Annotated in this window: 52 protein-coding genes (1 of these 52 running past the window's edge); 27 read left to right on the top strand and 25 right to left on the bottom strand. The window is 47.1% G+C overall.

What is annotated here, in order from left to right; translation table 11 throughout:
* The 8 genes from ACNA7P_RS05305 to ACNA7P_RS05270 form a co-directional block, all read left to right on the top strand.
* Positions 1-744, top strand: partial view of a nucleotidyl transferase AbiEii/AbiGii toxin family protein gene (locus ACNA7P_RS05305; protein WP_416257575.1) — the 3' portion only. The gene continues 156 nt to the left of window position 1, outside the view; only the last 744 of its 900 coding nucleotides appear in the window; its start codon lies off the left edge, out of view; the stop codon is at positions 742-744.
* Positions 745-779: 35 nt separating this feature from the next.
* Positions 780-2,645 carry a fumarate reductase (quinol) flavoprotein subunit gene (frdA, locus tag ACNA7P_RS05300; RefSeq protein WP_416257574.1) on the top strand — a complete coding sequence of 622 codons (1,866 nt, stop codon included), beginning with the start codon at positions 780-782 and terminating at the stop codon, positions 2,643-2,645.
* Positions 2,632-3,480: a succinate dehydrogenase iron-sulfur subunit gene (gene sdhB / locus ACNA7P_RS05295; protein WP_416257573.1), complete on the top strand. Its 849-nt coding sequence runs from the start codon at positions 2,632-2,634 to the stop codon at positions 3,478-3,480. The genes frdA and sdhB overlap by 14 nt, the downstream gene beginning before the upstream one ends.
* A complete protein-coding gene (locus ACNA7P_RS05290; protein ID WP_416257572.1) occupies positions 3,470-3,889 on the top strand; it encodes a fumarate reductase subunit C in 420 nt (139 codons plus the stop codon). The genes sdhB and ACNA7P_RS05290 overlap by 11 nt, the downstream gene beginning before the upstream one ends.
* Positions 3,886-4,257, top strand: coding sequence for a fumarate reductase subunit FrdD (frdD, locus tag ACNA7P_RS05285; protein ID WP_416257571.1), 372 nt, complete (start codon positions 3,886-3,888; stop codon positions 4,255-4,257). The genes ACNA7P_RS05290 and frdD overlap by 4 nt, the downstream gene beginning before the upstream one ends.
* A gap of 8 nt (positions 4,258-4,265) precedes the next feature.
* Positions 4,266-4,937, top strand: a complete 672-nt coding sequence (locus ACNA7P_RS05280; protein ID WP_416257570.1) for a DNA-3-methyladenine glycosylase I — start codon at positions 4,266-4,268, stop codon at positions 4,935-4,937.
* Positions 4,937-5,386: a YaiI/YqxD family protein gene (locus ACNA7P_RS05275; RefSeq protein ID WP_416257569.1), complete on the top strand. Its 450-nt coding sequence runs from the start codon at positions 4,937-4,939 to the stop codon at positions 5,384-5,386. The genes ACNA7P_RS05280 and ACNA7P_RS05275 overlap by 1 nt, the downstream gene beginning before the upstream one ends.
* Before the next feature lie 106 nt (positions 5,387-5,492).
* Positions 5,493-5,900 carry a response regulator gene (locus tag ACNA7P_RS05270; protein ID WP_416257568.1) on the top strand — a complete coding sequence of 136 codons (408 nt, stop codon included), beginning with the start codon at positions 5,493-5,495 and terminating at the stop codon, positions 5,898-5,900.
* Positions 5,901-5,909: 9 nt separating this feature from the next.
* On the opposite strand, the gene ACNA7P_RS05265 is transcribed toward ACNA7P_RS05270, so the two are convergent.
* The 7 genes from ACNA7P_RS05265 to ACNA7P_RS05235 form a co-directional block, all read right to left on the bottom strand.
* Positions 5,910-8,291 (bottom strand): ATP-binding protein, encoded by a 2,382-nt coding sequence (locus ACNA7P_RS05265; RefSeq protein ID WP_416257567.1) that lies wholly within the window; start codon positions 8,289-8,291, stop codon positions 5,910-5,912.
* 11 nt (positions 8,292-8,302) lie between these two features.
* Complete coding sequence (locus ACNA7P_RS05260) at positions 8,303-9,997, bottom strand: ATP-binding protein (protein ID WP_416257566.1); 1,695 nt, start codon at positions 9,995-9,997, stop codon at positions 8,303-8,305.
* Positions 9,994-10,890, bottom strand: a complete 897-nt coding sequence (locus ACNA7P_RS05255) for an EAL domain-containing protein (protein WP_416257565.1) — start codon at positions 10,888-10,890, stop codon at positions 9,994-9,996. The genes ACNA7P_RS05260 and ACNA7P_RS05255 overlap by 4 nt, the downstream gene beginning before the upstream one ends.
* On the bottom strand, positions 10,887-11,240 hold the full coding sequence (locus tag ACNA7P_RS05250) for a hypothetical protein (RefSeq protein WP_416257564.1): 354 nt from the start codon (positions 11,238-11,240) through the stop codon (positions 10,887-10,889). The genes ACNA7P_RS05255 and ACNA7P_RS05250 overlap by 4 nt, the downstream gene beginning before the upstream one ends.
* Before the next feature lie 34 nt (positions 11,241-11,274).
* Positions 11,275-13,038, bottom strand: coding sequence for an EAL domain-containing protein (locus ACNA7P_RS05245; RefSeq protein WP_416257563.1), 1,764 nt, complete (start codon positions 13,036-13,038; stop codon positions 11,275-11,277).
* Positions 13,039-13,139: 101 nt separating this feature from the next.
* Positions 13,140-13,787 (bottom strand): response regulator, encoded by a 648-nt coding sequence (locus tag ACNA7P_RS05240; protein WP_416257562.1) that lies wholly within the window; start codon positions 13,785-13,787, stop codon positions 13,140-13,142.
* 136 nt (positions 13,788-13,923) lie between these two features.
* Complete coding sequence (locus tag ACNA7P_RS05235) at positions 13,924-14,898, bottom strand: sodium-dependent bicarbonate transport family permease (protein WP_416257561.1); 975 nt, start codon at positions 14,896-14,898, stop codon at positions 13,924-13,926.
* Positions 14,899-15,042: 144 nt separating this feature from the next.
* Here ACNA7P_RS05235 and ACNA7P_RS05230 point away from each other — a divergent pair, with 144 nt between their 5' ends.
* Together ACNA7P_RS05230 and ACNA7P_RS05225 are read left to right on the top strand one after the other, a co-directional pair.
* Entirely contained in the window at positions 15,043-15,933 is an 891-nt protein-coding gene (locus tag ACNA7P_RS05230; protein ID WP_416257560.1) for a LysR family transcriptional regulator, read from the top strand.
* 73 nt (positions 15,934-16,006) lie between these two features.
* Positions 16,007-17,035, top strand: coding sequence for a GGDEF domain-containing protein (locus tag ACNA7P_RS05225; protein ID WP_416257559.1), 1,029 nt, complete (start codon positions 16,007-16,009; stop codon positions 17,033-17,035).
* A gap of 125 nt (positions 17,036-17,160) precedes the next feature.
* Here ACNA7P_RS05225 and ACNA7P_RS05220 read toward each other — a convergent pair whose 3' ends face one another.
* The 4 genes from ACNA7P_RS05220 to ACNA7P_RS05205 all read right to left on the bottom strand — a co-directional run bounded on the left by ACNA7P_RS05220 (position 17,161) and on the right by ACNA7P_RS05205 (position 21,218).
* The gene (locus tag ACNA7P_RS05220) at positions 17,161-17,697 is read right to left on the bottom strand and encodes a fasciclin domain-containing protein (protein WP_416257558.1); all 537 of its coding nucleotides are present in this window, start codon (positions 17,695-17,697) and stop codon (positions 17,161-17,163) included.
* A 137-nt stretch (positions 17,698-17,834) separates the two neighbouring features.
* The gene (locus ACNA7P_RS05215; RefSeq protein ID WP_416257557.1) at positions 17,835-18,278 is read right to left on the bottom strand and encodes a nuclear transport factor 2 family protein; all 444 of its coding nucleotides are present in this window, start codon (positions 18,276-18,278) and stop codon (positions 17,835-17,837) included.
* 44 nt (positions 18,279-18,322) lie between these two features.
* On the bottom strand, positions 18,323-19,216 hold the full coding sequence (locus ACNA7P_RS05210; protein ID WP_416257556.1) for an alpha/beta hydrolase: 894 nt from the start codon (positions 19,214-19,216) through the stop codon (positions 18,323-18,325).
* A gap of 46 nt (positions 19,217-19,262) precedes the next feature.
* Positions 19,263-21,218, bottom strand: coding sequence for a diguanylate cyclase domain-containing protein (locus tag ACNA7P_RS05205; RefSeq protein ID WP_416257555.1), 1,956 nt, complete (start codon positions 21,216-21,218; stop codon positions 19,263-19,265).
* Between the two features lie 184 nt (positions 21,219-21,402).
* On the opposite strand from ACNA7P_RS05205, the gene ACNA7P_RS05200 reads away from it, so the two are divergent.
* Complete coding sequence (locus tag ACNA7P_RS05200; protein ID WP_416257554.1) at positions 21,403-22,395, top strand: isopenicillin N synthase family dioxygenase; 993 nt, start codon at positions 21,403-21,405, stop codon at positions 22,393-22,395.
* A 14-nt stretch (positions 22,396-22,409) separates the two neighbouring features.
* Here the strand turns inward: ACNA7P_RS05200 and bfr (ACNA7P_RS05195) are convergent, their stop codons facing one another.
* The 4 genes from bfr (ACNA7P_RS05195) to ACNA7P_RS05180 form a co-directional block, all read right to left on the bottom strand.
* Positions 22,410-22,868 carry a bacterioferritin gene (bfr, locus tag ACNA7P_RS05195; RefSeq protein ID WP_416257553.1) on the bottom strand — a complete coding sequence of 153 codons (459 nt, stop codon included), beginning with the start codon at positions 22,866-22,868 and terminating at the stop codon, positions 22,410-22,412.
* 9 nt (positions 22,869-22,877) lie between these two features.
* Positions 22,878-23,342: a bacterioferritin gene (gene bfr, locus ACNA7P_RS05190; RefSeq protein ID WP_416257552.1), complete on the bottom strand. Its 465-nt coding sequence runs from the start codon at positions 23,340-23,342 to the stop codon at positions 22,878-22,880.
* Positions 23,343-23,390: 48 nt separating this feature from the next.
* A complete protein-coding gene (locus ACNA7P_RS05185) occupies positions 23,391-23,597 on the bottom strand; it encodes a bacterioferritin-associated ferredoxin (RefSeq protein ID WP_416257551.1) in 207 nt (68 codons plus the stop codon).
* Between the two features lie 91 nt (positions 23,598-23,688).
* Complete coding sequence (locus ACNA7P_RS05180) at positions 23,689-25,056, bottom strand: MFS transporter (protein ID WP_416257550.1); 1,368 nt, start codon at positions 25,054-25,056, stop codon at positions 23,689-23,691.
* A gap of 155 nt (positions 25,057-25,211) precedes the next feature.
* Here ACNA7P_RS05180 and ACNA7P_RS05175 point away from each other — a divergent pair, with 155 nt between their 5' ends.
* The 3 genes from ACNA7P_RS05175 (at position 25,212) to ACNA7P_RS05165 (ending at position 28,854) form a co-directional block, all read left to right on the top strand.
* Positions 25,212-27,266 carry a bifunctional metallophosphatase/5'-nucleotidase gene (locus tag ACNA7P_RS05175; RefSeq protein WP_416257549.1) on the top strand — a complete coding sequence of 685 codons (2,055 nt, stop codon included), beginning with the start codon at positions 25,212-25,214 and terminating at the stop codon, positions 27,264-27,266.
* Between the two features lie 68 nt (positions 27,267-27,334).
* Positions 27,335-27,811, top strand: a complete 477-nt coding sequence (locus ACNA7P_RS05170) for a DUF4199 domain-containing protein (protein ID WP_416257548.1) — start codon at positions 27,335-27,337, stop codon at positions 27,809-27,811.
* Between the two features lie 233 nt (positions 27,812-28,044).
* Positions 28,045-28,854 (top strand): META domain-containing protein, encoded by an 810-nt coding sequence (locus tag ACNA7P_RS05165; RefSeq protein WP_416257547.1) that lies wholly within the window; start codon positions 28,045-28,047, stop codon positions 28,852-28,854.
* Here the strand turns inward: ACNA7P_RS05165 and deoD are convergent.
* The 3 genes from deoD to ACNA7P_RS05150 are packed head-to-tail and all read right to left on the bottom strand — an operon-like array spanning position 28,851 to position 31,826.
* Positions 28,851-29,564, bottom strand: coding sequence for a purine-nucleoside phosphorylase (deoD, locus tag ACNA7P_RS05160; RefSeq protein WP_416257546.1), 714 nt, complete (start codon positions 29,562-29,564; stop codon positions 28,851-28,853). The two genes, ACNA7P_RS05165 and deoD, sit on opposite strands and share 4 nt — an antisense overlap.
* Before the next feature lie 43 nt (positions 29,565-29,607).
* The gene (locus ACNA7P_RS05155) at positions 29,608-30,219 is read right to left on the bottom strand and encodes a hypothetical protein (RefSeq protein WP_416257545.1); all 612 of its coding nucleotides are present in this window, start codon (positions 30,217-30,219) and stop codon (positions 29,608-29,610) included.
* Positions 30,216-31,826: a putative bifunctional diguanylate cyclase/phosphodiesterase gene (locus ACNA7P_RS05150; protein WP_416257544.1), complete on the bottom strand. Its 1,611-nt coding sequence runs from the start codon at positions 31,824-31,826 to the stop codon at positions 30,216-30,218. The genes ACNA7P_RS05155 and ACNA7P_RS05150 overlap by 4 nt, the downstream gene beginning before the upstream one ends.
* A gap of 124 nt (positions 31,827-31,950) precedes the next feature.
* On the opposite strand from ACNA7P_RS05150, the gene rimO reads away from it, so the two are divergent.
* Entirely contained in the window at positions 31,951-33,354 is a 1,404-nt protein-coding gene (rimO, locus tag ACNA7P_RS05145) for a 30S ribosomal protein S12 methylthiotransferase RimO (RefSeq protein ID WP_416257543.1), read from the top strand.
* Between the two features lie 14 nt (positions 33,355-33,368).
* Here the strand turns inward: rimO and ACNA7P_RS05140 are convergent, their stop codons facing one another.
* The gene (locus ACNA7P_RS05140) at positions 33,369-33,992 is read right to left on the bottom strand and encodes a hypothetical protein (protein WP_416257542.1); all 624 of its coding nucleotides are present in this window, start codon (positions 33,990-33,992) and stop codon (positions 33,369-33,371) included.
* A 145-nt stretch (positions 33,993-34,137) separates the two neighbouring features.
* On the bottom strand, positions 34,138-34,746 hold the full coding sequence (locus ACNA7P_RS05135; protein WP_416257541.1) for an FMN-dependent NADH-azoreductase: 609 nt from the start codon (positions 34,744-34,746) through the stop codon (positions 34,138-34,140).
* A 136-nt stretch (positions 34,747-34,882) separates the two neighbouring features.
* Between ACNA7P_RS05135 and ACNA7P_RS05130 the strand changes: the two genes are divergently transcribed.
* Genes ACNA7P_RS05130 through recD form a run of 4 tightly spaced genes read left to right on the top strand, consistent with a single transcriptional unit; the run spans position 34,883 to position 45,003 of the window.
* On the top strand, positions 34,883-35,821 hold the full coding sequence (locus tag ACNA7P_RS05130) for a LysR substrate-binding domain-containing protein (protein ID WP_416257540.1): 939 nt from the start codon (positions 34,883-34,885) through the stop codon (positions 35,819-35,821).
* A 41-nt stretch (positions 35,822-35,862) separates the two neighbouring features.
* On the top strand, positions 35,863-39,369 hold the full coding sequence (gene recC, locus ACNA7P_RS05125; RefSeq protein WP_416257539.1) for an exodeoxyribonuclease V subunit gamma: 3,507 nt from the start codon (positions 35,863-35,865) through the stop codon (positions 39,367-39,369).
* The gene (gene recB, locus ACNA7P_RS05120) at positions 39,366-43,091 is read left to right on the top strand and encodes an exodeoxyribonuclease V subunit beta (RefSeq protein WP_416257538.1); all 3,726 of its coding nucleotides are present in this window, start codon (positions 39,366-39,368) and stop codon (positions 43,089-43,091) included. Before recC ends, recB begins: the two co-directional genes overlap by 4 nt.
* Entirely contained in the window at positions 43,081-45,003 is a 1,923-nt protein-coding gene (gene recD, locus ACNA7P_RS05115) for an exodeoxyribonuclease V subunit alpha (protein ID WP_416257537.1), read from the top strand. Before recB ends, recD begins: the two co-directional genes overlap by 11 nt.
* A 67-nt stretch (positions 45,004-45,070) precedes the next feature.
* Here recD and ACNA7P_RS05110 read toward each other — a convergent pair whose 3' ends face one another.
* On the bottom strand, positions 45,071-45,547 hold the full coding sequence (locus ACNA7P_RS05110; protein ID WP_416257536.1) for a peroxiredoxin: 477 nt from the start codon (positions 45,545-45,547) through the stop codon (positions 45,071-45,073).
* 22 nt (positions 45,548-45,569) lie between these two features.
* A complete protein-coding gene (locus ACNA7P_RS05105; protein WP_416257535.1) occupies positions 45,570-46,478 on the bottom strand; it encodes an ABC transporter substrate-binding protein in 909 nt (302 codons plus the stop codon).
* A 155-nt stretch (positions 46,479-46,633) separates the two neighbouring features.
* Between ACNA7P_RS05105 and ACNA7P_RS05100 the strand changes: the two genes are divergently transcribed.
* Both ACNA7P_RS05100 and ACNA7P_RS05095 read left to right on the top strand, forming a co-directional pair.
* The gene (locus ACNA7P_RS05100) at positions 46,634-47,245 is read left to right on the top strand and encodes a PH domain-containing protein (RefSeq protein ID WP_416257534.1); all 612 of its coding nucleotides are present in this window, start codon (positions 46,634-46,636) and stop codon (positions 47,243-47,245) included.
* A complete protein-coding gene (locus ACNA7P_RS05095) occupies positions 47,242-48,675 on the top strand; it encodes a PH domain-containing protein (protein ID WP_416257533.1) in 1,434 nt (477 codons plus the stop codon). The genes ACNA7P_RS05100 and ACNA7P_RS05095 overlap by 4 nt, the downstream gene beginning before the upstream one ends.
* 35 nt (positions 48,676-48,710) lie before the next feature.
* On the opposite strand, the gene ACNA7P_RS05090 is transcribed toward ACNA7P_RS05095, so the two are convergent.
* Positions 48,711-49,544: a ferredoxin--NADP reductase gene (locus ACNA7P_RS05090; protein WP_416257532.1), complete on the bottom strand. Its 834-nt coding sequence runs from the start codon at positions 49,542-49,544 to the stop codon at positions 48,711-48,713.
* 47 nt (positions 49,545-49,591) lie between these two features.
* Between ACNA7P_RS05090 and ACNA7P_RS05085 the strand changes: the two genes are divergently transcribed.
* Positions 49,592-50,533, top strand: coding sequence for an alpha/beta fold hydrolase (locus ACNA7P_RS05085; RefSeq protein WP_416257531.1), 942 nt, complete (start codon positions 49,592-49,594; stop codon positions 50,531-50,533).
* Here the strand turns inward: ACNA7P_RS05085 and ACNA7P_RS05080 are convergent.
* Both ACNA7P_RS05080 and ACNA7P_RS05075 read right to left on the bottom strand, forming a co-directional pair.
* Positions 50,478-52,445, bottom strand: a complete 1,968-nt coding sequence (locus tag ACNA7P_RS05080) for a M48 family metallopeptidase (RefSeq protein WP_416257530.1) — start codon at positions 52,443-52,445, stop codon at positions 50,478-50,480. The genes ACNA7P_RS05085 and ACNA7P_RS05080 overlap by 56 nt on opposite strands.
* Positions 52,446-53,042, bottom strand: a complete 597-nt coding sequence (locus ACNA7P_RS05075) for a LemA family protein (protein ID WP_416257529.1) — start codon at positions 53,040-53,042, stop codon at positions 52,446-52,448.
* Between the two features lie 212 nt (positions 53,043-53,254).
* Here ACNA7P_RS05075 and gmk point away from each other — a divergent pair, with 212 nt between their 5' ends.
* The 5 genes from gmk to ACNA7P_RS05050 form a co-directional block, all read left to right on the top strand.
* Complete coding sequence (gene gmk, locus ACNA7P_RS05070) at positions 53,255-53,887, top strand: guanylate kinase (protein WP_416257528.1); 633 nt, start codon at positions 53,255-53,257, stop codon at positions 53,885-53,887.
* A gap of 109 nt (positions 53,888-53,996) precedes the next feature.
* Positions 53,997-54,278, top strand: coding sequence for a DNA-directed RNA polymerase subunit omega (gene rpoZ, locus ACNA7P_RS05065; protein ID WP_416257527.1), 282 nt, complete (start codon positions 53,997-53,999; stop codon positions 54,276-54,278).
* 153 nt (positions 54,279-54,431) lie between these two features.
* Entirely contained in the window at positions 54,432-56,546 is a 2,115-nt protein-coding gene (spoT, locus tag ACNA7P_RS05060; RefSeq protein ID WP_416257526.1) for a bifunctional GTP diphosphokinase/guanosine-3',5'-bis pyrophosphate 3'-pyrophosphohydrolase, read from the top strand.
* A 1-nt stretch (position 56,547) separates the two neighbouring features.
* Positions 56,548-56,940, top strand: a complete 393-nt coding sequence (locus ACNA7P_RS05055) for a RidA family protein (RefSeq protein ID WP_416257525.1) — start codon at positions 56,548-56,550, stop codon at positions 56,938-56,940.
* 144 nt (positions 56,941-57,084) lie between these two features.
* Positions 57,085-57,671: hypothetical protein (locus ACNA7P_RS05050; protein WP_416257524.1), on the top strand; the 587-nt coding region annotated here is incomplete at its 3' end.

Genomic DNA, 57,671 nt, shown 5'->3' with positions numbered 1-57,671 from the left:
TTACGGCTTTGTTACGGCTCAAACCGGCTTTCTGAAGATCTTGATTTTACTGGCGGCTGCCACTTCAAACCGAGTGATTTCGATGGGCTAGCTAAAGAACTGCAGGAAAATATTGCTGCAAAATACGGCTTACACGTAACTGCGCGTGAGCCCGAGCTTAAAACACCGGGTGGTGATACATCTACATGGAAAGTTACTTTGGAAACACACCCTGGCAGGCCCGATCGGCCGTCACAAAAAATGCATATTGATGTTTGTGCCTATGATTCATTGCAAGTGGTAAAACGACCGGTTATGAATCACTATGATATTCAATCGCCGATTGCTGGTTTACCGATTCCTGTTCAAAGCTTGGAAGAAATCTTTGCCGATAAAATGGTGGCCTTTGCTTTTCGAGAGCGGCGCATAAAGCCACGTGATGTGTGGGATATTATTTGGTTGAAGCAAAAGGGCGTGAAACAAAATGCGGATTATGTTTTAAGAAAATTGATCATGCGTTCTAAATCGTTAGAGCAGTTTTTACAGAATATCGGTAAACATGCGCATGATGTTGTTCACTCAACTGAAGTGAAGCACGATTTTATGCAGGAAATGAGCCGTTTTGTGCCTCCTTCTGTAGCTATTCGAACTTTACAGAATGATGATTTTTACCCTTTTGTGGGCCAAGCCATAAGTGAAGAATGCGATGTTTTACGTGATCAGTTGTTAGGCAATAGTGTTGGTGAAAGCCGCTGGGAACTTTAAACCGCGCTTTCTGTAGCCACCGAGAAGGAGCAGTAATGCAGCAGCACGAGTTTGATATTATCGTTGTGGGTGGCGGTGGAGCTGGCTTGCGGGCGGCAATTGCTGCGGCAGAAGCGGGTGCAAAGGCTGGAAGTGACAAAGCCAAACCACTCAACATTGCGATGCTTTCGAAAGTGTACCCAATGCGCTCACATACGGTGGCAGCCGAGGGTGGTGCCGCTGCGGTTACGCGGCCCGATGATACTGTGGAAGCGCATTTCGATGATACGGTGGCAGGTGGCGATTGGTTAGCTGAGCAAGGTGTAGTGGATTACTTTGTGCGCCATGCCTATCAAGAATTAGTGCAAATGGAACACTGGGGTTGCCCGTGGTCGCGTAAACCAAATGGTGATGTGCAGGTGCGCCGTTTTGGCGGCATGAAAACCGAGCGTACATGGTTTGCAGCTGATAAAACCGGTTTTCACATGCTGCATACGCTGTTCCAAACCTCGTTAAAATACCCTTCTATTCAGCGTTTCGATGAGTTTTTCGTACTTGATTTACTAGTGAATGATGAGCAGCAAGTGCAGGGCGTGCTGGCGTTGGAAATTAGCACTGGCGAACTACACATGCTGTATGCAAACGCGGTGATTATGGCTACTGGCGGCGCGGCCCGCGTGTTCCGTTTCAATACCAACGGCGGCATTGTAACTGGTGATGGTATGGCCATTGCCTATCGCCATGGCGTACCGCTGCGCGACATGGAGTTTGTGCAATATCACCCAACAGGTTTGCCCGGCAGTGGCATATTAATTACCGAAGCTAGCCGTGGTGAAGGTGGCTTGCTGGTGAACAAAGATGGCTATCGCTATTTACAAGATTATGGCTTAGGGCCGGAAACGCCGTTGGGTAAACCCGAAAATAAATACATGGAACTGGGCCCGCGCGATAAGCTTTCGCAAGCGTTTTGGCATGAGCAAAAGGCCGGCCGTACCGGTAAGCATCATGGTTCTGATGTGGTGTATCTGGATTTGCGCCATTTAGGCAAAGCGTATTTACACGAGCGGTTGCCATTTATCTGTGAATTGGCGAAAGCCTATGTAGATGTTGATCCGGTGCACGATCTTATTCCGATTCGGCCGGCGGTGCATTACACCATGGGTGGTATTGAAACCGATGCTCATTGTGAAACCGCCGTGAAAGGTTTATTCGCCGCGGGGGAATGCGCTTCGGTGGGTTTACATGGTGCCAATCGCTTGGGTTCGAATTCACTTACCGAGCTGTTGGTATTTGGCCGTTTGGCAGGAGAAAATGCTGCTGAGCGAGCGCTGCAAATGAGTGCGGAGGCTACGGGCCGAGAGCAAGATAGCCAAAAGCTGCATAAGAAATGGCAAACCAAACTGCAAAAGCTTACCGATACCAGCCAAGAGGCGCGATCTTGGGTGCCCATTAAGCGTGAGCTAGTGGCTAGCATGGAAACCGGTTGTGGCATTTACCGTGATGAGCAAGGGTTACAACAAGCGCTTGCTTCGGTGCGGCGCTTACAAAAAGAGTTTCAGCAGGTGCGCGTGGGTGATACCAGCAAAGCGTACAATACTGATTTGCTGCATTGTTTAGAACTTGAATTCACTTTAGATGTGGCTGAAACCATTTGTTTAGCGGCGTTAGAGCGGCGGGAATCCCGAGGTGCGCACCAACGGTTAGATGCTGGTTTAACTGAGCGCAACGATGCAAAATTTTTGCGCCACAGCCAAGTAGTGTATGCGCCAGGAAAGCCAGCAGAGCTGCACTGGCAAGCCGTAGATACGCACATTTCGGCGCCGGGTGAACGCTTGTACGGTTCGGCGGGCTCGGCGCACGCGGGTGCAACAGCTGAAGGGCAGCGCGAGCCAAAACAAGGAAACGCTGATGGCCATAACTAAACATACCCAACACGCGCTAGTTCGGGTAAAGCGCTATCTTCCGGAAGAGGGGCAGCCAGCAGAACAAGCACACCCCTTTTGGCAGGAATTTATTGTGCCTTTCGATGAAAGCACTTCGGTGCTTGATGCATTAAATTATATTAAAGAAGAGCTTGATTCTACCCTCAGTTTTCGGTGGAGCTGCCGCATGGCCATTTGTGGCTCGTGTGGGTTTATGTTGAACGGTATTCCAAAACTGGGCTGCAAAGATTTTCTGCGCAATTATTTGCTGCAAGAAAGCAGCCCAAAACCAAAACCAAACGCAAAAGAGCGAAACAAAAACGAACACAGCAACATCCGCGCTCGCCTGAACATAGAGCCGCTAGCGCACTTCACTGTAGAGCGCGATTTAATCGTAAATATGAACGAATTCTTAACCCATTTAGAGGCGGTGAAACCGTATTTAATTGCCGAGCCAGGCACAGAAAAGCAAGCTCAACCCTATCAACAAACCCCGGCGCAGCTGGCAAAATATAAGCAATTTGCCAACTGTATTAACTGCGGTTTGTGTTATTCGGCGTGCCCTCAGTTTGGTTTAAACCCGGAATTTCTTGGGCCTGCCGCCATTGCACTAGCACAGCGCTATAACCTTGATAGCCGAGATACCGGAAAAGCGGCGCGCATGCCGGCACTGAATAGCCACAATGGCGTGTGGAGCTGTACCTTTGTGGGCTTTTGCTCCGATGTATGCCCCAAGCAGGTAGACCCAGCTGCAGCGGTAAACCAAGGCAAAGTTGCATCGGCGAAAAGTATGCTTATTCAAATGTTTAAAGGGAGTAGCGCACATGAGCTATAAACCCACATTACCGCGCACATGGTGGCTGAAACATCGGTATTTTGTGCTGTATATGCTGCGCGAAGGCACGGTATTGCCGCTGGTATTCCTGCTGTGCTCGCTTACTGCAGGTGGGTTTGCTTTGCAAAGCGCAGAACATTTTGTGCGCTGGCAGCAGTTTATGGCTATTCCTTGGGTGGTGGCGGCGCAGGGGCTGGCGCTCATCGCGGCGCTGTATCACGCGTTTACCTTTTTCCGCTTATTTCCGCGGGTAATGCCTGTTCGAATTGGCGCTAAACTGGTACCGCCAGCGATAATGGTAGCGGCGCAATGGTTCGCTGTAGTTGCAGTAATTGCGGTATTTTTGTGGCTGTTTATGTTTTCTGGGCCTCATTATGGCGCGGGAATAAGCCAAGGAGGTAGCGTATGAGGATCACGAACAAGCCAAGCCGTTGGCAAGGCTTACATTTAGAGCCGCTGTGGTGGGGCCTATTTAGTGCTGGTGGGGTTTGCTGTGCTGTATTTGTACCTGCTGTTGTACTCATATTTGGTATTCTCGCGCCGCTCGGTATTATCGAAATCAGCTATGTGCACCTGCTCGGTTATTACGGCAGTATTTGGGGTTTGCTATTTACCGGAGCGGCGATTTGTTTACCCGCGTTTCATGCGGCGCATCGAATTCGTCATGGGCTGCACGATCTAAAACTGGGTGGCGGGCATATAAGTGTTATCGTTTGTTACGGCACCGCGGCGGCACTCAGCATTGCAGCATTGTGGGCGTGGTGGCTCGTTGTTTAGGAACAATCATGAAATTTGATTACTTTTATGAGCGGGCAATAGCCCGTAAAGGCAGTAAAAAAGCGGTGCAAGCACTTCTACCCCGCGTGGGTAGCTCGGCAGAATTGGCCGCGATAAGCGATGATCGCTATCTTGCCGCTATTACCAAATGTGTGTTTCGTGCCGGTTTTGTATGGCGCATTATTGAGAATAAATGGCCAGGGTTTGAAGCCGCTTTTAGTGGCTTTGTACCACTGTATTGGGCGCAAGTACCGCCCGAGCGCCTAGATTCTCTGGCGCAAGATGAGCGCATTGTGCGTAATATGCAGAAAATTGCTACCGTACCGCGCAATGCATTTATGATTATTGAAGCGGCTGAGGAACACGGCAGTTTCGGTGAATTTCTCGCTCAGTGGCCGGCAAATGATCAAGTAGGTTTGTTACTGTGGTTAAAAAAGAACGGTTCGCGCTTAGGCGGTGCTAGTGCCCAGTACTTTCTGCGCATGGTGGGCTACGATGGCTTTATTCTTTCTAGCGATGTGGTAACGGCGTTGCAAAATCATAACCTACTCGATGCTGCTCCGGGTTCACAAAAAGGCCTGAAACAAGCGCAACAGGTATTTAATCAGTGGCATGCGGAAACGAAGTTGCCATATGCGCACCTTTCTAAAATTCTTTCCTTTAGTGTGGATGCGCGATAATGAGTTTTACAATTTGGGTAGATGCCGATGCATGCCCCGTGGTGATCCGCGATATATTATTTAGAGCTGCAACGCGTAAGCAGGTGTCCCTGGTTTTAGTGGCGAATCAACGGATAAAAACACCACCAACTAAGTTAATTAGTTGCGTGCAGGTGGCTGCGGGCTTCGATGTAGCGGATAATGAAATTGTGCGGCGGGTGGCCCCGAATGATTTAGTGATCACCAGCGATATTCCATTAGCGGCCGAAGTAATTGCCAAAGGCGGCCAAGCGTTGAGCCCTCGCGGCGAGCTATTTACCACCGAAAGTATTGGTGAGCGCCTAAACATTCGTGATTTTATGGATACCATGCGTGCTAGCGGTATTCAAAGCGGTGGGCCGCCACCGCTGAACCAAGCTGATCGGCAACAGTTTGCCAATCATTTAGATCGGATTTTGCAGAAGGTGTAAGCTTTCTTTATATGGCAAAATCAACAAAAACGAGAATCCTTGTTGATTATTACGAATCGCTGGGGTATTTTGTATTTATCTTCGCTACACATTGTAGGGGAACAGAATGAAGAACAGTATGAGTGAGTTGTCAGCTCTCCCGGAAAAACTCTCTGTTCTAGTAGCGGAAGATAACCAAGCGAGCCAGTTAATTATTCGTTACTTTTTGCAATCGTTGGGGGCGATTTGCACTATAGTAAGCAATGGTGAACAGGCAGTAATACAAGCTCGCGAAGGAACCTTTGATCTCATTATACTTGATGCAATGATGCCGATTGTAGATGGTATAAAGGCAGTTGAGATGATTCGGGCGGGAGAAGATAAAGCAGCTTCTTCCGCCCCTATTTTTTTACTTACCGCGGATGCGGTTGGTGTAGAGCAAGGTAAATATGCTCATCTTGATATTCAAGGTACTTTAACTAAGCCATATACCCGCACAGAACTTGCCAACGCGCTCATGCAACTCTTTTCATAGCTTTTCGTTTCATAGCGCTTCGGCGTTAATGCTCAACTGAAAGGTTGTGCCTTCACCCACTGTGCTTGTGCACTCTAACTTTGCTTCCATCAACGTTGCTAATTGCATTGAAATGGCTAAGCCTAAACCGGTGCCTTCGTATTTACGTGCGCCACTGGAATCGAGCTGTTGGAATGGTTGAAATATTCGCTGTAAATCATCTTCAGCGATGCCGATGCCTGTATCGGTAATGGCTACTATAAGTTTTTCGTTCTTATAATTAACGGCAATAGATACTTCGCCGGTATCAGTAAACTTAAGTGCATTACTCAGAATATTGCTTAAGATTTGCCGCACTCTTACGGCATCAAGCATCACCATGCTCGGAACTGAAGCTGCAATATTGCGAGTAAGCAGCAACTCTTTACGGGTTGCTATGCCTTGGTAGCTTGCTACTAATTGTTCAATAAAGGGCATTACTTGTATGGGTGATTTTTCGATACTGAGTTTACCCGCTTCAATTTTTGCGAAATCGAGGATGTCGTTCAGTATTGCCTGTAGGTGTTCCCCAGATTGTTGAATTACTTCTAGTTGTTGTTGTACTTCAATAGATTGGCTTTGATGCAACAACACTTCGGTCATTCCTAAGATACCGTGCAGCGGAGTGCGTATTTCATGGCTCATATTGGCCATAAAAGAGGATTTCATGGTGTTTGCAGCTTGTACAGATTCTAATGCCAGCTGCAGTTGCTCGGTGCGCTCGTGCACTCGTTTTTCTAAGCTTTCATTTATTTCTTGTAAGCGTTCGTTTAAATCTTCATTTAGCAACGTGCTTAACTGCAGGCTGCGCATGGTTTTGTTGAGTGTAGTGGTGAACTGGTGATAGCCAGATGTAAGCGCATTAAGCTCTTCTAAGTATCCTAACTTATGTTTTTCGGTGGGGATAATATTGCCGGTGCGTTTTGCTTCGTTGATGCTCTCAATGAGTGCAAGGATAGGATTCGTAAGTACCTTCGCAACTAGAAAGGTAATCACGCCACATACAATCGAGAGTATTAATAATAATAAGAATGAACCAAATAAATATGAGCTTAGTTTTTGCTCATATTCAACAACCGGAATGAAGGATATTGCGCGCCATCCGTTTGCTGGCAAGGTTGTTGCATAGGTAATGTATTCGGTTTTCGATGGTGCATGGAAAATGAGCTGTGGGCTGCTGCTCATATCCTTTACCACTGGGCCATTGGGGAGTGTTTCTAGTGGTTGCAGCATTAATTCCTTGGAGGCATAAACAATAGTACCTGCCGCATCGGTAATTAGGTAGCTAGCGTAATGCTGCGCGCCAGAAAGGAGAAAACCATGTAGTTCCGTTAGGTTTAAAGAGCCTTCGATAACACCAGCGAAAGTATTATTTATGTAATAAGGTGCAGATATTGCCACTATTGGATCGTTACCAAAACCTTGGCCTTTGAATGCGTTTGATAGATACAGCGTGCCGCTAGCCTTGGCTTGTTTAAAATAATCGCGATCACTTAGGTTGGTTATGCCGCTTTCTCGGGCAATAGCTAACATATCGCTTGGCCACGTAGCCAAGAGCTCGCCATTTTTATCGCTTGCTAGCATGGTGATAAACGCTGGGTGCAGAGTACCACTGTTGCGTAACAGTTCATTTAGTTTATCGGTGCTGCCTACTTCGGTAACTGTTGTTGCTAGTGTGTTTATAGCTAATGCATGCTTATCTAAATGATGGGCTGTGGTTTGTTGAATCACGTTACTAAAATTAACGGCTCGAGTTTCTAGTTGCGAATAGAGCTCTTTGTTTACGGTGAACAACCAAAAATAGATAATGAGCGTGGAAATACTAAGGGCAATAAAAAAACCGCTATTAAGCAGGAGTTGTGAGGTGGAAATGCGAAACAGCACACTTTTTTCAAGCTTAAGTACGCGAATAATGTGAAACAGCACGTAGCCTAATAAAATGTTTAAAATACCGTTCAGTATGTATTTTAATGTGATGGTTTCGATAGCTGTACTGGAAAAATCGCTGAATAAGAGGTACAGGCCGTATACCACCGCAGGCCCTAAAGTTAACCAGAATAGTAAGCCAATTATTAGCATACTGCGCTTAATATGCAGCGCAAATACAACAACTAGTACTTCGAGGGCAAAGGGCAAGAAACCGATAGCATGCTGCCAGTAAACATAGGTAACTGTACTTGCGGCTACCGATGCAATTAAGGCAAATCGAGGGCCGTATAAAATTGCTAATGTGATGGCGATAGCATTGCCGAAGAAAATTTGATTACTGTAAATAAAAGGCGCAGGGAAGAAGTTAACCAGCACTGCCAATAGCAAGCCACCGAACATAATAGTGCGGGATGGCGATTCTGATAGCAGGCGTTCTTTAATCATAAATGTGTTACTTAATTCTCTGCAGTACCGATTAATAGTTTCTGTACGATACGATATAGCTCAACTCTTCTGATAGGTTTTGCTAAGTGAATGCGAATACCCGAAGCCGCAGAGCGTTGGATATCTAACTCAGAAGACGCTGCGGAAAGAGCGATGATTTTAGTGTTTGGCTTGCTCGCGGTAATTCGCATACTTGCTGCAAATCCATCGAGAATTGGCATTTGTAAATCCATGATAATCAGATCAAAATCATCGGTAAGCGCTGCATCAACAGCTTCTTGGCCATTTTCGGCGAAGGTTAGAGCGCAACCCGTTGGGCTAAACAAATGCTGTAGTAAATCGCGATTAACTTTTACGTCTTCAGCAACTAAAATCGAGAATTTTTGTAAATTGGGAACACGTACTTTGGTGTTTTTTTCTGCGGTATCTGTGGCATCAATTGCGCTTGCTAATTTAAACGTTAGATTGGTATAAAATTGCGAACCTAAGCCTGGTTCCGATATAACTTCGAGCTTACTGCCAAATGCATTAATAATGCGCTGGCTGATTGCTAACCCTAAGCCTGTGCCACCAAATTTTCTGCTAGTGCTGTTATCTGCTTGTTCAAACGGTTGAAATAATCGATCCACTAATTCGCTATCCATGCCGATGCCGGTATCTTCAACAGCAATATAGTAATCTGCGAAGCGCCGATGGGTTTGTGTGCAACGAATTACTATTTGGATAGAGCCAGTATAGGTGAATTTTAAAGCATTATTAGTAAGGTTCATGAGCACTTGCGTAAAGCGCAGTTCATCGGTAAAAACCCAATCATGCTCGCCTACATCAAGTAAAACGTTAAGTGCCACATTCTTCTTAGCTGCTTTTTCGGCAAACATACTGAACAGATGCTCTGCAATCGCACTTAAAGAAACAGGCTTTTGTTCTAATGCCAGCTTGCCAGCTTCTATTTTGGAGAAATCAAGAATATCGTTCACGATACCTAAGAGTAAATTCGATGAATATTGGATGGTATTCACAAATTCATTTTGTTGGGCATCTAAAGTTGTGGCAGTGAGTAAATCACAATAGCCAATTACTGCATTAAGTGGCGTGCGAATTTCATGGCTCATATTGGCCAAAAATTCAGATTTCGCTTTATTTGCGCGCTCTGCTCGCTCACGCTCTTCTAAAATTTTATTGAACGCGGATTCTCGGGCACCAATGTTTACCAACATTTCGGCGTATAGCGCTAATAGCTTGCGTTCTTTATCGGTGTAAACATGATATTCACGCACACTATCAAAGCCGATAAAGCCAAGCAGTTTGCCGTGATCTCGCATGGGCACGGTAATAATGCTTTTCACCCCCTGTGGTTCTAGTATTTCACGAATGCCACTATTGCGAGGCAATGCAAATACATCGGGGATGTATAACTCTTCCCCACGTTCGTGGGCGCTGAGCCAATCTGGAATAAAGCTTACATCTACGTTTTGTAAGTTATCGATTTCAGCACTAATGCCCTCTGCACACCATTCGTAAGTGTTTGAAGTTTGCATTACATCGAGATCATAGCGAAATATATAAGCACGATCGGCACCAACAAAGGTGGCCATTTCTTGTAAAGAGGATTGAATAGCCTGATCTGCATGTTCAAGCGGAAGGTTTAAATATTCACGAGCAATTTTTATTAGCAGTGTTTCAGTAGTGGTTTCGGTATTTGTCATCTAGCTTTTGGCCATGCAATAATTTGCGAGTTATTTCCTAACTCATCACTGCTTGGGAAGTGCAGCACACCAAGCTTAGCGCTTTGCTCTGTTCGTGATGATAACTGTATCGGGCGGTTACGCCAATAATGCAGCAGCCGTTCAAGCTCAGGTTTACTTAGCTCGCTGGAGAAAAAATCACCGGTAAATGCTTGGTACCCGTTGGCGCGCATCGATATGAAAGTATGCTCATTATTAACACCGCACGCAATCACTGTTTTCTGCTGATTCATGGCGGCATCATAAAAGTTGTGCAGGTATTTCTCGGTGCGAGAGTGCTCGCATGAGCGTTGTACCAAATCGCTAGCAATTTTCATTAATGGAAATTCATCGCGGAGCATAAGCTCGGTGCGATTCGGCGTTTCGCCGGCCAGCGTGCCGCAGAATTTTATACCGTACTGAGCGGCATGTTGAATAAGCTTTAATTGCTGGGAAAAATTGTCATTTAGGTATCGCTCTTTTATGGAGATAACGAGGCGGTGCAAATCAAAATTTAGCGCGTTACTGCGTTGCAGCAAGTGTTCGAGAAAGGCTGAGGTGGTAAATGAATCAATGCAAGCGGTAATAAAAACGGCATCCTTTCTTGCGTTTAAGAGTGCGGAACTGGTGATTTCCTCCAGTGCTAAATCGGCAAAATATTGATCAACGATATGGGCCAAGCCATTTTTTTCAATGAGCTTAAACATCGATGCTAGGTTTACATCTTGCTGCTGTGGCCAATGTAGTTTGCACTCAACACCATAAATATGCGCAACCCCATCACGAAGTTCAATAACGGGAAGAAAGGTTAAACTAAGGTTACCGTTCTCCATGTCATCAAAGAATTTTGAAAGGTTGCCTACACTGGTATTCATGTGTCTAATTCTCGCAATAGCTCGCGCGCAACACGGTGCACCTCTGTTGTGATATCGATAAGTTGCTGTAAATCTGTGCATTGCGTATCTGAGCCAGGCTCAAAATTTATAACCCGCTGCTCAATAGTGTTTGCTTCAGCACTGCGTTCAAATAATCGAATTGTAGTAGCGGTTGATTTCATTAAATGCGCAATACGTTGTAATTCTTTCGGCGCAATAGGCTTAGCATGCTTTACTGCTGCCTGCATGCGTTCTAGATGTTGCCGCGATTCATTGCTGATGGTAAACAATAAATCGGCAACAAAATCGCTATCGTGATCAAACTCATTCAGTAATTTTTGTAATGGCATTACAACGCTCCATATGTTTGTATGATCAACATGCCTAACCTAATTGTGGTTGCTTCTTGCTATTTAGCAAGAGCTGCTTTTGCAGCACAACTAATGGCATAGCTTTCCCATAATAGAAGCCTTGCGCGAATGGAACTTTGATATTACGCAACTCACTGTGTTGTAGATCGGTTTCAATGCCTTCTGCAAGTAACTGAATATTTTCAGCGTTGGCTAAATAAATTAAGCTTTTAATAATATTTTTACTGGTGCTATCGAACGGAAATTTACGCATAAATTCGCGGTCAATCTTTAGTTTGGAGATCGGTAATGACAATAAATAATCCAGATTTGAATAGCCCACACCAAAATCATCAAGTGCTAACGAAAAACCGTAGTTGGCCAAATCAATTAAATTTTGTTTGGATACCCCCAGCATGTCTAGCGCGGATGTTTCTGTGATTTCAATCTCCACTTGCTGTGGATTTACTTTATATTTCCGTGCCAGCAAGATAACCCGTTGGGCAAAATCACCACGTTGCAATTGATGAGCTGATACATTCACAGCAACTGTTAATGAGTTTGGTAGCTGAGTTAAATCAGTAAATACGGTTTCGAAAATATGCATGCCAACTTCGTGAATGGCATTGGTTGATTCAAGAATTGGAATGATTTCCGTTGGGCTTACTATGCCTAGCTCTGGGGTTTGTAATCGCACTAACGCTTCTACACCAACAATGCTGTTATTGCTTACATCTACTTGCGGTTGATAATGCACTTGAAGTTCGCGCTTAACATGGCCCGAGTAAATTTCACTTTCCAGTAAATGCAAACGGTTAATTTGTTGTTTTGCATTTTCAGTAAACGGTTGCACACTACTTTCGTTGTTGTTTTTGGCAACGGATGCAGCCAAAGAAGCATTGGCAATGATTGTTTCTAGGCGATGTTTTTGCTGAGCAACATCATTCTCGTAAGTAAGCGTTGTTTCTTCGCTTGTTGCAGAGCCAAATCGGAGTACTGCGAAGATATCGTTGTGTGTGTTGCTAATGGGCCTATGGGCGATCTTTTCTACGCGCAGGTGCAACTCCTGCAGGGCTGCGGTGTTTTTAAAGGGTACTAGAATAGCGAAACGGGAATTACTGATACGTGCAACAGTTGCATCATCGGCATTGAGTTCTCGCAAGCGCCGAGCAATCGCTTGAATGGTGAGATTGCCAATCGAACGCCCCCGCACAGTGTTGATTTTGTCTAAGTTTGCTATTTCCAGCACGACAACTGCGAACCGTTTGGCAGCGATCGATTGTGCGATTATATTTTCGAGTAAACCGTCGCCAGTAGGTAACTGTGTAAGTTCATCAATTTTTGCCGCTGGAGTATAGCGTAAACGCATATCTTCCCGATGTGCTAACTGCACTCGATTGGCAAAGTTTTGTTTGTTAAATGGCTTGGTAATGAACTCTATTGCCCCGCCTCCCAGTGCTTGGCGTTCAATTTCATCATCACGAAGGCTGGTAACCACAACTTTAGGAACACTGCGAAGGCGCTGATGTTTATTTAGCTTGGCAATGATATCCAGTGCGGTATTTTCTTCTAGGTAGTAATCAATAACAAATACATCAACGCGTATAGGCAGCGAGGCAACCAGATCAGTAAACTCTTCGGGAATATGTTGGATGGCCACAACATGATAGCCTCGGCGCTTCAGCAGCCAAGTACTAATAAGCAACGCACTCGCATCGTCATCAATAAGCACTGCCGTGGGGCGCTGAACGTCGTTTCTTTCAGGGCTTGTTTGTGTGTGTTCAACTGTTTTATGCAAAATCAAATTACCGTTAGAATTTGATTGCAGTTTACAGTGCCGGAAAGATGCCGTAAACACCAAAAACAATAAAATCTATAGGCTATTGTGTTTTTAAGCCTTTATCTTGATTTCTTCATGTTGGCTGAGCCTTGTATATAACCACGCAAGAACGAGCGATCCACTGGTTTGTTAAGAACGCTAATGTTTTCTAATATTTTTTGCTGCTGCTCTGATTCAGTTACGTTGGTGCCAGTAACAATGAGAATGTTTAATGCCTGTAAATCAGGATTATTGCCGATTTTATTAAGCATTTCATAGCCATCTACATAAGGAATATCGAGATCTAAAATTAATAAATCAACGGGTTTTTGGCCTAATTGCAACAGTGCTTCAATGCCATCGCGAGCATAATAAACATCGATTAAAGAACTAAAATCGCTAAAGATATGCTGGTAAATTTTTATCGTAACGGGGTCGTCTTCTGCTACTAATACTCGCATTCGTTGTGGCGTTTGCGCTTGGAGCTGACGAATTAACCGCGTGCGGCTTTCGGGTGTATCGCTCGTTGGTGAATGCAATTTGGCACGCAATTGTTGCCGCTGTAGTACCGAGCTTTTCTCTATTCTGCGGTGGCCCCCGGCTGTTTTCCATGCTTCGAGCTCACCATTCTCAACCATATGCTGAACGGTTCCTACTGAAACCCCTAGCAGTTTTGCTGCCGCAGAGGTACTTATGTATTGATCTTTAACCGAAGGTTCAATAGCCACAACCATTACCCTAAATTTGAATAGAAAATGATAACCGGTGAATGATGTGCGGTTTTACTGAATTTTGCAAATAAATCTTTGCCTCGCTGATCTAATTTAGCAATTTTTCGTAGTAGCAAAAATTTTAAGTGCCCACTCACGCCAAAAGGCTTGCCAACACCGGTACATACAGCAATACATTCAACGGAAAGGTAATTCCAAGTGCTGCTAGCATAGCTTTACCAATATCGGCATTGGGTATGGCAGCTCGAATGGCGGCCGGCGCTGCGATATATGAAGCACTAGCGGTGAGCGCGCTGAGTATCAAGATCGAGCCAGTAGGCAAATCTAGGTACAGCCCCAAGAGTAATCCTGGCCAGAGCAAAATAAGCGGCGCTAATGCAGCAAAGATCACCAAGCGCCAAAGCTTAAATGGGAACGGCCGACAAATGCGTGCCGTAGTAATACCCATTTCCAGTAGGAACAGAGCGAGTAGCGCGGAAAACCCACTCAACACCAAGCCTTCGATTGAAGCGAGGCCTTCCGGGCCATACAGCCAGCCAATAACTACGCCGCCCATTAGCAGCACAACCCCTCGGCTGGTAAGAGCTTCATGCCAAATGGCACTCATCTTTAATGGCGCAGCCGTAGGTTTAGCGCTGATATCACTGGTTGCGCTAGACCCTGCGTTGCTTTGCGCACGCCAATGGTAGAAGGCCAGCATCAACACAATGGCCGGTAGCTCGAGAATTACCAGGTATAGGGTGGTATCAGCCGCTAACGGCAGCTGATAGCTCTCTGCGAGCGCCCAGGCTACCGCAAAAGTACCTGCACTTACCGAACCATAGTGCGCAGCGATACTTATGGCATCTACGCTTGGCAGGCGTATCAATTTGCGTAGCACTGGAAATAGAATCGGGGGGAGCAGAAAGCCGAGCGCCATGATGAGCAACAAGTTGCTCCAAATGATGGTATCACCATTGCTATGCAATGCTAACCCGCCTTTAATGCCGATACTGAGCATCAGTAATATGGTGAGTATTTCGTATATTTGCCCGGGCATTTTTAGATCGGATTTTACCAACCCAGAAATCAAACCTAACGCGAAAAACGCAACAACAATATCTGGCATGCTTCCCTCTATGATTTTGCAACGCTAACGGCTGCGGTTATCAAGCGGAGCGATTATGCAGAATTTAACCTATATATAAAAATAATTGATTGCAGTATATGATATAGATAATTAGCTATACATTGATTGCAATAAGGGGCGCCAATGCAATTACGGCAGTTAAACTTTCGGTTGTTAGAGGTGTTTCAACACGTAGTGGAGCAGAAAAGCATTTCTGCTGCGGCTCGTAAGCTTCACCTTACTCAGCCCACCATTTCAGCGCAGATTCGTAAATTAGAAGATGTATGTGGTGCACAGTTGTTGCAGCAGGAAGGTAGGCAGATGCTACCTACCTTGGCGGGCGAGCACTTGTATCGTGCCAGTGGCGATATTATGCGGCGTATGCATGAGTGTACTCAGGCAATTTCGGCAATAAGAGAAGGCGATCGGGGCACCTTAAAAATATCCTTGGTGAACACGGCGCAATATGTAATTCCGCCCTTAGTTGCGCAATTCAATCAGCAATTCCCGGATATACGGGTTGAGTTAAGTATTGGTAATCGCAGCACCACATTGCAGCGATATTATAATAATGCCGACGATATCTACATTTTCAGCCATCCGCCGAGCGATTCTATGGTGAAAGCGGAACCCTTTATGGCGAACCGATTGCAGCTTATCGCGCCAGTAAATCACTGGGCAGCAAAACAAAATTGCGGGCGTTTAAACTTTCAAGAATTGGTAAATGAATCTTTTTTAATGCGCGAACTAGGCTCGGCAACTCGTATGGTGTTTGATACTTGGTTAGCGGGCCGGGGCCTGTATTTAGCCAATACTACGCAAATTGAAAGCAATGAGGCGATTCGCATGAGCGTGGCATCGGGAATGGGCTTGGCGGTGCTCTCGGAACATATTATTGAGCATGGTAGTGATGCCGTTGCGCGCATTGATGTGGAAGGATTTCCGCTACCTGGGCAGTGGTATATGGTGAGCCGCAGTGATACACGAAATGCACCGGTGATTGATAGATTTAGAACGCTGGCATTATCTGCTTGAGTTTTGTGAGCAAAGCAAGGTAAGGTGCGGAAATAATTTTTGGTAAGTATATTAAATATTGATGAAAGAGCCTATGCAGCACTCACTTCTTACCGATCCTAATCGACATAAGCGTCGGTTGCTTAAAGCCATTTTGCTGATTATTTTTATGGTTTCGTTGGTGATCGGAAGTATTAACTTACTTTGGTTTCAAGCTTACTCAATTGGCGCATTGAATTATATTAGTATGGCCCTGTGTGCGCTGATCTGGTTGTATTACCAGCATACTCATAATCTGCGCGTGGCGGTGTGGTTGGTAAGCGGTGCAGTGATGTTCAATTTGGCTTCATTTATCGTGCTTGCGCAAGGTGGTGGTTATTCACTGATTTGGCTTACGGTATTACCACCGCTGGTATTCTTCTTGTTGGGGAAACGAGCCGGCTCTTGGGTTACAGCGATATTTTTTGCCGCCGCTTTACTTTATTTCTATACACAAATGCCGCACTTGCCTCCGCAACGGCTGGCTACCGGCGCATTTTTGAATATTGCTGAAGTGATGTTGGTGCTTTTCCTCATTTTCCGTTTTTATGAAGGCGCACGCAGCGAAGCATTTGCAGAACTAGTGCGTATTTCCACTATGGATAAATTAACGGGTATCTATAATCGCGCAAAACTTGATGATGTGCTTGAGCAACATATTGAACTTATGGATCGTAGCGAACAGCCACTTAGCATTATGTTGTTGGATTTAGATCATTTTAAAGTAGTTAACGACCAATTTGGGCACCTGCAGGGCGATAAAGTGCTGCAAGAGGTAACCAAGGTTATTAAGCGTGCTATTCGTAAAACCGATCAATTTGGCAGGTGGGGCGGCGAAGAGTTTATGCTTATTTGCCCTAATACCAGCGCCGAAAATGCAGCCTGTTTAGCGGAGAAACTGCGTGCTGCTGTGCAGGATTTTGATTGGCAGTTTGCCGTACATATAACTGTAAGTATTGGTATCGCTGAAATAGCGGCGCGGCAATCGAGTGTGCAGGCGCTACAAGCGGCTGATAAAGCGTTATACCGTGCTAAGAATAATGGCCGCAACCGAGTGGAAGTGGCAGGCCATGCAATGCCTTGATTTACGTTCATAAGTGAATAAGAGGGCGTTTATTTTATTAACATTATGTTCGTATTTGAAAAAATAAGCCCCGCAACATAAATTGCGGGGCTCACATATACAGATATTGGTGCGGTTTTTAGAAATTATTCGCTAGGAATTAAAACCGTATCAATTACATGAATTACGCCGTTATCAGCTTTGATATCTGCTGTAGTTACGGTGGCGTTATTGATTTTCACTGAATAGCCTGTTGCATCTACGTTCAATGAGCTACCTTGCAGCGTTTCTGCATATAGCTGCTGGTCGGCAATATCGCCGCTCATTACTGTGCCAGAAACTACATGGTAAGTAAGAATTGCAATCAACTGATCGCGGTTTTCTGGCTGTAGTAAGCTTTCTACTGTGCCTTCAGGTAATGCCGCAAATGCTTCATCTGTTGGGGCAAACACAGTAAATGGGCCTTCTCCGCCAAGTGTATCTACTAAATCAGCAGCGCCTAAAGCAGCCACTAAGGTATTGAAGTTACCATTAGCTACGGCAATTTCAGTAATGGTACCGGCTTTCTTTTCTTCGCCGTAGCCGCTACGTTCTTTGTTGCCTCCGTGGTGGTCGGCAAGGGCCATACCAGAAATAGCGAATGTACTTGCGATAGCGATGGCTAAAGTTGTAAATTTTTTCATTGCAATTCTCCTAAGTAAAATTGGTTGGCAATGGAATTGAAACTGCACCATGCCATTTATTTGTTACATAAGAGCTTACGCCTTGTACAGGCACTTGGATTACAATTAACCGATTCTTTACCTTGCAGCCCAGAAAATCATTCTGGAATTAACGTGGCATTCCAGTTAATCGCCTGCCAACGCATATCGCGAAATACGAAAACCCCCGTGTTGTAATAGCGGTTTTGCACTTCACCTGCAGGGTTGGAGGCTACTAATACAAAATTGGCGATGGCCACACCTTCAACATAGTTGATATGCGGGTTCGATGCGGTAAACCAAGTGGTTACGTTTTCTTCCGAGGTGGGCATTGTGCCTTCCATTCCGGCCATTAGCTCGGTTTTACCAAAGCGGCTGCCGCTGGAGCTAGTATAAATTAATTCTTCTGCCCAAAATTGATCATGAATAGTGGCATCGTTCACACTGGCGCCATACAAAAATTGATCAATGGCAACGATAATTTCATCTTCGCCAGCATATACAGTAGTTGCCGCCGCTAGCAGTAATATGCTCAGCCAAGCTTTTACAAAGTAGTTCAACATAAGGTGTTCCTTATCACGAAATTAAGGCGAAATTTAGAATACACCTAATCGCAATCGCTATCCAAGTGCTGCTCGGTTAAGAATATTTGGATGTCTTCATAGGCTGGGGTCCAGAAGCGCAATGGGCTGGCCAAGCTAGCAACCAAAGCTACATGGCGGCGGCTTGGATACAGCTTGAAGGTTGTTGGTACACCCAGGCTTTTCAGTTCCGCAGCGAAGCTCTCGCTGTGTGCGGGTTTGGCAATCGTATCGGCTTCACCATGTAAAAGTAGTGTGGGGGGAATATTGTTTGGCTTACGCTCTGCAATTATAGCCACCGGGTTCGCTTCATCACCTTGTACTTGGCTAAACTTCTCGCCTACGCGTTCATGATCGAGTGGCAAATCATACGGGCCAGATAATCCGATGAACGCCGCAATAGGCATTGAATTACCAATATAACTGGGGTCTGCAACCAACATTGCCGCAGAATGAGCCCCCGCTGAGTGCCCTACTAAAATTAAACCGCGCTGATTTGTCGGTAATGCATTACATGCGCTGGGTACGTGGTTTGGTATGGCTTGCACGGCAGCCGCGGCATCTTCGATAAATGCTGGAAATTCAACTTCTGGAAACAAGCGATAGTTGGGGATAACCGTAACGTAGCCTAAGCGCGCGAACGCTTGGCCAATAAATTCAAAATCAGCCTTATCGCCATCATCCCAACCACCACCATACAGAAATACAACGATATTCTGTTTGTGCGGTGTTTGCTCGGGGATATAAATATCCATCGTTTGCCTTGGGTGAGCCAGTTCGGGCAGATAGGCAACATCTTGCTGCACGGTATAGCTATTGCTAGGAACCACAGCATTAAGGGCACGAGTGGGCGAGCAAGCCGTAATGATCACCAAACCAAGCAGAATAATCATTAATCCATAAATACTATTAATGGGCAAATCGCCTCCTTTAGTGCATGTGTTTAGTGCATGTGTTGGCGTGAGGTTACGCTACAGTAATTTCGCCACGGCCAGTGTTTTTGCTTTGGTATAGTAATTGATCTATTTGTTTCAAGGTTGCTTCCCAGTTGCTTGCATCGCTGTGTGTGTAGAGTGTGCCACCGCCACTTACAGATATTTCCACTCCAGCAATGGGTTGTTTGCTAATTTCGTGAGTGATTTTATCAGCGAATTCCGCGAGTTGTTCGGCTTGAATGCGCTTAATCACGATTAAGAACTCTTCACCACCCCAGCGAATTACCAAATCATTTTCTCGTAAGCAGCTTTTCAAGCGGTTCCCCATTTCTACCAATACAGTGTCACCTACATCATGGCCATGTTGGTCATTAATACGTTTAAAGTAATCAATATCGATTAAATAAATTCCGTGGCTATGATTTGCTTCCCGACGATCCGCAAGGAAAAAATCATGAATGGCGCGCCGATTATACAAACCCGTTAAAGGGTCATGGAATGATTGAATATGTAGTTTACGATTTGCCTTATTCAGCAGTGTGTTGATTTTGTTGGAGTGGCGATAGGCTAAGCCGGTAAGGATAATAATAACGAATAATAAGAATGCTGTTAGCACCATAAAGAATTGCTGGCGTTTTTGGCCTTCTAACTGCTGTTGCTGTAACTTAGTTTGCTGTTCGAGGATTTGGATTTGTAATGATTTTTCCTCTGCTTCATAGCGCACTTGCAGCTCGCTAATTACATTATCGCGCTCGGTTTGAAACAACTCTTCTTGGATATCGGTTTTCTCTTTTAATGTAGCGGCCTGCAATTGATATTCACCAGCTAGCTCATAAGCGTTGGCCAAATGTGAAAGAATAATGGATACCTCTCGTGGTAATGCGAAGCTTTTAAATACCTCTGCTGCAGTTTCCATTTCCGCTAAGCCTTCTTCGTAATTGCCTTGCAACACTTTAATGTAGCCAAGGTTAAATTCGGTTACTGAGCGCTCATTCACATTACCAATGCGCTTGGCCATGGCTATCCCTTGCTCAAGGTAAACTTGCGCATTGGCGTAGTTATTCATGAGCAACTCGGTTGCTCCGGCATTGTTATAGGCCAGCATTTCCACTCGTTTATCACCCACTTGCTTGGCGCTTTCCGCTGCCTCTAAGAATGCTGCTAGCTGTTCTTCAGAAGGGCCGTATAAGTATTGTTTGGCATAGGCTCGAATAAGATAAATTTCTGGTAACCGATCGGTTAGGCCGTGCCGAATTGAATCATCGATGGTGGCGTTGGCGGTATCAATTGAGGCTCGGTAATTACCCAAGTTAGATTGTAAACGGGCAATATGCAGATTCAGAAACTGCCGCCGGCGTTGGGTGTTGGCATTATCAGTAACAGATATTACTGCATGTGCTTGTAGCATATATTCCAACGCTTCGGCAAACTCACCAAAATGCATTAAGGTGCGGGCAATCAGGTGAGATGCATGATATTGAATACGCGGATTGGTTACCTGGGCCAATTGTTGCTGAATTGTGGGTACAATCAGGTGAGCCTCATCATTACGATCGCGTTGAATATACGCTTCTCCAATAATGGTGTTAATTTCGGTAATCGCATTCGCGTTATTGCTTGCTTCCGCGCGCTCACGCACTGATTCGGCAAGCTTTAAAGCGCCCTCGAGATCATTCTCGTTGATCACTAAGCGAAGAACTTCATAGCCGTGTACACGAACCCAAGTTTCAACTGGGGTAGTGTTATCTACTGAATTTAAGATACGTTGAAACGTTTCTAGATCATTAGGCACAAAGCCCATTCCCAGAGTAGCTTCAAGTTGCTCTTCAAGGGCAATATCTATCTCAGCTACAGCAGTTGCAGCTTTGCTTTCTTCAACAACACTGGATTGTTCATGCATTTCGTTTTCCGGCTCTGCATTTACTGCACCTAATAAAGAGGCGGCCAAAAATGAAATGAGAAATAAAGAAACTACAGCTTTATTCATAGAGATCCCTTTCTATTTGTACTTATTTTTTTACTATAGCACCCTCGCTTTAAAAATCACCATTTATGTAGGCTCAATGAGGGGTATATGCAAATTCTACATATCAAATATCAATTCGGTTTTTAGAGAGCGCGCTGCAACACTCTATACTCAGTTTTCTATTTATGAAGAGTGTTTAGTTTTCATGCAAAGCAGCCCAGTACTTCCAGTTCTTGATATGCAGCTATTGTTTGCCGGCGGAGATGCGCGGCAGGAATTTTTGCGCACCCTTGCGGATGCAGCACGCACGGTTGGCTTTTTTTACATTAAAGGGCACGGTTTAGATACTGAACAACAGCGTGTATTGCGCTTAAGTAAGCAATTCTTTGCCCTGCCGCAAGCCCAAAAAGAAACGGTAGCAATGTTGAACTCGCCGCACTTTCGCGGTTATACCAAGCTCGGTAGTGAGCTTACTGCGGGTAAGCATGATATGCGTGAACAGTTTGATATCATGCGCGAAGAACCTGCCGTTATGGTGGCTAATAATGAACCAAAATGGTGGCATTTATGGGGGCCGAATCAATGGCCCGTAACGTTGCCAGAATTGCGTATGGGATTGCTAAGCTATCAAGAACAGCTAGCTCAATTGAGTACAGTACTACTGAGTGCCTTTGCTGAAGTAATGCAGCAACCCGCGGATGTGTTTGGTGAAACCCTGCAAGAGCCCTATACCCACATGAAGTTAATTCGCTATCCAGGTGTAATGGGAAATAGCCGCCAAGGTGTAGGTGCACATAAAGATCCAGGGTACCTTACGATTGTAAGCCCAGATCAACATTCTGGTTTGCAAGTATACAAAGATCAGCAATGGCTAGATGTACCGCCTATTGCAGGTGCCTTTGTAGTGAATATTGGTGAGTTGCTTGAGTTAGCATCGGATGGTTATCTGCGCGCTACCGAACATCGTGTAGTAAGCCCGCAAGCAGGTACCGATCGTTACTCAGTGGCATTCTTTATGGCGGCGGCCTTGGCGAGCGAAGTTCCGCTGTTAAACTTGCCACCGCAGCTAAAAGCGCAGGCACTTGGGCCTACTAGCGATGCGAATAATCCGCTGTTCTATCAGGTGGGAGAAAATGTATTAAAAGGCCGCGTGCGCTCGCACCCAGATGTTGCGTGCGCACATAAAATTGCCTGCTAATAGGCAAGTAAGTATTACATCATTGCCTGCAGGTAACGCTCTAAGCTAAGCCGATGAATAAGGCCAAGCTGTTGCTCAAGCCAGTAGGCGTGGTCTTCTTCCGTATCTTGTAAAATACCCACCAGAATATTGCGGCTCACAAAATCACGTTGCTGCTCACATAACTGAATAGCTTTGCGCAATGCCGTTGCGTTTTCGCGCTCCAGCTGCAGATCGGCGGCCAGCATTTCGGGCACGGTATCGGCATCAGGCAGTGCGTGCCGGCTTTCCAAATTTGGCCGGCCACCGAGAACCAGAATTCGCTCAATCAGCAATTTCGCATGGCCACGTTCATCTTCAGCTTCGTGGTTTATGCGCTGGTACAGTTTTTGGAAGCCCCAATCGGCGTATTGCTCAGAATGCGATGTATATTGATCAATCGAGGTTAATTCCCACGACAACAACCCGTTCAGCGCTTTGATTACTTCACTCATATCAGCCTCCTAAAGTTGTTGCTGCAAGTAGTTTTCTTCACCAATGGTATCGATAATGCTGCATTGGGTATCTAACCAATCTTGATGGTCTTCTTGTTTAGCAAGAATCTCGCTGAGCATTTTCCGGCTCACAAAATCGTGCTGTTCTTCACACACACTGATGGCATCGCGGATATGGCGGATATCTTCACTAATCAACTTATCATCAAGCTTGAGCATTTCGTGCGGCGTTTCGCCGATATACAGTTTCCCAAGTTCTTGCAGGTTCGGTAAGCCATCGAGTAATAGTATGCGTTCGATTACTTCATCGGCGTACTTCATTTCCGCTATAGATGCTTTATAAATGTGCTGGTTGAGCTGTTCAAAGCCCCAGTTCTTATACATTCGTGCATGCAAAAAGAATTGGTTTACGGCAGTGAGCTTGCGCGTTAACACTTTATTTAATGCAGTAAGTACCGTTACGTTGCCACGCATGGTTGAGCTCCTTTGGGATTACTTCGGAGCTTTTAGATTAGATGATATTTAGGCAGGTGTAAAATAGCCCAACCCAGCGGGCTGTGCTTGCTGGTGGAGTGCTTCGTTTAGTACATCACGAGCGCAGCAAGTGCATTTACCACATTGGCTACCAAGGCCAAATTGCTGGCGCAAATCACGCACAGAACTTGCACCATCCGCAACAGCTTGCGAAATTTGCTTGTCGGTAACGCTTTTGCATAAACACACGTACATAAATCACCCGAAACGCTATTGAGTAGGTTCTTATTAAAACACAAATGAGAACTGTTATCAATAACATTTAGATGCAGGTATGTGAATTAGGCTACACACCAGTTTTAGTAGTAATTCGCTCTAACCCGTGGGCGTTTGGCCCAGTTTCATTGCGCCACAGCTTGAAGGCAAAAAATAAGCCGGTAGTTGCTAATCCGGTATAAAACCACATGCTGGGCGCGTAACCCGCAGTGTTTTCTGGCCCAGCATTGTTTATATCGTTCAGTAACCCAACAATAGGTGGCACCACCATCCACCCTAATTGTTGGCATAGGGTCATGAGCGCGAACGCAGAGCCTAATCGGCGTTCTTCCACGATATAAGCTACCGATGGCCACATTACTGCTGGAATGAGAGAGAACACCGCACCGAGCAGAAATATCACCACGAACAGGGTAAGTGGCACCGGCGCGCTGCCAATGAATGGAATCACTAAATTGATATCTGGCCCGGCCGGCAAATAGGTTACTGCTAAGAACAGCGGCACCATTACCAAGGTTCCTGCGGCCATAAATAGCGAGCGGCGGCCCACTTTATCTACCCACAACCCGAATAACGGCGTAAGAATAATTGCCGCTACTGGCAATAAGCTACTTAATAGGCCTGCTGCCTCGCGAGTAATGCCATGCGCTTGTTGAAAGTAATCGATAGCAAAGGTGCGGAATGGGAAAATTGCCGCGTAGAACACCACACAAAGTGCCACGATGTACCAATATGAAGCACTAAATTTATACAGGCTGCGAAAATCGATCTGCTCCGCAGCTTGCGCATTGCCAATTTGAAAGCGGCCTTCGGCTCGGCGCTCCATAATCCAATATAAAATAGCTGCGGTTACGGAAATCCCGGCTACTGCAGTGGCCAACCAGAGCGGATCTTGCCAGTTTGCGTACAGTGGGCTCGCAAATGATGTAGACCAATCTGCGGATGCAGAACCAAGCCGTGAAATGGATAAGTTTACGCCAAATGCAAAACTGAGCTCTTTGCCTTTAAACCATTTTGATAACACCGTTATGGCGGCAACAATCAGCGGTTCAGCACCAATACCTAACAAGAAACGGCCGGCGAGAATTACTTCGTATCGGCTGGAAACTGCGGTAAGAAACGCCGCAAAGAGGCAAATAAGTGCAAATACGGTGATGGCTTTTTTGGTACCCCAGCGATCAATGATGTAGCCGCCTACCAGCAACACCATAATTGCGGCAGCATTGTACACAGACGAAAGGTAACCAATTTGCTCGTAACTAAAATCGAGCTGCGAACGCATTAAATCAATTACCGGCCACATGGAATCGTAAACATAATAATTGCCAAACATGGCAAGGCTTACGAAGAGCAAAATCAGCCAACGATGAATAGGCGATGGCGGCGGCAATTCGGCTGGTTTGCTTGCAGCGAGAGGCGCAGGAGTATGTTGCGGCATGATGATCTCTTGTTGTTATTTTCTTGGTAGTTATTTTGCCTTATTGTTTAGCAACAATCTATGCTTCGCAACTTAGCGGCGTTGCACGCCGCGCATAAATGATTTATGCGTTATTATTCGCTACACTTTCGCTATCCTTGCAATACGAGATATTTATGAACCCACAATCCTTTTTGAATTCGTTATCAACGAAGCTGCGCGCTTCTCGCACTGTGCTTGCTGCCACTACGATCGCCATTTTTTTGGCAGGGTGTAGCGATCCGCAACAGGTTGAATACACGCCTGAAATACCAGCGTTCACACTAGAAATCGCGCATATAAATGATACCCACTCTAGTTTTGATGCGGTAACTGGCAGTTTCACCGCAAACGAGCATCATGTGTTTAACGAGTTTGGTGGCCACCCTCGTATTTTAAGTAAAACGAATCTGTATCGCGAGCAAGCGGCGGCGGCAAACCAACCCATGCTATTTCTACATGGTGGTGATGCTTGGCAAGGTACAGCCTATTTCAAAATTAACGAAGGGCGCATGAATGCAGACATTTTGAGCCGCATGGGAATTGATGCCATGGCGCTTGGTAATCATGAGTTTGATCTTACCAACGTGCATTTGAATGAATTTTTGAACATGATTAACTTCCCACTGCTGGCGGCGAATATAGATATTAGCTTGGATGCTGATTTAGCTGAGCAAACCAACTTGTTGCCCTATGCAGTGTTTGCTTTTGATGGTTATAACAAGCAACGGTTTTTGCCGAACCAGATTGAACAGGCGCTGGCGAGCGGCAATGAGTTGGTAGCGGTATTTGGAATCGCCCTTGATGATATGCCAAACATAGCCCCCAATACGGGAGATGTGCAGTTCTTCGATATGGTAGCGAGTGCCCAAGCCTCGGTAGACGAATTCCACGCCATGGGCATTAACCGCATTGTAGCGGTTACCCACGTGGGCCACGCGATCGACGTTGATATTGCCAATCAGGTAAATGGCATTGATGTAATTGTAGGCGGGCATTCGCATACTTTACTTGGCGATTTCTCAGATTTAGGCATGGGCTACGCAGGCACCTATGCACAGTGGGTGGTGAATCCAAATGGTGAAAGTGCTACCTGTGTTGTGCAGGCTGGGCAATATGCACAAGCGATCGGTAAAGTTACCGTGCAGTTTAACGAAAGCGGCCGTGTGCTCGATTGTTTTGGTGGTAATACCCTGCTAAGTAACGATGATTTCTACCGCAGCTCGGCTCGCGATAGCGATAGCCGCCTAACCGCGAGCGCCCATGCTGAGGTGTTGGCCTTTATTTCCGAACACCCACGAATTACCGTAGCAACTGAAGAAGCGGCAATGCGTAAGCACATTGATGTTACCTATCGGCCAACTATGGAAGCTGCTTATGGTAGCGAATTAGGAATGGTGCCAGAGCAAATTACCCATGTGCGCGAGCCTAGCCCTGAGTTCCCGAATGGTTCGGAAGTGGCACCATTGGTGGCGCTTGGCCAATATAATTGGGCTGCGAGCGATGCGGTGTACGAAGTGGCGGGCATGCGTGCCGATTTCGCATTGGTTGGAGCCGGTGGCGTGCGCCAGAGTATAGCTGATGGGCAACTTCGTGAGGGCGATATTACCCTTGAGCTGCTTCCTTTCTCGAACTTCATTTCTATCGTGCCCCTCACTGGCGCGCAAGTGATTGCGTTATTGCAGGAAACCATTGTAGCTACGCTTCCAGAGGGCGCCCATGCAGGGAAGTTCCCGTATGGTGGTAACTTGCGCTATCGCTTTGTAGAAACTGAATTAAATGTAGCGGGAGAGGTGCAGCGAGTAGAAATAAACCGCGGTTCAATTTTACGGCCTGAGTGGCATGAGTTAGAGGCAGATGGGGTGTATAACGTAGCAATGAATAGCTACAACGCCACCGGTAATGATGGCTGGAATACAATGTATGAAGCACAGAAAGAGCGTTCTGGCCGAGTAGATTTAGCCTATGTGCATGGCGAGCTTACCGCCTTTCATGTAGAGCGTATCGAACGCAGCAGTGATAATCGATTACGAGTAATTTATGCCGATGAAGCGCTGCAATGTGATGTGGCGGGTTTAGCCTGCAATTCTGATGCAGTGGCAGTAGTTGAGTTTCTGCGCGATACCTATGTACCGCTGCAAGGCGCTATTGTGCCGTTACCCTATGCCGTAGTGGAGTGGCTGCAGCCTTAATTGATGGCGCTAATGCTAGCTGAGTGCTTTAATAGCATGAACTAGCGCATTCACAACAAGGAACAACCATGGCGAACTTCAAACTAGAAATACGCTGGGGCGTGATTTTCACCCTCAGCCTGTTGGCGTGGATGATTATCGAACGTTTGGTAGGGTTACATACTACGCATATTGATAAGCATCCTCTGTATACCAGCTTATTCGCTATTGTTGCGGTGGTGCTTTACGCGTTGGCGCTGCGCGAAAAACGGCGTACGGATTTTGGCGGTAGCATGAATTGGGCGCAAGGGTTTATTACCGGTGTGTATATCAGCATTGTTGTGGCTGCACTAAGCCCTTTAAATCAGCTGCTCATTCATAAAGTGGTATCCCCGCAATTTTTCACCAACGCAGCTACGCATACCGTAGAAACTGGCAATATGACCCCGGTAGAAGCAGGTGAATACTTCAGCCTTAGTAACTACATGGTGCAAAGTACGATTGGTGCGCTCTTAATGGGCATCGTTACGGCCGCTGTGGTGGCGTTGTTTGTGCGCGGCAAATAGCCCTACCGAGGGCGAGGCATTTATGAACTATAGTACGGATAGTTAATGCGTGCTGCAGTTTATGCGGCACCAATGGCTTTAACCATATTTTTACTTTGCTTTAAGGATACTATTATGCGAAATGTTCTAAACTATGAAGTAGTTCGAGAAGCCGGAACAATTTACTTGGACGTAGCAAAAACGCTTGCGAATTAACATTGGTTGATTAACGCGAGCACAAAGGAGAATGAACCGTGCAGAAATATCCCCTTTCGTTAATCGCGTTATATCGCCCAACACTTGCTTTAGCAGCGTTGTTTACCATTACTGCCTGCAGTTCGGCAACATCAGAAAATTCAGAATCCACAGCTACGGATGCTGGCGCTATTGCAAGTGAGTGCTGTGCTGAAGATGCTGGTGTGGCGTTGCTGAAAATGCGTGGTAACGAACCGTTTTGGCATGCCACTCTTTATCGTGAACAATTGCATCTTGCCGGCTTAAACCGAGAGCCGCAGCGCTTTGTGGTTGCCGAGCACAATGTGGTTGGGGCTTCTGAGCAGCAGCCAATATCGCATTACACCCTGATAGCCGAAGGCAGTGCAGATGTTACCGCAACATTACAGGCCGAAGCGAAACTGTGCCGCGATAGCATGAGCGGTATGCCCTATCCAAATACAGTAACTTTGCAAGCGCATGATGGTGAGCAGTTGCATGGTTGTGCAGGTAACCCAGAAGATTTATTGATAGGCTCGGAATGGCAGATTGTGGCAGTAGCAGGGGAGCCCGTTCCCGCGGATGTTGCGGTAACCATTGAGTTTAGCGATACGGGTGCAGTGTATGGTTCTTGTGGCTGTAATCGCTACTCTGGAGCTTATGAGCTTACCGGCGAAAACTTACTATTTGGCCAACTGGCCAGCACTCGCATGGCTTGTGCCGGCACACAAATGCAGGTTGAAGATCGTGTGTATAAATCCTTTGCGGAGATAACAGCATTTGATATCAATGCGCAAGGCGCATTGCAGTTGCTGTTGCAATCGGGTGGCATTATTGAAGCGGTTCGCTAATCTGTTGCTACAAGCGAGCTGAGTGCAATATCCATCATTTGTGTAAAGGACGTTTGCCGCGCTTCGCTGCTGGCTGCTGCATTGGTAACCAAGTGATCAGATACGGTAAGTAGGCAAGCCGCGTGTTTGCCAAGTACTTCGGCATTATGAAATAGCGCAAAGGATTCCATTTCTACAGCTATCGCATTGTGTTCTTTAAGAATACGTTGGTAATCCATAAAATCTTGCCGATAAAACACATCGCTTGAGTGCACAATGCCTTGGTGCAAGGCGATGTTTTGCTGTTTAGCGCTGGCAATGAGCTGCTCATTAAGCTCCTTACTGGGGTGCTTAATGGCCGAGGTATCGCCGTTTTGCGTGCGCGCGAAGGTAGATTCGCTCCAAGCGCTTTGCGCAAGTAGCACATCATATAACTGCAAGGTTTTGGTGTAGGCGCCACAAGATCCAATACGAATAATCTTTTCTACTGCAAACTCAGTGAATAGCTCCCAAGAATAGATACCAATGCTGGGCATTCCCATACCACTACCCATTACACTTACCGGTACACCACGATAATCGCCGGTGTAGGCAAGAATATTGCGCACATTACTTACTTCCCGGGCATTACTTAAGTAGTGCTCAGCAATAAATTGAGCTCGCAGCGGATCGCCCGGCATTAACACGGTTTTCGCAAAATCACCTAATTCAGCATGAATGTGAGGGGTCATGATAGCTTTTACCTCTAGAATAGTTGCTTACGCTAGCTCAGAGTTAGCTTGAGCAAATAATATCGGCGTTTGCAGCAAGTGTTCTGGGGTTGCTCAGCCTAAGTTCCGTGGCGGGTTGTGCCCAGCGCTCCAAGTAAGAACGCTTGGCGCGAACAGGGCAGCTGCCTACACTCGTTTGAGTTCCGGCTACATCACTAAGAGCAATATCAAACTTCACTGGTATCTCGAATGGGTTACGCAGCGAGAATTGCATGCCGTAGTTGCCTCGGAGTTGGCGGAAGTATAATTCAAACGTGCGTTCTGGATGCTGATTATGCTCTACATGCCGTAAACTGAGAATATTATTATCACTATCGAGCTCGGCCTCAATAAATAAACGTTCGCCAGGTAGTACAATAATTTCATTCTGATACACAACGGGCCAGAACTTACTATTCTGTAGCCTTACTTCACCATGCATGGTGGCAACCAGCACATCAATATCGCCTCGGCAACTGTTAGCCGCGCAATACTCGTGCAGTGATAGTGGGGAGGGCTTTGTAAACTCAGGCTCGGTAATTTCAGTTACCTGCTGCTCACTAATTTGGCAAGCGCTAAGAAGCGCAATGCAGCCGATGAACACGCTGTACTTTAAGCTGTTATGCATACGTTTCATTTAATTGTAAAACCTTCCTGAGTAGCGATGTAATCACGTAACTTGGTTAATTTCGATGAAGCACACTCTTTATTCATATCCCCTTCCGCGGCACAAAAATCACCTAATGCGCCGATGGGCATGGGCTCGGCAATTAAGAAGCCTTGTAGCCCATCACAGCCGTACTCACGCAAATATTGCGCCTGTTCTTTACATTCTACGCCTTCAGCAATTACTCGCAAGTGTAGGGAGTGTGCCATTACTAAAATGGTGCGCACGATGGTGCGTGCATTTTCATCTGTTTGCATATCCCGAATAAAGGTTTTATCAATTTTCACTTCATCGATTGGCAGCTTACGCAGCACATTAAGCGAGGAGTAACCGGTGCCGAAATCATCGATGGAAATATTAATACGTTGATCTTGTAGTTCATTCAATACCGATAAGGTGTTATCAAAGTTACTGATAACAGCCGTTTCCGTTAGCTCCAGTTGAATACACGACCAATCATCAAGATGAGCAAACCGTTGCATGAATGCAGCGGCGCTATCATCATCGTTAAAATCATGCGCAGAAACGTTGATCGATACTCGCGGTAGCACTTTGCCGAGTAGATTATGCTCGCTCAATTCTTGAATTGCGCGCTGGCATACAAAATTAGTAATTAAGCTAATAAAGCCCTGCTGTTCAGCAAGTGGAATGAAGGTATCTGGGGGTACCTCGCCAAGGCTCGGGTGGCGCCAACGCACTAACACTTCCACACCGGTAATACTAAGGTTGCTGGCACTAAACTGTGGTTGATAAACAAGGGTAAGCTCTTCGTTTAGTAGGGCTTGCTTGAGATCTGCGGTTAATTGCAATCGTGAGTGAACACTTTCTCCTAAAAAATGATCGTATAAACGCAGCTGGCCTGTGCCAATACTTTTTGCTTCTTCGAGAGCTAAATTGGCAGCGGAAATAAGATCTCGTAAATTATCCGCATCGCCGGGCGAGCTTGCCATACCAGCACCAGCAGAAATAGAAAGTTTTGGGTGTTCAGAGATGCGAATTTGCGCAATAGATTGTTGTACCTTGCGAGCTAATTCAACGATAGGCTCGCAGTGTTCAAGGTTGGCGATAGCTACTGCGAACTCATCGCCACCAAATCTGCCAATCACGCTTTGGTGATGAGCGAAATGCTCGCGAATCAGCGCAGCAACATCGAGTAAAACTTGATCGCCAATTACTTGCCCAGCCGTGTGATTGATTTGCCGGAAACCATCAATGTTGAAGATAACCAGTGCAACTTTCCGTTGTTGGCGGTTGCTGAACTCGAGTTCACCCACCAATGCTTGTTTGAACATGTGGCGATTCAAAAGTTGAGTTAATTCATCGCGTTTCGCTAACGATTGTTCGCGGGCCAGGGCCCCTAACATAAGGCAAAAGAACATCGCGCCAGTAACGAGCACGAAGCCAAAACCTTTAACGGTTTGCAGGCGCGTTAATAGCTCGGTATCTTCAACCAACCCGGCTAATATGCGATCTGAATAGAGAATATATAGAGTTCCAAGAACAACATATATCATTGTACGCCAAAGAGCTGCTCGCCAAGGCGACATAATACCTAGCCTATTTTTATGAGTATTCATTAAAGATAGCACTCCACAGCAGATGCACAAATATGAGTGGTGAAATGGCGCTATATTTTCATACGGCGGCTCTGTTAGAATGCGCGCCGTGATTCAACTTTGATTTTTATTCAGTAGGTGCGGTATGTCGATAACGGGTGTTTTTGATCCGAAACAAGTTAAAGCCGAGGCTGTGGGTAATGCTCACGAGCAAGCTACAGTAGCAGCAGAACAGGGCACCACGATTGGCTTTGTGAGCTTGGGTTGTCCGAAAAACTTGGTTGATTCAGAACGCATTCTTACGCAATTGCGTACCGAGGGTTACGATATCGTGCCCGATTACCATAATGCCGATATGGTGATTGTAAACACGTGCGGGTTTATTGATTCAGCGGTGCAGGAATCATTAGATGCCATTGGCGAGGCGCTGAAAGAAAATGGGAAAGTATTGGTTACCGGTTGCTTGGGCGCGCGCGATGATGAAATTCGCGAAGTGCACCCAAACGTGCTCGCTATTACTGGCCCCCATGCCTACGAAGAAGTAATGAGCCAAGTTCATGAGCACTTGCCAAAACCGCAGCATATTCCATTTGAACAGCTAGTTCCGGATACAGGCATCAAGCTCACGCCGCGCCACTTTGCCTACTTGAAAATTTCTGAGGGCTGTAATCACCGCTGCACGTTTTGCATTATTCCATCGATGCGTGGCGATTTAGTGAGCCGGCCTGTGGGTAATGTGCTCGATGAAGCGAAGCGTTTGGCGAATGCGGGCGTGAAAGAGCTATTAGTGATTTCACAAGATACCAGTGCGTATGGCGTGGATGTAAAACACCGCACCGGTTTTTGGGATGGGCGGCCAGTAAAAACCCGTATGCTCGAGTTGTGTGAGGCGCTTGGCGAACTCGGTATTTGGGTACGCTTACATTACGTGTATCCGTATCCATCGGTGGATGATGTGATTCCTCTGATGGCGCAAGGTAAAATACTGCCGTACTTAGATATTCCGTTGCAGCACGCGAACAAACGCATATTGAAACTGATGAAGCGGCCTGGTTCTGCCGAGCGAGTGTTAGAGCGAATTCAGAAGTGGCGGGAAATTTGTCCAGATTTAGTGATTCGTAGCACTTTCATTGTTGGCTTCCCGGGGGAAACGGAAGAGGAATTCAATGAACTGCTAGATTTCTTGCGGGCTGCCCAGTTGGATCGAGTTGGTTGTTTTACTTACTCGCCGGTAGAAGGTGCGAAAGCCAATGAACTGGCCGATCCGGTACCACCGGAAATTCAGCAGCAGCGCTACGAGCAGTTTATGCAGGTACAGCAGGAAGTAAGTGCAGCAAAGTTACGAGCACGGGTAGGCCAGGAAATGCTGGTGCTGATCGATAAAGTGAACCCGGAAGGTGCCGTAGGCCGCAGCTATGCCGATGCACCTGAAATTGATGGCTTGGTGTATATCAGTGATGAAACAGATGTGCAGCCTGGTGATAAGATATGGGTAGAAATCATTCACACCGATGAATACGATTTATGGGGTGTGCGGGTAGAAGATTAAGTTCACCTTGCCCGTTAAAAGTGCACTGAAATGCCCACCTTGCCACTCAAAGCGCGGCTATAAACGCCGCCACCGAGCAATAAATCAACGCGGTTGGCAATATTGTAGCGTACTTCACCGTGCCAACTCGTGGTAGAAAGGCTACCGGTTTTTGAGTACTGAACGTAACTTGAGATATCCACGCGTTCATTGATTCTGCCGCGCATACCGGCTTGGGTAATAAAGCCGTGTTCACTGAGGTTAAAATCATCTACCTCCATTTCCACGCGGGTGCCGCCAACAAGCACAAATAAATCTGCTTGCTCACTCGCGGCCATACGTAAACCAGCCATGATATTAAGCTGATAGGCGTTCATGTCTGGATTACTGTTCCGGCCACTAACCTGGCCAACATTCGATTCGAATTGCAGTAGGCCATATTCATACACGGGCAATGAAGCCCGCAGATTCAGCATATCTGCCCGTACACTGCTATCACGATCCGCTTCTATCGCATAACCTAAATCAAGTAACCGCCAATTGGGTGCAGTTAATGGCGTTTCGTTATCGGCGGTGTAGGCTGGCGCGCTGATGAGCAAACAGAGCACACTAAAAACGGTGAGCATTGAGGTAGATGTTAGCTGCTGAAACGAAACCATTGTGAGTACCTTTGTTTTGCAGCATTTTTCCGCAAAAAATGCATGCGCCACGAATATGTTGATAGAAATCTGAAGATAGCATATCTCACCTATTCAACGCATGCACCTATCACAAAAATAATCGCTTTGGTTTCGTTAGCGAGCGTTATGCACTTAAGCCGGTGATTTCTTCACTGGCCGCAGCAATGGCGGCGTTGCGTGGCGCTTCGCCAAGGTTTACGCCTTCCGCACGAACGGTAGTTACATCGGTGATACCGATAAAGCCCAGCACGCCTTGTAAGTAACTCTCTTGGTGTTCCATAGCTACGGCTGGGCCCTCGCTGTATATGCCACCACGAGCAGAGGCGATGTACACTTTTTTACCAAGAACTAAGCCTTCGGCACCGCTTTCAGTGTAACGGAACGTGCGGCCCGCTTGGGCAATGCGATCAAGCCACGCTTTTAATTGCGTAGGAATGGAAAAATTGTACATCGGCGCGCTGATTACAATGGTATCAGCCGCAAACAACTCGGCTAGTAGGGTTTCGGTAAGTTCGAGTTCTGCTACTTGGCGCTCACTGCGATCGGCTTCGCCGGTGCCACCTGCAAGTAATATTTCTGCATCTAGGTGAGCAATTGGCGTGGTGATGAGATCACGGTTGATTACCGTAGCAGTGCCGTTCTGTTCACTTAAACGCGCCACGATTTTGTCGCTGAGTTGGCGGCTAACCGATTGATCACCAAAAATACCAGCTTGAATGTGAAGAATATTCATGTAACACCTCGTTGAATGGGTTTAACTTTATGTTGCAGCGATCATAAAGGTGTTCCACTTGCTACACTAGATGGGTATTATGAGAACCACTGTTCCATATATGAAACAATATGTGGTGTAATATGAGTGACTAAATATGAAAGATCTTACTAACTTAGCGCTGTTTGCCCATGTGGTAGAACATGGCAGCTTTAGTGCGGCGGCTCGTTATCTGAGCGTTCCTAAATCTACCTTAAGCCGGCGCATTGCTGATTTAGAAGACGAACTAGGCGTGCGTTTGTTGAATCGCACTACCCGCAAACTTTATTTAACCGATGTAGGCCGGGAGTTCCTTGTGCACTGCCAAACTCTAGTGGCAGCGGCGAATGCCGCAGAGCAAGTAACCCAGTTTGTGCAAGAAAAACCACGTGGTAAAGTGAGGGTAAGCAGCCCATACCCGATTAGCCAATCGTTATTAGTACGAATTTTGCCAGCGTTTATGCAGCGCTATCCGGATGTAAGTATCGATTTGGTAATGACCAATAAACCGGTGAACTTAATTGAAGAACAGGTAGATATTGCATTACGAGTAAGGCCTACTATGGAAGAATCATCGCTGATTGGTAGAGAGTTACTGCCTTCAGGCCAAGCGTTGTATGCCAGCCCAGATTTAGTAGCGCGCATGGGGGTAGCAACGCACCCAACAGATTTGATTACCTGGCCAGCTTTATCGATGTACCAATCGTCTGGGCGTTATCAATGGCAACTTATGCAAGAGGGTGGTGAAAAGGTTTCGGTAAGTTATCAAGCTCGCTTGGTTACCGATGATTTGTGGGTGCTGCGAGAAGCTGCCTATCAAGGCCAAGGTGTGGTATCGCTACCTACTTATCTATGCCGAGAGTATGTTGCCGAAGGCCGGTTGGTGAAAGTATTACCGCAGTGGCAAATGCCAGTTGGCAAGTTGCATTTGGTGTACCCATATCGGCGCGGCTTATTACCTGCGGTGCGGGTGTTGATTGATTTTTTAGTGGAACAAATGCCAATTGCGGCGGGCTTTGCCGGGATCGCGTCAGATAATGACGCAGTAGTAAGTTAAGCTAGCGTAATAATAAATAGCGAAAGAAAAGGGAATAACCAATGAGTTTAACGCCAGGCTTTATCGTTCTGCACGGTAATCAGCTCGAGAGCTTACGCTCAGTGCTGGTGCACTGGATGAGTTCGCAGCCGATAAGCCCGCTTGCTGATGAGCAAATATTAGTGCAAAGCAACGGTATTGCCCAGTGGCTGAAAATGGCATTGGCCAGCACCGAAGATGGGCATCCTGGTATTGCTGCAGGCGTTCGCGTAGAGCTACCGAACCAGTTTGTGTGGCGTTTGTATCGGATGGTGTTAGGCCAGCAAATCCCGGCTTCATTGCCCTACGATAAAAATAATCTTACTTGGCGTATCTTGCGCCTATTACCTCGGTTAACCACTCCGGTATTTGCACCCTTGCAACGCTACTTAAGCGATGACGAGAATGGCCGCAAAAGTTACCACCTCGCTGCGCGTTTAGCTGATTTGTACGATCAATACCAAGTGTATCGTGCTGATTGGTTGCAGCATTGGAGTGAAGGCCGTGATGTGTTGAGCAAAGGTGCAGCAGTAGCCGGTGAGCACCCGTTAACTACAGAGCAATGTTGGCAACCAGCGTTGTGGCGAGCACTGCGTGCAGATTTGGCCGCGGAATCTGCGGGTATGGAGTTTTCTAGCCGCGCCGATGTGCATGATCAAGCGTTGAATTTACTGAAATCTGGTGACATAGCAGAAGCAGAGTTACCGGAGCGAGTGATTGTATTTGGTATTTCTTCATTGCCGAAACAAACGCTGGAACTTCTTGCTGCGCTGGGGCAGCACACCCAAGTATTATTAGCTGTATTGAATCCGTGTCGGCACTTTTGGGGTGAAATTGCCAGCGTGCGTGATGAAGCCCGCCGCAGAACGCGCAGTAATGGCCGGCAAGAGGCGAAGCCGGGCCTTCCGGAAGTACTGGATAGTGATGCGCTGTATTTACATGCACCAGCATTGTTGGCGAGTTTAGGAAAGCAGGCGCGGGATTATTTGAGCTTGCTGGAAGAGTTTGATCAGCCTGAACAGTATCAAACCTGGTTTAGTGCCCCGATTAATGTATTTATGCACCCGGCTACAGGCGAATATGCCGAGCAAGGGGAAGGGCCAACAGAGTTAGCCCAGTTTCCTTTATTACACCAGCTACAACAAGACATTTTCGATTTAAACCCACCGGCAACAGCGCAGAATAAACGTGCTTTGCAGGCCGGAGATGAAAGCTTAACCTTTCATCGTTGCCATAGCCGTCAGCGCGAAGTTGAAGTTCTGCAAGATAACTTATTGGCGGCGTTTGCTGCCGATGAAACTTTGCGCCCACGCGATGTAATTGTGATGACCCCCGATATCGCTGATTATGCGCCCCATATCAATGCCGTTTTTGGCCGCATTGAACGGGATGATTGGCGCTACTTGCCGTTTTCGCTTGCTGATCAGGCCAATCGTGGTCGCGTACCGATGCTTATCGCTCTTGAGTACTTATTATCGTTACCAGAACAACGTGTAACCTTGAACGAAGTATTTGATTTACTCGATGTGCCGGCCATTCAGCAGCGCTTGCAGTTGCAGCCGGCGGTATTACCGCAACTGCGCTTATGGCTTACCGAAGCCGGTGTGCGCTGGGGTATTGATGGTGAGCATCGGCAAGTATTTGCTTTGCAAGGCATGGGAGATGCCTACAGTTGGGCCTTTGGTATTGAACGCATGTTGTTGGGGTATGCCTTTGGGGAGCCATGCGTAAGCTCAGCAAACGAGTTAGCAGATGCTAGCTGGCACGAGCGTATGCCGTACGCTGAAATTGGCGGTTTAAGTGCGGCGGATTTGGGCCCAGTACTGCAGTTCATTCAACAACTAAAACGCTGGACCACCACCTTGGCAGCCCAACCATTGCGTAGTTTCGCAGATTGGCAAGCGTTGTTCAGCGGTGAAAATAATTTACTCGATACCTTCTTTTTGCCCGATAACGATGCCGATGAACGGTTATTTGTGCAGTTACAAGAAGCATTAGAGCGCATTGCTAGCGCGGTGGCAGCGGGTGATTTTAATGGCGAGCTCAGCCTGGCGGTGCTGCGTGATGCTTGGTTGGCAGAAGCTGACCAGAGCGGTTTAAGCCAAAAATTTATGGCAGGGAAAATTACTTTTTCAACCTTATTACCCATGCGCGCCATACCCTTTAAGCGGGTATATGTGTTGGGTATGAATGATGGCGAGTACCCGCGCAGCAAACGGGCAGATGATTTTGATTTAATGAGCAATGATTATCGGCCAGGGGATCGCTCGCGGCGTGATGATGATCGCTATTTATTCCTGGAAGCATTATTAAGCGCTCGTGAAGCATTGTACCTAAGTTGGATAGGCCGCAGTGATCGCGATAATACTGAAAAAACGGCGAGTGTTTTGGTGAATCAACTACGCGATTTGATTAGCCAAGGCTGGCATGGTGCTAACCAAGGTTCTAACAAAGAAACAGCGCCAGCCGAGCATGGGCCGTTAGCACTAATTACACATGATTATCCACTACAGCCGTTCTCACGTGCTTATTTTGACGGTACACAGCGCACCTATGCCCGAGAGTGGGAGCAACTGCACGCGGTACACGAAAAACCACTGGCAACCGCAGATACTAACCATTTACCAACCATGAGTGAGCTGCCAGAGTTAACGTTACCTGCGTTACAGCAATTTTTGCGTAATCCGGTGCGTTACTTTATTGCCGAGCGCTTTCGGGCTCGTGATTATCAAGATGAACTGATACTTGATGACAATGAACCTTTTGCATTGGATGGGTTACAAGCCTATTCATTGCGCAGTAAGGTGTTAGATCAACTGATGCATAATCCGCAGCGCTCGATTACGAGTGCTATTCAGAGTTTGCGAGCCGAGGGTGTGTTGCCGTTTGCTACCTTTGGTGCGCTTGCCGAGCAATCGATTCGTAGAGAAGTGCAAGTGGTATTGAGCAGAGTTGCCGACGATCAGCAAAATTGGCAGCCTGCCCAAGAGCCATTGCGTATAGAACTTCACCCATGTGGCTTAGCGCTGAGTGCAGAGCTAGACCAATATTATATTGCTGCGGCGGGCGAAGCTGCGTTAGTGCTGGCGCGGCCAACCGCGGTGCGCAATAAAGGGAAACCACGTTGGGAGAACTTGCTTGATGCATGGCTGCAACAATTGGTAGCGAATGCTGCTGGCCATGCTCTGCAAGTTTGGCAATACGGCCTCGATAGTAAAGTTGTGTTACCGGCAAAATCACAGCAAGAAGCGCAAGAGCAACTACAACAGTTGGTAACCTACTGGCAAGCTGGCTTGCAGCAACCATTGCCGTTAGCACGGAAAACCGCTTTTGCGCTGTTAGCAGAGAAGAAGCCATATGAAGTTGTAGCAACCTACGAGGGGAGTTTTAGCTTTGCTGGCGAGGTAAGCCATTCAGCTGAACTGGCACGCTATTTCCCAACTTATGCGGTGCTTGAGGAAGCCGGTTTTGCGGTATGGGCTGAACGGCTATACGGGCCCATTAGCAACAGTACGGAGGTTGAGCAATGATTCGCGATTTCCCACTGCAAGGTATGCGGCTTATTGAAGCGAGTGCTGGCACCGGCAAAACTTATACTTTAGCTGCTTTATACGTGCGTTTAGTGCTTGGGCATGGCGAGCAAAATACCCAGCCAGTGCAAGGCTTGGCGATGTTACCGCCACAAATTCTGGTGGTTACTTTTACGAAGGCCGCTACCGAAGAGTTGCGTGATCGGATTCGCCAACGCTTAGTAGCTGCAGCGCAAGTTTTTCGTGGTGAGTTAGCCGCCGATGCGGTTCTTGCCGAAATCGTTGCGGATTATCCACCACATATGCATCAACGTTGTGCGGCACAATTACAATTGGCGGCAGAATGGATGGACGAGGCAGCCATCTTTACCATTCACGGCTGGTGTCAGCGTATGCTGAGTGAGCATGCTTTTGATGCAGGTACTGCTTTTGCGCAAACAATGAATCACGATTTACGTGAGTTAAGCCTACAAATTGCCCGCGATTACTGGCGCTATTTTCTGTATCCCCTTACCGATAGCCGCATGCTTGCCGAGCTTGGTAGTATCGCGAGCAGCCCGGAAGCCTTATATCGCAGCGTGCAACCATGGTTGCGGGCGGAAGGTGGTAGTTTACAGTTCCAGGCAGCGGGAAATGATCTGCCAAAGGGGCAAGAACCTGGGCAAGTTGCGCATATTTTAGCGCAATGGCTGCAGCGCGTGGATAGCAAAAGTGCGCAAATTACCAGTGCGCTTGATATGGCATTTTTAGATACAGATGATGTAGAAAAACTTAGTTCAGGAAACCTTGGCAGCGCCGTGGCGGCTATTGATGCTGCTATCGAGGCTGAGCTACTGAATAAAAATAGTTATAAGGCTGAGAAATGGTTCGCAACAGAGCGCCCACAACTGCTGTTGTGGCAGCAGCATCCTGAGCTTTTTGATCCGTTAGCAAAAAGTAGCCAAGAGATTGTTGAGAAATTTTCTGCGGAAAAATTACTGGCGCGCACCAAAAAAGGGAAAGAGCCACCTGAGCATCCGTTATTTACCTTGTTTGCCGAACTCCTAGAGTTAATTCAACAACGCCCACAGGTGCGCTTGGCGGTATTAAGCCATGCAGCGGAATGGTTCGCAGCTGAGTTTACGGCACGTAAAGTGCAACGCGCAGAACTGGGTTTCGATGATCTCCTTACGCGCTTGCATGCAGCACTGCATAGCGATGGCGGTAGCGTATTAGCCGCCCGTATTCGTGCGCAGTTTCCCATGGCGATGGTGGATGAATTCCAAGATACCGATCCAATCCAGTTTGGTATTTTTCGGCAGGTGTATCCGGATGTGCAAACTAACGAATATGGGTTGGTGCTGGTGGGCGATCCCAAGCAGGCGATTTATAGCTTCCGGGGCGCAGATTTACATACCTACTTACAAGCGCGCGAATTAACCACTGGGCATCATTACAATTTGCCGAAGAATTTTCGTTCTACTGAAGCATTAGTTGAGGGTGTGAATGCCTTGTTTAGCCGAGCTGAGCAGCAGCCGCAAGGTGCATTTGGGTTTGCCCACGAGCAACATAACCCGCTGCCATTTTTGCCGGTAACCGCGGCTGGGCGCACAGGAAGTTTACTGGAACAGCAACAAGCAACGCCTGCGGTAAATTACTGGCTGGTTGATGAAGCGGCCAGCGAGCTGAGCAAAGGGGCTTATCAACAGCAAATGGCCGAAGCATGCGCGGATCGTATCGCTGGGCTTCTGAATGAGAGTGATTCCGGTGCTGCAGGGTTTGCAGCTGCGGGAGAATCTTTGTTACAGGCAATTACTCCCGCTGATATCGCTATTTTGGTTCGCGATCGCAATGAAGCTGCGATGGTACGGCAGCAGCTAAGTGCGCGTGGCTTGCGCTCGGTATATATGTCGGATAAAGATTCGATTTTTGCCACAGAAGAAGCCACTACTATGCTGAGCTGGCTACAAGCGGTGTATGCACCCGATAACGAAACGCGTTTACGCGCGGCGTTGATGTTGAGGTTATCTGGGCAAAGCGATGCGGGCTTGGCTGCATGGTTGGAGAATGAACAAGATTGGGAACAGGTTACCGATCGGGTGCGTGAGTTCCGCGATATTTGGCGTTACCAAGGAGTGTTGCCCATGCTACGCGCTTGGTTGCACTTCTTCGAGTTGCCACAGCATTGGCTGCAAGGTGATGAGGGTGAGCGAACACTTACTAACATGTTGCATTTAGCCGAGCTACTGCAGCAAGAAAGCGCGCACCGTGATGGTGAAACCGGATTATTGCGTTGGTTCGCTCAGCAACTTTCTGAAGCTAATAAAAATGAAGAACTGGTGCAGCGGTTAGAAAGTGATGCGGAACGTATCAAGGTAGTTACTATCCATAAATCGAAAGGGCTGCAATACAGCTTGGTGTTTTTACCCTTCATTTGCAGCTTTCGGGCGGTGAAAAAAGGCCAGCCCGTTCGTTTTCAAGCCGATGGGCGCATGGTGGTTGAGCTTGAACCCGACGATGAAGCTTTAGCGCGTGCCGATAATGAGCGGCTGCAAGAAGATATTCGTTTGTTATATGTTGCCTTAACCCGGCCTGTTTATGCCTGCTGGTTGGGGATTGCCGCGTATAAAGAAGGCACAGCAAAACACAGTAAAATTGAGCGCAGCGGCTTAGGTGCTTTACTTGGGTTACCCGAAAAACCCTCGGCGGCTGATTTAAAAACCGCATTAGCGGAGCTGCCTTGGCGTGCGGAAGCGCGCCCCACGCTGGCGCACTTTAGCGGTAACGCAGATGAATTTGTACCACAGCAAGCAGAGCGGTTAGCAGCGAAGGTACTGCGTGAACACTGGTGGATTGCGAGTTATTCAGCACTACGCATAGGTGCCACGGTAGGTGGGGAAGCACCGGATACAGCCGTGCATGAACAGTATCAGGATGATGATGAGCTGCCGAACGAGGCGATATCTACCCAGCCACTTGCTGGTATTCATGCCTTCGCGCGCGGAGCCGCTGCCGGTACATTTTTACATTCGTTACTCGAGTATGCTTGCGAAACACGCTTCGCAGAAACAGCTAGCGCTGAAACCAAGCAATGGCTAGAACGTAGGTTAACTCTGCGCGGATGGCAGGAGCACTTGGATGCAATTCACGGCTGGCTGCAAGAAATGGCTACGGTGCAATTGAGCACTAGCGTGCAATGCTTGGCAGAACTACCCAAAGCGGTTTCGGAAATGGAATTTTGGCTGGCCGTAAACACCGTGCGCGCTGGCGATTTGGATGCGGTAATTCGCCGCCATGTGTGGCCAGGTATTGCTCGCCCTGAGTTACTTGATGAAACACTAAACGGCATGCTGAAAGGCTTTATTGATTTAACCTATGTGGATAGCGAAGGCCGGTATTGGGTATGTGATTACAAATCAAACTGGTTAGGCGCGGATGAGAGTGCATATGGTGCTGCGGCAATGCAAAAAGCAATGCTGGAAAAGCGCTACGATGTGCAGGCTAGTTTGTATTTATTCGCTTTGCATCGTTTATTGAGCGCGCGTATACCAGATTATCGCAGCCGTATGAGTGAGTATTTAGGCGGTGCTATGTACTGGTTTATTCGCGCCCCCAAACAAGGGCAGTGTATGGTGCAGCCACCCATTGAACTGCTACTCGAGCTAGATGCGCTATTTGCTGATAACGATACTCGCCACACGCCAACTCAATCAGGGTTACAGGGGGCTAAGAATGAACAATAGTTTAGCAACCGTACAAAGCTGGTTGCACGAAAAAGTGCTAGCTCGTGAGCTCCGGCCGATTGACGTTGAGTTGCCTGCTGTTCTACAAAAGCTCTCTCCAGAGCAAGGTGAGCACGCTCCGGTATTAGTGTTGTTGTGTGCGCTGGTAAGCCACCAATACGGCCGTGGCCACAGTTGCTTGCGGCTTAATGAGGTATGCGCGGAGCCTACGAATCAGCTCGGAATTGATATCGAATCTGGGAGTGCTATTCGGGATTTGTTAAACATTGATAGTGTGGATAGCGCACTGGCAGCAAGTGATTGGGTAGAGCACCGTGAAACAGGTGAATTATCTGTACAAAAACCATTGGTACGGTGCGCAAACCATTTATATCTGGCACGGTTATGGAAGGCTGAGCAACAGGTAGCGCAAGCGATTGCCAAGCGCATTACCAAGCAGGTGCCCAGCGCACAACTTGGTGAATTATTGCAACGGGTATTCGCAGCTGAATTAGAAGAAAATCAGCATGATATTCATTGGCAAAGTTTAGCCTGCGCTATGGCTGTGCAGCGTCAGTTCACTATTATTACTGGTGGGCCAGGTACCGGTAAAACCACTACCGTAGTGCGATTGTTGGCAATTTTGCTGCAAAGTGGCGGAAGTGATTTGCGGATACGCTTAGCCGCACCTACCGGTAAGGCTGCAGCGCGGCTTACCGAATCTATTGCTGGCGCAATTAACCGTTTACCAGCAGCAATGCAACAGGGTATTCCTACGGAAGTAGTAACCTTGCACAAGTTGCTTGGTGCAAAACCATTTCGGCGATCATTTAAGCATAACAGCCACAGGCCGTTGGCCGCGGATGTAGTAGTGGTGGATGAAGCCTCTATGGTAGATGTAGAAATGATGGCGAGCTTAATGGCGGCGTTACCGGCGAATGCCAAGCTTATTTTACTGGGCGATAAAGACCAGCTGGCCTCTGTGGAGGCTGGTTCCGTACTGGGTGATTTGTGCAGAAATGCGGAGCTAGGCAATTATTTGCCCGAAACATTAGCCCTGCTGGCGCCATATGCTCCTGCGCAGATACAAGATTATGGTGCCAGCAACAACAAGGTTGCGGCGGGCCCGAGTATTTATAACCAAGCCACGGTAATGTTGCGCAAAAGCCACCGCTTCGGTGAACGTTCAGGCATTGGTAACTTGGCTCGTGCTGTAAATGCTGGAGCAAGTGAAACCTTAGCACTCTTCGAACGATTTGCGGATATTGATTTGCTGGTTACAGCAAACAACAACAGTAGTGAACTAAAGCAGTTAATCGTGGCAGGATACCGAGCGTATTTACAGCTGGCCAAACAGAGTGATGCGGTTATTGCCGAAGAATCGCCATTAAACGCCCGTGATCAATGGGCCAAGCAGGTATTGCAAGTACACCGAAGCTTTCAGCTGCTGGTGGCATTGCGCAAAGGTAATTGGGGTGTGGCGGGTTTAAATCAGCATATCGCTGAGTGGCTGCAACGCGCCGGCCTTATAGAGCGCAGTAAAGGTTGGTATGTAGGTAGGCCCGTGTTGGTGCAGCGCAATAACTACACCTTAAATCTGATGAATGGTGACATTGGCATTACATTACTTGATCCACACACAGGTAAACTGCGCGTGGTGTTTGAGCAAGCCGACGGCGGCGTGCGGTGGGTATTACCGAGCCGGCTCAGCGATGTAGAAACGGTGTTTGCACTTACGGTACATAAATCGCAAGGCTCGGAATTTAAACACACGGTAATGGCCCTACCCGATGAGTTGAATCCGTTACTTACCCGGGAGTTGGTGTATACCGGTATTACTCGCGCCAGTGAACATTTTACTTTAGTTACGCCTAGGCAAGCGATTTTTGCGGCCGCGGTGCAGCAACGTGTGGTGCGCAGTAGTGGTTTGTGAAATGATCGCGCGCTAAAAATAAAACCCCGAGCAACGTTACCGCAGCTCGGGGTTCTACAACTAGCAATTATAAGTGCTTGAGCACGTGCTCGGCAGCGCTTACTTCGAAAGCCTGTGGGCCTTCAACAAATAAGTTGGTTACCACACCATCACGAATAATCATGGCAAAGCGTTGTGTGCGAACACCGCCAAATGCACCCGTATCCATGGTTAGGCCAAGCTTTTCGCTCCAACCAGCATCACCATCCGATAACATGGTTACTTTGTTATTTACATTCAATGAGTTCGCCCAAGCTTGCATTACAAAAGCATCGTTGGTGGCTAGGCAATACAAGCCGTTTACGCCTTTTGCTACAAATTTATCGGCATGTTCAACATAGCCCGGTAAGTGCTGTTCAGAGCAGGTAGGGGTGAATGCACCAGGAACAGCAAATAGCACGTGCGTGCCTTTCGCAAACTTCTCTGCGGGATCAAATTGTTCGGTACCGATTGTGCCTTTGGTACTTAGCGTACCCGCTGGTATCTTATCATTTTCGTTTATCATGAAAGCCTCATTTGATTAAAAATCACTGGTTTGCACCAGTTACATGCCACACTCGTTTACGCAGTAACTCACGATATGGCTCAGATTCAGGATTATCATTAAACCAGAGATCGAGTGTTTGCAAAAACTCTGGGTGTTGCCGAACATTTGGTAGTATCCGGTTGATTTCTTTTACCACGGCTCTACCCCATGCCGTATTAGTACAGCCTATTGCACCTAAAACGTGCTGCCCTTGAGTTTCGGCAATTTCTAAAAAAGCCAAATCAGTAGCTTCGTTTTCGGCGATATCGAAATTATGCAGAATTTGATAATCGATAGTGTAATCAATACGCTCTGCTTTAATCATAGCTAAAATAGCGACCGTTGCATTTTCACCAGTGTGGGCCACCCGCGTAACATCGCTTTGCACTGCTTGGTCTACAATGTTCTGCACGGCGGGGTAATGCCGCCCATCGGGGTAGCCGAAGCGAAATTCGCGATCGGTAATTAAGCTTGCTAAGCGCACCGGATTGCCGTGGCGCTCTTGTATGATCAATGCCTTTTCTTTGGTGGTGATAATGCCATGTGGGTAATAAAAATGCGTAGGTTCTGTTTGTACGGTATCGCTTGGTGTTGGGCTATAAATCATGCAAGGAAAGCACTGATCTACTTCCTGTTCAAATTTTTGCCGAATGCGTGTTTGTGGTAATACAACTCGGCTACTTGCTAGCTCTGGTAATTGTTCATCTATGATATCCATGAGCACGTCACATATACCCTTTCCAGAATGCGAGCCGTTGATGATATGAAAGGGAGGTGCGGTGTTAATAACCCAATTCAGTGTTGCGATATCACTTGCCTCTTGCGCTTTAACAGGCACCGTTTGGTGCAGCAGGATGCTGATAATGAATACAAGCAATGCCAATTTTTGCGCCAACATTTGTTTGCTCATGTGTTGCGTACCTTGCGCTGCTCTTTTGGGTTTACTCGTGGCACTCATTTATTGCCAGAGCGCGGATAGAATTCACTCTGAAAAAAAACTGCTGTAAATGCGCTTTACCGTGCTTATGATAATATACTCACAAAATTACAATAAGGATAACCATTATGGCATCACCTAACTGGAAAGCAGTGGAAGCTAACTATAAAAATCAACTTCGCTTTGGTAACACTATCTTTTTAGGCGTGTTTTTCATTGCCGCAATTGCGGGAGCGATTTGGATTGAACAGATGCCCAAGTGGATTCCGTTAACGGTTGCGGCCCAATTGTTTATTCTGTGGTTTATTCTGTTTGTATTCTGGGCGCCTGCTCGCGCACGTGTAACAAGCTATGCACTAGAACCTGAAGTTGTGAGTTTTCGGGTTGGGGCACTTTGGCATCGCGAAACGGCCGTTACCCATAATCGGCTTCAGCATATTGAAATAGAACGCGGGCCTGTGGAGCGTATGCTGGGTTTATCAAGCCTAAAACTGTATACCGCTGGAGGGATTGGTTCAGATCTTACGATTCCAGGTTTAGCGCCCCACGTAAGTGAAGCAATTCGGGATAATTTGATCGCGAAAATTCGCCAAGAAGAATTGCAAGATGCAGCAATTACCGATGCTACGGAAACGGCCAACACTAGCGAAGCCCCGGTTAGTAATGCGCACGAATCTACCGCTACTGTTGCAGAAAGTAGGCAAGAAAACGCAATGCAAGGTGAGGATAAAACGCTATGAGCCCAACTATCGCCTGGCAGCGGTTACCGGTTATTGCGCTCATTTTCTTTTTCCTCAGTAGCCTACGCCTTACCGCGAAACATGCTTACAACGCGCTACCTGCCTTTGTGGCTATTTTTGTGGGCCTTCGCAGCATGCTGCAATATTGGCCGTACGCATTATTGGCGTTGATCATCATACTTTTAATCACCACAGTGCTGCGCTATCGGCGCTTTAGTTTTGCTCTTGAGCCAGAGCGTATTCGGGTGCGCGAAGGGGTATTTAGCAGAGTAGAGCTGAACCTTGATTACGAACGCATTCAACAGGCGGATATTCGCAAACCAATTTGGTTTAAACCGTTTAATTTAGCTATTTTGCAGTTGCAAAGTGCCGGGAGTAAAGGCTCGGAAGTAGAGGTGGCGGGGTTGCCCGTGCAATTAGCTGAGCAACTGCAATACGATATTCTGCAAGCCACCAAAGCAGTTGCCGATGAATCGGGTGAGGCGGCAGCAATCGGCAATGCCAGTGCTGATTTTGAACTGCAATTACCGCATACAGAAATTTTGCGGGTGGGCTTGATTCAAAATGCCTTAATAGTGGCCGGTGTGCTATTGGCCTTATTGTTCTCGAATCAAGTTGTAAGCACCTTTGTGGTGGAGTGGGTAGAAGGTTTTGTTGCAGGTTACGCCTCAGCATGGCAAGGCGTAATGATATTAATCGGCTTTGGGATAGCGGCATTAATGGTATTAATGTTCGCTGCGGTACTGTTTTATTTCAACCAATACTATCGTTACCATTTACGCAGAGTGGGCGATCGAGTTGCCTATACTGCTGGGTTAATTACCCATCTTTCGCGCAGCTTCCGCATGCCGAAACTGCAATTGGTAGAGTTTCGCCAAGGGCTTGTAGCGCGGCTATTAAGGCGCAGCCAAATGCGCATACTACAGGCGGGCGGCATTAACGATAAAGCTGAAGGGCGCTTTACGGTACCAGTACTGAATATCCATAATAAAGCACTGGTGAGTAATGATTTAAAGTTGCCAACGGCAAAATGGCAGCGCGTAGGCGGATGGATTATTCCGCGCTATTGGCTAATTCCTAGTTTGGCTGCCGGCTGGTTGATTGATCTGTGGGCAGCACCACTAGTATTTTTCGTGATGTTGCTATTACGTTGGTTATGGTGGCGCAATCTAGGTTGGTATTTTGATGGTAATTGGATAGCGGTGCGGCAGGGCTTGTTTGGCTGTACTGAGCGCTTTGCACCAGCTGCGAAAATGCAACGTATTACGCTGTTATCGGGGCCCATTCAGCGTAGGCTTGGTTTTTGTGGCGTAAAAATCTATACCGCGGGTGGTGCGTTAACCTTGCCGTGGTTGCGCAAGGCCACCGCCGATAAAGTTTATGCGGAAATGCTTGCGCTTACTGCGAACAATAATAAGCGCTGGATGTAGTGCTGGATAAAGCGCCGGATGCAGCGCACTTGGCGCTACTTCCAATATTGCTCGAGGGTAATGTTGCCGGGTTTGCGTTTTAAATTAATGCGTAAATCACGTTCAGCAAGTACGCTGCGAGCATCGGTGATCATGTTTGGGTTACCACATAGCATGATCTGCGCGGTATGGTTAATCGCAATCCCGGTGGCGAGCTCAAGGCTACCATCAGCGATAAGCGCAGGAATGCGCCCGGGTAGATAGGTGCTGGAGCTTTTGCTGCCAATCGGGCGGTTAATATCCTCGCTAACTGTGCTACCGATGTTGCCACTTAATACGGGCTGATAAACAAACTGAGTGGGATGCTCGCGCTGTAGATTTCGCAGCCACTGTTGATAACCTAAATCGTGCTCATGGCGCACACCGTGCACCACCACAATACGTTGGTAACGTTGCCACGGCTCGGTGGTTTTCAATATAGAGATGTAAGGGCCTAAGCCGGTACCTGTAGCAATCAGCCACAAGCTATCGGCATCAGGCACATGCTCAAGCATGAAGAAGCCGCTGGCTGTTTGGCTCAGTTGCAGAGGCTCTCCGGCTTGCATTGCTTGCATGCGCGGAGAAAATTCGCCTCCGGGCACTGCGGCGATATAGAACTCTAGGGTTTCTTGCTGAGGTGCGTTTACCATGGAGTATGCGCGATGCGTAAGCAAGGGTTCGCTAGTAGGAATAATGGCTGTATCGTTACTTTCGGTTAACGAAGGCAAAGCCAGCCGCACATATTGTCCGGCACGGAATTCGAGAGGCGCTGCAGGTTTTATTTGTAAACTAAACAAATGCTCATGCCACTGCGTATTGTTAATAATGGTTCCGTTCATCCAAGCTGCCATAATACCCTCGGTGGCCTAACTAATTTGATGTGTGCATGAAAAGCGAAATGAATACTACTATAAATGATACGCAAGCTCAGCAAAATCAGCCTATTCTGTTTGGCGATTGTAGTTGGCTGCCTTGGCACTATGTTGCCAAAGAAGGTTTCACCTTGCGTGGTTTAAGAACCGTGCCAAGGGGGTTGCCTGTTCTCCATTTTATTCATGGCAACAGCTATTCGGGGTTAACCTATTTGCCTTTGTGGCAGCAGCTGGCTCCCTACTTCGATATTTTCTTACATGATGCGCAAGGCCATGGTGATAGTGAGCATGGTGGCAAATTTGTAGGGTGGCAGCGCTCAGCAGATTTAGCTCGTGAGGCTTGGGCAGGCTTCGCGCCCGAATATGCGAGTGTGTTGAAGATTGGTATGGGGCATAGTTTTGGTGGCGCACTCACTAGCTTAATGAGTGTGGCGAATCCGCACATGTTTTCGCAATTGCTGTTGTTAGATCCGATGCTATTTCCGCAACCCATGATTCGTTGGGCAATGCCACTTGGCAGTATTGGCTTGAACCCGATTGCGCGTAAAGCCCGCCGTAGAAGAATGTTATGGCCAGATAGAGAAACAGCGCTTACTAGTTTACGCGGCAGAGGGATGTTTCGTGGTTGGCACGAAGATGCGTTAGCGGCGTATGTAGATCATGCTATGCACGATTCTACAGAGGGCCGAGCGTTGAAGTGTTTGCCAGAAAGAGAGGCAGAAGTTTTTAGCAGTTATATTCGTAAGCTATGGCCGCAACTGCGGCAGGTAGAAGCACCTACTCACAGCTTCATTGGTAGTGATACTTACCCATTTTTACATCGCTCAATGGCGGATTGGCAACAGGCCCACCCTGAACTGAATATCACCAGTATGCAGGGCGGCCATTGTTTTATGCAGGAAAACCCAGTAGTTACTGCGCAGGAAATTCTTGCGGCAGTGGCTCACCAATACACGCCGAAAGCGTAGTAAGAAGCTTTCGTTCAACTACGTTGATTTCGCCATCATGCTGCGCGCATGCTACCCAGGCTTTTACCATGCGCTCTTTCTCGGTTACCGACCATTGATCAATGCGATCTAAGGCATCGGATAAATCACCAAAGCTAAACGCTTGGCGCGCAAAAGGCTTTAAGCTGCGGCCAAAATTTTCTGCCGCAGCGGTAAAAGCGGCAAGTGCGTTGCTTTCATCTTTATGACCATAAAAAGCTAATACCGATAGCGTATATTCTGCATCGGATTGTTTGCGAATGTTCACTTTTGGCACGCGTTTGTTGGGTTCAAATTCGGCCTGCACATATCGTTGAATCATCTGCAATAAACACCATTCGTATAATGAAACTTGGGTATCCGCTGCTACCAACTGATCCAGAGTAGCAAGCATACCGTGCGCATCGGCCTTAGATAATGATTTCAGCGCAGGTACCGCGAGTTCAATAAGTGGCAAGCGTTCTTCTAGTGGCATGTTATTGATTTGCGCAAAATCTTGCTCGGTTCGTTCCGCTAATGTGCTGCCGTGTTGTGCTACTACCAAGTTTAATTGTTGCTCACGAATGCTACTTTCGCTGCTTAATGCCATAGCAAATACGAAGGCTTCAGCGCCCTCTATTTGGCGCACTTCAGTGCGCATAGCGTTATGTTTTTGCTCCGCTTCTGAGGCATCATTTGGCTGTTCGCTAGGAGTTCCGGTATCAGCGTATTGATTCGCCGAGCTTTGCGCAGACCCGCTACCCAATATACCGCCAACGGCGATAGTACCAAGCGCACCAGTAAGCATTTGTTTTGCTTTCTCGGCTTGATTTTGCGCTTTCTGTTCGGCTTCTATTTCGCTTTTGAGTTCCTGAGCTGGGTTGGCGCGATAAGTACCATCCCAGTTCGGGCGAATGCGCTTTATGCGCTTGTTTAATGGTGGATGCGTAGAAAAAAGCGATACTGCTTTACTCACTGCTTGGCCAAAAAACAAATGCGAAGCTTCGTCGGCATTTTTACTTGCCACTTGGCTGCCAGCAATTTCGCCACCGGCACCTGAAAGAGCACCAATTTGCTCTAACGCACCACCAATGCCATCTGGGTTGCGAGTAAATTGTACCGCAGATGCATCGGCAAGGTATTCGCGCTCACGGCTAACCGCCGCTTTGATAATATTGCCGAACAATACGCCAATGGCGCCGATAATGAGTAAGCCTAGCCCTAAAATGGGCAGCGGATTTTTATCATTACGGCGGCTGAAGGCGCCCGTGCGCAAGAGAATATAGCCGGCGTGGGAGATAAATAAAATACCGTTCAGAATTGCCATAATGCGAATGTTCATACGCATATCGCCATTCAATATGTGGGCAATTTCATGAGCGATTACGCCCTGTAATTGATCCCGAGTAAGGTTTTCAACACAGCCTCGGGTTACGCCAATTACTGCGTCTCGCGGCGAGTAGCCAGCGGCAAAGGCGTTAATTCCTTGTTCTTGCTCTAACAAGTACACCGGTGGCACGGGCATGTTGGCGGCAATCGCCATTTCTTCCACCACATTTAGCACTTTGCGCTCAACTGGGTCGCGGCTGTCCGGCGATAAGCGCCTGCCACCAAGGCTTTCAGCAACAATTTTACCGCCACCTTTTAGCCGATACCATTTAAACAATACCGCTAAGCTAATCGCCGATAGGGTCATGCCCATTGCGGCCAAAATGATATCCCACTGCAATAAATAGCTAGTTGCTGGTTCGGTAGTTGTGGTGGTGTTGTACATCTCAACGCCGCCCGTGAAGGCCGCGACAAGAAAGCCGGTAAGCACCATGAGTGCAATAACAGCTATGCCGAATAGTACAATCAGTAGCCGGGTATTGCGCCTGGCTACTGCTTGGTGTTCAAAGAAACTCATTGCAGACATTTAGAATTTCACTTTTGGCGCTTGTTGAATGGCTTCACGATCTTCGAATTGTAATAAGGTAGCATCCTGGCTATGACCAAATACGCCGGCAAATACTACAGGCGGGAATGATTGGCGATAGGTGTTGTATTCCATTACCGAATCATTAAAGGCTTGCCGCGAGAACGCTACTTTATTCTCGGTGCTTGTAAGCTCTTCGCTCAGTTGCATCATGTTCTGGTTCGCTTTCAAATCTGGGTAGGCTTCCATTACCACGTTCAAGCGGCCTAACGCGCTACCAAGAGCACCCTCTGCACCGGCTAATTGGCCCATTGCGCCAGCATCACCTGGGTTTGCTGCTGCTCCTTTTAGTGCCGAAGCTGCTTGGTTACGAGCTGCTACTACTGCTTCTAAGGTTTCGCGCTCGTGCTTCAGGTAAGATTTTGCGGTTTCTACAAGATTAGGAATTAAATCGTAACGACGCTTCAGCTGCACATCAATTTGCGCAAAGGCATTTTGGAAGCGATTACGCAGCGTTACGAGTTTGTTGTATATGCCGATTCCATAAAGAACAATAAGAATCAGTACTGCAATTAAAATCCAAAGCGAGATATCCATAACATGCCCTTGTGTGAGTTAAATTCCGAATGTTGTTCATGAAGTGTATGTTATAGCATGGATTTTAGCTGCTAAAAATAATCAGCGTATGGGTTAAACACGCAAACTTTGTGGTAACACTTGCAAAAGTGGTGTTTTTCCCACTTTCGGTGTAATTTATGTTGCACTTCAATCTTTAGAAACTTACCCATAACTTACTAATAAGTGCGCCTATGTCGAACGTTAGTGGAAACCTTTTTATAATTGCTGCCCCGAGTGGTGCCGGCAAATCGAGCATGATTAAAGCCCTGCTAGAGCGTTATGCGAATGGCTCAATGCAAGTATCCGTAAGCACCACTACGCGGAAACCGCGACCAGGCGAGATTGATGGTGAGCACTATCATTTCGTTTCTGAAGAAGAATTCTTACAGCAAGTAGAGAACCATGAATTTTATGAATGGGCCAAGGTGTTTGACCATTATTACGGCACCTCGCGCAAGGTTATTGAAGATACACTGGCAAGTGGTGTAGATGTATTTTTAGATATCGATTGGCAAGGCACGCGGCAAGTAAAAGCTGCGTATCCTGGTGTGCATACCATTTTTATCTTACCGCCATCGAACGAAGAGCTGGAACTGCGCTTGCGCAAACGCGGACAAGATAGCGACGAAGTGATCGCGAAGCGGATGGCAAAAGCACAACACGAGATGTCGCACTATGCGGAGTTTAGCTACTTAATTGTGAATCAAGATTTCCAAGAATCGGTGAATAATCTCGAGCATATTGTGATGAGCCAACGCTTGCGGCGTTCGAAACAGCAAATTCGGCACCGTGAAATCCTCCATGATCTGCTCCATGAAGAATAAAATCCTTTATAAAACAAATGTATGAGCAATAGATCTTGGCGGATCCAAAGCTTTGCAGTACACTATTTGCCCTTTCGAGAGAAATAGTTTCAATTTTGCGGAGTAATACATGGCACGGGTAACAGTTGAAGAAGCAGTTTCACGCATTGGCAACCGGTTTGATCTGGTTCTTGTAGCAGCACGTCGTGCACGACAAATCGCTAGCTACGGTAAAGAGCCATTGGTACCTACCACCAATGAAAAAGCTACCATTATCGCCTTACGCGAAATTGAAGCCGGCCTTATCGACGCGCGTCGCTTAGATCAAGACGATAAAGCAGAGCAATACGCACAAGATGAAGCTGAAGTAGCAGCAATGGCTGCACTGAAATCGAACGAAATCGAGGAGTAATCGATTTTATCAGCGGGAGCAATCGGCTCCCGCTATTGTTTTTCCCATTGGCAATTTGTTTGTTTCCCCTTATCCTCTCTGTTATACCTTATATATAACCAATTTATAAGAAACTGATAGTTCTGCTAATCATGAAGAAGTGAGAGCGCTGTAGTGTATCTTTTTGAAGGTTTGCGCACATTAACTGAGGCTTATCTGCCCGCTGAGCAAGTAACCCGTATCGAACAAGCATTTGTGGTTGCCTTCGATGCTCATGGTGAGCAAAAACGCCAAAGTGGTGAACCCTATATTACCCATCCGGTAGCTGTAGCCTGTATGCTTGCGGAAATGCGTCTCGACCATGAAACTTTGATGGCGGCGTTACTCCACGATGTAATCGAAGACACTCCTGTTACCAAAGAAGATTTAGCTGAGCAATTTGGCCCTACCGTGGCCGAGCTGGTTGAGGGTGTTTCGAAGCTCGATAAACTGCAGTTTGATAGCAAAGAAGAACATCAAATTGAGAACTATCGCAAAATGATTATGGCGATGGTGCAAGATATTCGGGTGATTTTGATCAAGCTCGCCGATCGTACCCATAACATGCGCACCATTGGCTCACTGCGGCCAGACAAACGCCGCCGAATTGGCCGCGAAACCCTCGAGATCTATGCTCCCTTAGCGCACCGCCTTGGTATTCACAATATCAAGAATGAGCTGGAAACTCTCGGTTTTCACGCACTGTATCCGTGGCGCGCAAAGTTGCTTGATAGCCAAGTGCGTAAAGCGCGCGGCAATCGCAAAGCGTTACTCGAACGTACTCATGATGAATTGATTTCACGGCTGAGTGAAATGCAGATTTCCGCTCGTGTATACGGCCGTGAAAAGCACCTGTACAGCATTTATAAAAAGATGTTGAATAAAGAATTAAAATTTACCCAGGTGATGGATATCTATGCTTTTCGAGTGGTAGTGAATTCCGTGGATACTTGCTATCGGGTGCTAGGCGCGGTGCATAATCTTTATAAGCCCATTGAAACGCGCTTTAAAGATTACATTGCGATACCGAAATCAAATGGCTACCAATCATTGCATACATCCTTGAAAGGCCCGCATGGGGTGCCGGTAGAAATCCAAATTCGTACCGAAGAGATGGATTTAATGGCGGATCGCGGAGTTGCTGCGCATTGGCTGTATAAGGATATTGAAGATAGTAGTACTACTGCGCAAGTTCGAGCGCAAAAATGGATGCAGAGTTTAATTGAGTTGCAGCAAAGTGCAGGTAATTCATTTGAGTTTATTGAGAATGTTAAATCTGATCTCTTCCCAGATGAAATTTATGTGTTTACCCCCGACGGCCGCATTATTGAGTTGCCACAGGGTGCTACGCCGGTTGATTTTGCTTACGCGGTGCACACTGATATCGGCAACACCTGTATTGGTGCGCGGGTAAACCACAAAGCCTACTCCCTTAGTAAGCCGCTAGAAACTGGGCAAACCGTTGAAGTTCGTACGGCGCCCGGTTCGCGGCCGAACATAGCTTGGCTAAACTTTGTGGTAACCGGCAAAGCGCGTTTAAAAATCCGCCAATTTTTGAAGAATCAAGAATCTGATGAAGCGCTGATACTAGGCGAACGTTTATTGCGCGCAGCTTTGGGCTCGATCAGTATGGATGACATCAATGATGCGGAATTTACGCGCGTAGCGCATGAATTAAAGCGCGATGATAAAGCATTGCTATTACGCGATATTGGCCTCGGTAACTTAATGAGTGTGGCGGTAGCGCGGCGGTTAATTGATGATGAGCAGCGTTTGCAAGCTGCAACAGGTGATGATGAGCGCGGGCGCAGTTTGGCAATTAAAGGTGCAGATGGCCTACTGTTGAGTTTTGCTAAATGCTGCCGGCCAATTCCGGGTGATGATATTATTGCCCATGTGAGCCCCGGCCGTGGTTTAGTAATACACCGCCGTGAGTGTAAAAATGTGCGTGGCCACGAAGAAGAACCAGGGCGTTATTTCCCTGTACAGTGGGATAATAAGCCTGATTCGCAGTTTGTTTCTGAAATTCGTGTGGAAATTGTGAATCATCAAGGAGCCTTGGCGCGGCTAACACAAGCCATTGCTCGCACGGGATGTAATATTCACGGCCTAAAAACTGAAGAAATTGATTCCACCATCTACTATATTGATGTAGCTCTTACCATTAATGATCGCAAACACCTTGCCGATGTAATGCGGCAGATTCGTAAAATGCCCCATGTTCAGCGGGTTTCTCGTTTAAGGAAGTAAGATGTCGAAAGTAATTATTGCTACCGATCAAGCACCGGCAGCAATCGGAACCTATTCACAGGCAATTAAGGTAGGCACCACAGTATATTTATCGGGGCAGATTCCACTGGTACCAGCCACAATGGAAATGGTATCTGATGATTTTCGTGCTCAGGCACAGCAGGTGTTTGAGAACCTTACAGCAGTTTGTGAAGCCGCTGGTGGTGAGTTGCAAGATATGGTGAAGGTACAAATTTACCTAACTGATTTAAGCAACTTTGCTGTAGTGAACGAAGTAATGGCAGCGCACTTCCGTACGCCTTATCCTGCGCGTGCAGCGATCGAAGTAAAAGGATTGCCAAAAGGTGCGCAGATTGAAATTGATGGCGTGATGGAGTTACCCAATACGAATTGATGGTAAAGCCAGCATCCGCAACGATTGAACCTAAAAACCAGCACTGCTGGTTTTTTATTTTGTGCTTTACGCAATGCTTACGGAATAGAGTAGTACAGCCGCCCGTTATCTAAGTGTCATTTATCATAACGGGAGGAAATGACGATGAAAACGACTAAGACATTTGTGTTGAAACCATCGCTACTGGCGTTAGCTGGTATATTCTCACTAGGTTTAGCTACTGCAACTGCTTTTGCAGAGGATACGGATACCGATACTGAAGCAGAAAACGAGGTGGAAGTTACTGTAAATGCTAACGCCGAGTTTGGCTTAAGCGTTGCAGCTGCCGCGCAACAGGCGGAAGAAGATGGCGAATCTGTATCAGCAGCGGTACTAGCCGTGATTGGTGCAGGTGCTGAGCGCGGGCAACAAGGCGCTGAGCAAGGCCTAAAAAGAGCGGCACAAGCGCGAGCTCGCGCTGAGTTGCTAGCGGAAGGAGCCGCAGAAACTGGCCAGCAAACCGGTGAGCAAGCAGGCCAAGAAACCGCAGCTTTAGCTCGCAATACGGCTGGTGAAGTTCGCTCAGTAATGGCTGGCTTAGTTCGCTCGGAAGCGAATGCTAACGTGGGTGCTACGGTTAGCTCAGAAGTAGCGGGCCAAGTTGGCGCTACTGTTTCGAACACTGTTCGAGCCACGGTAAATGAATCGGTGCGCGAGAATGTTCGAGATACTGTGCGTGGCCGAGTTCGCGG

This window comes from Aliidiomarina sp., from assembly GCF_047920995.1.
Lineage (GTDB): Bacteria > Pseudomonadota > Gammaproteobacteria > Enterobacterales > Alteromonadaceae > Aliidiomarina.
The sequence above is the reverse complement of the archived record's forward strand: the minus strand, read 5'-3'. Positions and strand labels throughout refer to the sequence as shown.

What these genes read in the sequence shown, in the direction of transcription:
- frdA (WP_416257574.1), top strand. Translation starts at nt 780, where the DNA reads ATGCAGCAGCACGAGTTTGATATTATCGTTGTGGGTGGCGGTGGAGCT.
- sdhB (WP_416257573.1), top strand. Translation starts at nt 2,632, where the DNA reads ATGGCCATAACTAAACATACCCAACACGCGCTAGTTCGGGTAAAGCGC.
- ACNA7P_RS05290 (WP_416257572.1), top strand. Translation starts at nt 3,470, where the DNA reads ATGAGCTATAAACCCACATTACCGCGCACATGGTGGCTGAAACATCGG.
- frdD (WP_416257571.1), top strand. Translation starts at nt 3,886, where the DNA reads ATGAGGATCACGAACAAGCCAAGCCGTTGGCAAGGCTTACATTTAGAG.
- ACNA7P_RS05280 (WP_416257570.1), top strand. Translation starts at nt 4,266, where the DNA reads ATGAAATTTGATTACTTTTATGAGCGGGCAATAGCCCGTAAAGGCAGT.
- ACNA7P_RS05275 (WP_416257569.1), top strand. Translation starts at nt 4,937, where the DNA reads ATGAGTTTTACAATTTGGGTAGATGCCGATGCATGCCCCGTGGTGATC.
- ACNA7P_RS05270 (WP_416257568.1), top strand. Translation starts at nt 5,493, where the DNA reads ATGAAGAACAGTATGAGTGAGTTGTCAGCTCTCCCGGAAAAACTCTCT.
- ACNA7P_RS05265 (WP_416257567.1), bottom strand. Translation starts at nt 8,291, where the DNA reads ATGATTAAAGAACGCCTGCTATCAGAATCGCCATCCCGCACTATTATG.
- ACNA7P_RS05260 (WP_416257566.1), bottom strand. Translation starts at nt 9,997, where the DNA reads ATGACAAATACCGAAACCACTACTGAAACACTGCTAATAAAAATTGCT.
- ACNA7P_RS05255 (WP_416257565.1), bottom strand. Translation starts at nt 10,890, where the DNA reads ATGAATACCAGTGTAGGCAACCTTTCAAAATTCTTTGATGACATGGAG.
- ACNA7P_RS05250 (WP_416257564.1), bottom strand. Translation starts at nt 11,240, where the DNA reads ATGCCATTACAAAAATTACTGAATGAGTTTGATCACGATAGCGATTTT.
- ACNA7P_RS05235 (WP_416257561.1), bottom strand. Translation starts at nt 14,898, where the DNA reads ATGCCAGATATTGTTGTTGCGTTTTTCGCGTTAGGTTTGATTTCTGGG.
- ACNA7P_RS05230 (WP_416257560.1), top strand. Translation starts at nt 15,043, where the DNA reads ATGCAATTACGGCAGTTAAACTTTCGGTTGTTAGAGGTGTTTCAACAC.
- ACNA7P_RS05225 (WP_416257559.1), top strand. Translation starts at nt 16,007, where the DNA reads ATGCAGCACTCACTTCTTACCGATCCTAATCGACATAAGCGTCGGTTG.
- ACNA7P_RS05220 (WP_416257558.1), bottom strand. Translation starts at nt 17,697, where the DNA reads ATGAAAAAATTTACAACTTTAGCCATCGCTATCGCAAGTACATTCGCT.
- ACNA7P_RS05215 (WP_416257557.1), bottom strand. Translation starts at nt 18,278, where the DNA reads ATGTTGAACTACTTTGTAAAAGCTTGGCTGAGCATATTACTGCTAGCG.
- ACNA7P_RS05205 (WP_416257555.1), bottom strand. Translation starts at nt 21,218, where the DNA reads ATGAATAAAGCTGTAGTTTCTTTATTTCTCATTTCATTTTTGGCCGCC.
- ACNA7P_RS05200 (WP_416257554.1), top strand. Translation starts at nt 21,403, where the DNA reads ATGCAAAGCAGCCCAGTACTTCCAGTTCTTGATATGCAGCTATTGTTT.
- bfr (WP_416257553.1), bottom strand. Translation starts at nt 22,868, where the DNA reads ATGAGTGAAGTAATCAAAGCGCTGAACGGGTTGTTGTCGTGGGAATTA.
- bfr (WP_416257552.1), bottom strand. Translation starts at nt 23,342, where the DNA reads ATGCGTGGCAACGTAACGGTACTTACTGCATTAAATAAAGTGTTAACG.
- ACNA7P_RS05185 (WP_416257551.1), bottom strand. Translation starts at nt 23,597, where the DNA reads ATGTACGTGTGTTTATGCAAAAGCGTTACCGACAAGCAAATTTCGCAA.
- ACNA7P_RS05180 (WP_416257550.1), bottom strand. Translation starts at nt 25,056, where the DNA reads ATGCCGCAACATACTCCTGCGCCTCTCGCTGCAAGCAAACCAGCCGAA.
- ACNA7P_RS05175 (WP_416257549.1), top strand. Translation starts at nt 25,212, where the DNA reads ATGAACCCACAATCCTTTTTGAATTCGTTATCAACGAAGCTGCGCGCT.
- ACNA7P_RS05170 (WP_416257548.1), top strand. Translation starts at nt 27,335, where the DNA reads ATGGCGAACTTCAAACTAGAAATACGCTGGGGCGTGATTTTCACCCTC.
- deoD (WP_416257546.1), bottom strand. Translation starts at nt 29,564, where the DNA reads ATGACCCCTCACATTCATGCTGAATTAGGTGATTTTGCGAAAACCGTG.
- ACNA7P_RS05155 (WP_416257545.1), bottom strand. Translation starts at nt 30,219, where the DNA reads ATGAAACGTATGCATAACAGCTTAAAGTACAGCGTGTTCATCGGCTGC.
- ACNA7P_RS05150 (WP_416257544.1), bottom strand. Translation starts at nt 31,826, where the DNA reads ATGAATACTCATAAAAATAGGCTAGGTATTATGTCGCCTTGGCGAGCA.
- rimO (WP_416257543.1), top strand. Translation starts at nt 31,951, where the DNA reads ATGTCGATAACGGGTGTTTTTGATCCGAAACAAGTTAAAGCCGAGGCT.
- ACNA7P_RS05140 (WP_416257542.1), bottom strand. Translation starts at nt 33,992, where the DNA reads ATGGTTTCGTTTCAGCAGCTAACATCTACCTCAATGCTCACCGTTTTT.
- ACNA7P_RS05135 (WP_416257541.1), bottom strand. Translation starts at nt 34,746, where the DNA reads ATGAATATTCTTCACATTCAAGCTGGTATTTTTGGTGATCAATCGGTT.
- ACNA7P_RS05130 (WP_416257540.1), top strand. Translation starts at nt 34,883, where the DNA reads ATGAAAGATCTTACTAACTTAGCGCTGTTTGCCCATGTGGTAGAACAT.
- recC (WP_416257539.1), top strand. Translation starts at nt 35,863, where the DNA reads ATGAGTTTAACGCCAGGCTTTATCGTTCTGCACGGTAATCAGCTCGAG.
- recB (WP_416257538.1), top strand. Translation starts at nt 39,366, where the DNA reads ATGATTCGCGATTTCCCACTGCAAGGTATGCGGCTTATTGAAGCGAGT.
- recD (WP_416257537.1), top strand. Translation starts at nt 43,081, where the DNA reads ATGAACAATAGTTTAGCAACCGTACAAAGCTGGTTGCACGAAAAAGTG.
- ACNA7P_RS05110 (WP_416257536.1), bottom strand. Translation starts at nt 45,547, where the DNA reads ATGATAAACGAAAATGATAAGATACCAGCGGGTACGCTAAGTACCAAA.
- ACNA7P_RS05105 (WP_416257535.1), bottom strand. Translation starts at nt 46,478, where the DNA reads ATGAGCAAACAAATGTTGGCGCAAAAATTGGCATTGCTTGTATTCATT.
- ACNA7P_RS05100 (WP_416257534.1), top strand. Translation starts at nt 46,634, where the DNA reads ATGGCATCACCTAACTGGAAAGCAGTGGAAGCTAACTATAAAAATCAA.
- ACNA7P_RS05095 (WP_416257533.1), top strand. Translation starts at nt 47,242, where the DNA reads ATGAGCCCAACTATCGCCTGGCAGCGGTTACCGGTTATTGCGCTCATT.
- ACNA7P_RS05090 (WP_416257532.1), bottom strand. Translation starts at nt 49,544, where the DNA reads ATGGCAGCTTGGATGAACGGAACCATTATTAACAATACGCAGTGGCAT.
- ACNA7P_RS05085 (WP_416257531.1), top strand. Translation starts at nt 49,592, where the DNA reads ATGAATACTACTATAAATGATACGCAAGCTCAGCAAAATCAGCCTATT.
- ACNA7P_RS05080 (WP_416257530.1), bottom strand. Translation starts at nt 52,445, where the DNA reads ATGTCTGCAATGAGTTTCTTTGAACACCAAGCAGTAGCCAGGCGCAAT.
- ACNA7P_RS05075 (WP_416257529.1), bottom strand. Translation starts at nt 53,042, where the DNA reads ATGGATATCTCGCTTTGGATTTTAATTGCAGTACTGATTCTTATTGTT.
- gmk (WP_416257528.1), top strand. Translation starts at nt 53,255, where the DNA reads ATGTCGAACGTTAGTGGAAACCTTTTTATAATTGCTGCCCCGAGTGGT.
- rpoZ (WP_416257527.1), top strand. Translation starts at nt 53,997, where the DNA reads ATGGCACGGGTAACAGTTGAAGAAGCAGTTTCACGCATTGGCAACCGG.
- ACNA7P_RS05055 (WP_416257525.1), top strand. Translation starts at nt 56,548, where the DNA reads ATGTCGAAAGTAATTATTGCTACCGATCAAGCACCGGCAGCAATCGGA.